We start from the raw sequence: 41,570 nt of genomic DNA, 5'->3' as shown, positions 1-41,570 counted from the left end.
TCTTCTCTCCCCCCCCCCCCCCCCCCCCCCCCCCCCCCCCCCCACCACCCCCCCCCCCCCCCCCCCCCCCCCCCCCCCCCCCCCCCCCGGTCCCGCCTTGGCTCAGCCGCCAGCAACGACTGCCGATCGCGAGGGACTTCTTGTGACCAGCACACCGACCCATGGGGCCCCGGCCGGCCGGGGCGCCGGACGCCCCACCGCCACCCCGCTCAGCCGGGCGATGGACACCATCAAGAAGCTGCGCGCGGAGCTGGACGAGGCGAAGGCCCGGCCGGCCGACGACGCCGGCCCTCTGGCCGTGGTCGGCGTCGGGCTCCGGCTGCCCGGTGGCATCGCCGACCTCGACGGCTACTGGGACGCCCTCGCCGAGGGCCGTGACCTGGTCCGTCCGATGCCCGAGCACCGCAAGGAGCCCTTCACCGCCGAGTGGGACGCCCTCCCGCACCGCGGTGGCCACCTCGACGACGTACTCGGTTTCGACGCCGCCTTCTTCGGCGTCAGCCCGCGTGAGGCCCGCAGCCTCGACCCGCAGCACCGGCTGCTCCTCGAAGTGGCCTGGGAGGCGCTGGAGGACGCGGCGCTGCCGCCGCGCGCCCTCGCCGAGAGCGGACGGCGCACCGGACTGTACGTGGGCGTGACCGGCCAGGACTACCGCGACTGGCAGCCCGCGGGGCAGGAGGACGCCTACTGGCTGACCGGCAACGGGCACTGCTTCGCGGCCGGGCGGATCGCCTACACCCTGGGCCTGATGGGGCCGGCGGTCGCCGTGGACACCGCCTGCTCGTCCTCCCTGACCGCGGTCCACCTCGCCGGCCAGGCGCTGCGCCGCGGCGAGTGCGACGTGGCCCTCGCGGGCGGCGTCAACCTGATCCTGTCGCCGCGCTCGACCCGGCTGATCCAGCAGACCAACTCCCTGGCCCCGGACGGCCTGTGCAAGACCTTCGACGCGCGGGCCAACGGTTTCACCCGCGGTGAGGGCTGCGGTGTCGTCGTCCTGAAGCGGCTCGCCGACGCCCGGCGCGACGGCGACCGCGTGCACGCCGTGGTCCGCGGCAGCGCGGTCAACCAGGACGGCCGTTCCTCGGGCTTCACCGCACCCAACGTCCGGGCGCAGATCTCCCTGATCCGGGCCGCCCTGGACGACGCCGGACTGAGCCCTGCGGAGATCGGCGCCGTCGAGGCGCACGGCACCGGTACCGCGCTCGGCGACCCCATCGAGGTCGAGGCGATCGTCGCCGCCCTGGACCGGTCCGCGGGCGGCGCCCCGCTGCGCATCGGCTCGGTGAAGACCGGCCTGGGCCACCTGGAGGCGGCCTCCGGCATCGCGGGACTCATCCGCGGCGTGCTGTCGGTCCAGCGGCGCCTGCTCCCGCCGGTCGTGCACCTGAGCACCCTCAACCCCCGCATCCAGCTCGACGGCACCGGCATCGAGTTCCCCCGCGAGGTGCTGCCCTGGGAGGCCGGCGACAGCGGGCCGGGCAGCTGCCTGGGCGTCAGCTCGTTCGGCATGAGCGGCACCAACGCCCACGTCGTCCTCGGCGCGCCGACGGAGCGGGAGCGGACACCGGCCGCGTCCGGCGCCGGCCCGGTGGCCGGCTTCGAGCTCTCCGCCCGCACCGAGGGCGCGCTGCGCACCTGGGCGGGCCTGCTGGCCGGCCGCCTGGCGGAGCTGCCCGCCGAGGAGTACGCCGCGTTCGCCTACACCGTCACCCACGGCCGGGCCCGCCACGGGGTGCGCGCCCTGGTCACCGCCGAGGACCCGCGGGCCGCGCTGTCGGCCCTGCGCGAGCTCGCCGCGGGCGGCACACCGGAGCGGGTACGGCTGACCGACGCCGCGCCGGACGCCCCGGCGGACCCGGCCACGGCCGGACTGGCGCGCGCGGTCACCGGCCTGCCGGCCTACCCGTGGGAGCGGGTGCGGTACGCGCCCGCCCGGGACACGGGCGCGGACGCGGACTCGGGCCACGGTACGGGGACCGGGTCCGCCGGTAACGCGGGCGCGGGCAGCGGTACGGGAACCCGGTCCGCCGGTAACGCGGACGCGGACAGCGGTACGGGAACCCGGTCCGCCGGTAACGCGGACGCGGACAGCGGTACGGGAACCCAGTCCGCCGACAACGCGGGCGCGGGCAGCGGTACGGGAACCCGGTCCGCCGGGAACGCGGCCACGGACCAGGCCGCCACGGACGCCGGTACCCGCCACGTCACCGACGCGGCCGGGGCCGACGGCCCGCGGACGGCACTCCCCGCTCTCCACGTCGCCTGGACCCCGTACACCCCGGCCGTCGCCCCTGACGCCCCGGACACCCCGGACGCCCCGGACACCCCGGACGCCCCGGACGCCGCCGCGGACCGTCCGCTGCTCGTCGCCGGTGACGACACCGCTCTGGTGGCCCTGCTCGTCCAGGCCGCGCGGGCCGGCGGCAACCGCCCCGTGGAGGTGCTGGACACCCTGCCCGACTCCGCCGCGCAGTGGGCCGCGGTCCGGGCCGAGCACCCCGGGGACCTGCTCCTCGCGCTCGCGGCGGCGCCGCTGCCCGGCTCACCGGACGAACCCGCGCCCACCCGGCACGCCGCCGCCCTGGCGGCCGCCGCGACCGTCGCCGTGCGCGCACTGCCGGACGGCCCCGGCCGCGTCCACCTCGTCACGTCCGGCGTGCGTCAGGTGACCGGCGACGACGCGATCGCCGCGGGCGACCACGGGGTGCTGCACGGGCTCGCCCCCGTACTCGCCCTGGAGTTCCCCCGCGTGTGGGGCGGCATCGTGGACCTTCCGGCCGACTGCGGCCCCGAGGACGCGTCGGCCGCGCTGACCGCGCTCGCGGCCCGGGACGCCGAGGACCTGCTCGCCGTCCGCGCCGGCCAGGTCCACGCGGCCCGGCTGCGCCCGGCCGAGGGGAAGCCGCAGCCGCTGCCGGTGCGCCCGGACGGAACGTATCTGCTGAGCGGTGGCCTGGGTGCCATCGGCCGTGTGGTCGCCCGCGACCTGGCCTCCCGCGGCGCCGGTCACCTCGTCCTGCTCGGCCGCCGCGCCGAGGAGGAGCTGCCCGCCGAGGCGGCGGACCTGCTCGCCGGGCTGGCCGCGTCCGGCACCCCGACGACGTACCTGCAAGCCGATGTCGGCGACGGTCCGGAGCTGGCCGCCGCCCTGGGCGCGCTCGACGCGCTGCCCCCGCTGCGCGGGGTGGTGCACGGCGCCGGCGCCATCGAGCGGCTGCCGCTGGCGGAGGCCGGCGAGGAGGCCTTCGCGACCGCGCTGCACGGCAAGTTCACCGGCGCGCACTGGCTGCGGCTGCTGACGGACGACCGGCCGCTGGACTTCTTCGTGCAGCTGTCCTCCGTCTCCGCCGTCTGGGGCACCAGCGGCTACGGCGCCTACGCGGCCGCCAACGGCGCCCTGGACGCGGTGGCGGAACGGGCCGCCGCGTCCGGACGGCCGGCGGGCAGCGTCGCCTTCGGCCCCTGGGACCTGGACGGCATGGCCGACTCCGAGGCCCGCACGCAGCTCGCCCGGATGGGCGTGCGCCCGGTCACCGCGGCGCAGGGCAGTGCCGCCCTCGCCGTGGCCGGTCCGCACGGTGCCCATCTCGTCGCCTGCGACCTGGACACCGACCGCTTCACGGCCGTCATGAACGCCGTACGCCCGCGCCCCCTGTTCGACCTGCTGGCCCGGCCGTCCGCACCGGCCGCCGCCACCGGCCCCGGCAGCGACGCCGACCCCGACAGCCCCTCCGGCCCCGGCAGCGGCGCCGACGCCGGGGAGGCGCCCGTCGCGCCCCGCGACGCGCTGCGCGCCGCCCCCGGGCACCGGCGGCCCGCTCTGGTGGCCGCGCACGTCCGCGAGGTGCTGGCCGAGATCCTCGGCCACGACGACCCGGCCGCGCTGCCGGAGCGGACCGGGTTCCTCGACCTGGGCCTGGACTCGATCATGGCCGTCGATGCCTCGGCCCGGCTGTCGGAGGTGCTCGGCCTGGACGTCGGCATCGGCGACATCTTCGGCCACCCCTCCCTGGAGCGGCTGTCCGCCGAGCTGACCGGCCGCCTGTCGGACGCCCCCGCCACCCCCGCGCCGCGCCGCACCCCGGCCGCCCGCCCCACGACCGGCACCACCACCGCCCCCACGACAACCGGCACCACCGCGGTCGGCACCACCGCCACCGGCAGCACCGCGGCCACCCCCACGACGGCCCTCCCCGCCCCGGCCACCGGAACCGCGGGCGCCCAGGACCCCGCCCCGGCCGCCCCCGCCCCGGAACCCATAGCCGTCGTCGGCATGGCCGGCCGCTTCCCCGGCGCCGACTCCGTCGAGGACTTCTGGTCGCTGCTCGAAGAGGGCCGCGACGGGGTGGGCCCGGTGCCCGCCGACCGCTGGGACGCCGAGCGCCTCGGCACCCCCGCCCAGGGCGGCTTCCTCGGCGACATCCGCCGCTTCGACGCCGCGTTCTTCGACATCCCCGCCCGGGAGGCGGAGAGCCTCGACCCGCAGCAGCGCCTGCTGCTCGAAGCGGCCTGGCACGCGCTGGAGGACGCGGCCTGCGCCCCCTCCTCGCTCGCGGGCAGCCGTACCGGCGTGTTCGTCGGCATCTCCAACTCGGACTACGCCCGCGTCATGGAGAGCGGCGGAGCCGACGCGCTGGACGCCTACTTCCCCACCGGTACCGCGCTGAACGCGGCGGCCGGACGCATCGCCTACTACCTCGGTCTGCACGGCCCGGCGCTCGCGGTCGACACCGCCTGCTCGTCCTCGCTGGTCGCCCTGCACCTGGCGGTGCGCTCGCTGCGCACCGGCGAGAGCGACCGGGCCCTGGCCGGCGGCGTCAACGTCATCACGGCACCCACCTGCTCGGTGGCCGTCTCCCGCGCCCACATGCTGTCGCCCGAGGGCCGCTGCAAGACCTTCGACGCCTCCGCCGACGGTTTCGTCCGCGCCGAGGGCGTCGGGGTGCTGGTGCTGCGCCGCCTCAGCGACGCGCTGCGCGACGGCGACCGGGTGCTGGCGGTCGTCCACGGCAGCGCCGTCAACCAGGACGGCGCCTCCTCCGGGTTCACCGCGCCCAACGGCACCGCGCAGCGCCGGGTGATCCGCGAGGCGCTCGCCGACGCCGGCGTCGAGGGCGCCGACATCGACTACCTGGAGGCGCACGGCACGGGCACCTCGCTGGGCGACCCGATCGAGGTGGAGGCCGCCTGGGACGTGCTGGGCCCCGGCCGCCGGCCCGGCGAGCCGCTGCTGATCGGCTCGGTCAAGAGCAACATCGGCCACTGCGAGTCGGCCTCCGGCATGGCCTCCCTGATCAAGTCGGTGCTCGCGCTGCGCCACGGGCGGATCCCGGCCGGGCTGCACTACAGCACGCCCAATCCGCACGTGCCGTGGCGGGACATGAACATCCGGGTCGTCGACGGGCGGGTCTCCTGGACACCGGGCGACCGCCCCCGCCTGGCCGGCGTCTCCGGCTTCGGCTTCTCCGGCACCAACGCGCACGTCGTCCTCGGCGAGGCACCGGCCGCCGCCGGGAGCACCGTACGGAGCACGCCGGAGCCGGGGGCGCTGCTGCTGCCGCTGTCCGCGCCGGACGCGGCCGGCCTGGAACGGGTGACCGCCGCCTGGGAAGAGGCACTGGAAGGCGCGGACGAGGAGCTGCTGCCCGACCTCGTCGCCGTCGCCGCGGCCGGCCGCGCCCACCTGCCCGTGCGCCGGGCCGTGCTGGGCACCGGGCGCGAGAAGCTGCTGTCCGCGCTGCGTGCGGCGGGCGCGCCCGGCACGGCGGCCACGCGGGCGCCCCGGGTGGCCTTCCTGTTCTCCGGACAGGGCGCCCAGTACTTCGGGATGGGCCGCGAACTCTACGAGAGCGAGCCGGTGTTCGCGTCGGTCTTCGACGACTGCGACCGCATCCTCACCCCGTACCTGGGCGACTCGCTGCTCAACCTGGTCTTCTACGGCGACGACCCGCAGGCCGTGAACCAGACCCGGATCACCCAGCCCGCCCTGGTGGCGCTGGAGCTGGCCCTGGCCGCGCTGTGGGAGTCGTGGGGCGTGCGGGCCGCCGCCGTGATGGGGCACAGCGTCGGCGAGGTCGCCGCCGCCGTGCACGCCGGGGTGCTCGGCCGCGAGGACGGCCTGGCCCTGATCGCCCACCGCGCCCGGCTGATGCAGTCGACGGAGCCCGGCGGCATGCTGTCCGTCTCCGGTGCCCCGGACTCCGTCGCGGCCTGGGCCGAGGAGGCCGGCGTGGACGTGGCCGCCGTCAACGGGCCCGAGTCGGTCGTGGTGGCCGGACCGAAGGACCTGCTGGACGCGTTCGCCGCGCGGCTGACGGAGCGGGGGGTGCGCAGCAGGGCGCTGACCGTCTCGCACGCCTTCCACTCCCGGCTGATGGACCCGGTGCTCGCGGAGTTCGAGGCCGCCGTCGCCCCGCTCGCCTTCGGCGCCCCGCGCATCCCGGTGATCGCCAACGTCACGGGCGCCGAGGCGGCCGACGACACCTACGACGCGGGTTACTTCGTGCGGCACATCAGGCAGCCGGTGCGTTTCCACGAGGGCGCCCGCGCCCTCGCCGACCTGGATGCCGACGTCCTGCTGGAGGTCGGCCCCGACCGGACCCTGGTCAACCTGGTGCGGGCCGCCGGACTCACCCCGGCCGGCGGGGGCGTGCCCTCGCTGCGGCGCGGCGGTGTGGACCGCACCCAGCTGCTCGCCGCCGCGGGGCACCTCTACGAGCAGGGCCAGGACCTGGACTTCGCCCGGATCACCGGCCGCCCCGCGGGCCGCGCCGCCGCGCCGCGCTACCCCTTCGCGGACACCTCGTACTGGACCACCGCCGTCCCCGCCGCGCCCGCGCCGGCCGGCGGACCGCGCCCGGGGCACGGGCGCCACTGGGGGGCGGAGCTGAAGTCGCCCGCCCTGACCGGGCGCGCGTTCTCCTTCGCCCGCAGCACCTCGTTCCCGGCCTACCTCACCGACCACCGGCTCTACGGCACCGTCGTCACCCCGGCCGCCTCCCACCTGGGCACCGTGCTGTCGGCCCTCGGCGGTGACGGCTCGCCCGTCCTCGTACGGGACCTGATCTGCCCCCGGGCGCTCGTCATCAAGGACGGCGAGGAGTACGAGGTGCAGATCACCGTCGACCGGCCGGGCGCCGACGGCAGCGCCGAGCTGTCCGTGCAGAGCCTCGTCGACCCCGAGCGCGGCATCTGGCAGCGGCACATCGGCGGACGCTGCGCCACCCCCGCCGTCGAGGAGACGCACCGGCCCCGCCCGGCCGACCGCGCCGCCTTCATGGCCGCCGCCGACCGGCACCTGACCCGGGACGACTTCTACGACTACTTCCGCTCCCTGGGCTACACCCTGGGCCCGTCCTTCCGCTGGATCGACGAGGTGTGGATCCGCGGCGACCAGGCGCTGGTGCGCTACCGGATGCCGGAACTGCCCGACGACCCGGCCGACTACGAGCTGTACCCCGGCCTGATCGACTCCTGTTTCCAGAGCATCGCGGTGTTCCTGGTCGACGAGGGCGCGGCCGAGGCGCCGTCCCTGGCCATCCCGTTCGCCGCACGGGAGCTCTCCTTCCACGGCCGGCCGGCGACCGGCGGCGAGCTGTGGGGCGAGGTGCGGGTGCTGCGCGCCGAGCCGCTGGCCAACGACCGGCTGCGGGTGGAGACCGCGGACCTGCACCTGTACGCGGTCGACCCGGCCACCGGCGGTGAGCACAGCGTGTTCCGGGCCGACGAGTTCCGCATCCGGCACGCCTCGCGCGCCGTCCTGGAGGCGGGTCTGCGCGGGGACGGCCTGGTCCGCACCCTGGACTGGGTGCCGCTGCCGCAGGACTCGGCCGCGCCGCTCACCGCTCCGGTGCCGGTCGCCGTGCTCGGCGACGCCGGCGACGCCCACGCGCTGGTCGCCGCGCTGGAGGCCGCCGGCCACCAGGTGTCGGTGCACGGCGACGGCCTCCCCGACGGCCCGGACCGTCCGGACGCCGGGCTCGTGGTGGACGCCCGCTGGCTGACACCGCGCCCGTCCGGAGCCGGGGCCGGCACAGGCGCCGGTACCGCCACCGGGACGGACCCGGGCACCGGTACTGACGCCGAGACCGACACCGGCACCGACGCCGGGCCGGGCACGGACGGCGCTCCCGGCGCCGGGGCCGTGCTGGGCGCGGTCCGTGCGCTCGCCGCCACCCTGCGCGCGCTGCCGCCGGAGCTGCCCTACGTGCTGCTCGCCGACGGCGACGCCGTGCGGGCGCCGCTGCGGGAGGCCCTGTTCGGGTTGCTGAGCTCCCTCGAGGCGGAGCAGACCGAGCGCCGTCTGACCCGGCTGCGGCTGGACGCGGGCTGGCGGGCCGAGGGGGTCGCCGCGCTGCTCGGCGGCCTGCCCGGGGAGACCCGGCTCGCGCTCACGGACTCCGGTGTCCGCGTCGCCCGCCTGGTCGGCGTACCCGCCCAGCCCGCCGCCCGCGAGCGGGCCGGGGGCGCGCTGATCACCGGCGGTCTCGGCGCGCTGGGCCTGGCCGTGGCCGCCGCGCACGCCGCCCGCGGCGGCGACCGGGTCACGCTGATGGCCCGGTCCGCGCCCGGCGACGTCGAGCAGGGGGTGATCGACTCGCTCACCGCGTCCGGGGTCCGCGTGTCCCTGGTGCGCGGCGACGTCACCGACCCGGCCGACGTGGCGCGGGCCGTTGCCGCCGCCACCGCCGACGGCCCCCTGGGCACGGTGTACCACCTGGCCGGCGTCAACGCGGACGGCGCCTTCCCGTCCCTGACGGACGCCTCCTACGAGAAGGTCTTCCACGCCAAGGCAGTGGGCGCCGACGTCCTCGCCGACGCGGTCGCCGGCCACGATCCCCGGTCGGTGGTGCTGTTCTCGTCCGTCTCCTCGGTGCTCGGCTCCCCCGGGCAGGCCAACTACGCGGCCGCCAACGGCTACCTGGACGGTCTGGCCGAGGCGCTGCGCGAGCGGGGTCTGCCCGCCGTCGGCGTCAACTGGGGCCCGTGGGTGCCGGAGGCCAAGGGCGGCATGGCCGCCGCGGCGGCCGTCGAGCGGGCGGCGCAGCGGATCGGCATCCGGCCGCTGACCGACGCCGACGCGGCGCTGCCGCTGGCGCTCGCCGCCGAGGGCGGGCAGGACCGCCTGGTCGTGGTCGCCCTGGACCCGGCCCGCTACGCCGGCCAGGCCGCGGGGCATCCGCGGGCCGCGCTGGTCGCCGCGCTGACCGAACCGGTGGCCGCGCCCCGGGGCGCGAGCGGCGGGGGCGAGCCGGCCGGCTGGCTGCGGGACCGGCTCGCGGCGTCCGGCGCCGACGACGCCGAGCGCGTGCTGCGGGACGCCGTGCGGTCCCTGGTCGCCCGGATGCTCGGCTCCGACGACGGTCTGCCCGAGGACGGCTCCGCCGACGCGGAGGGCTTCTCGCAGCTCGGTCTCGACTCCATCATGGCGATCGACCTGCGGGCCGCCCTGGCCCACGCCATGGGCCGGGACCTGCCCGCCACCATCGCCATCGACCATCCGAGCGTGCTCGCGATGAGCGGCTTCCTCGCCGCGTCCGACCCCGCCCGCACCGGGTCCGGCGGTCCGGCGTCCGACCCGGCCCCGGCCCTTGCTCCGGCGGCGGCCGCGGGTGCCCCGGACCCCTCCGGTCCCCTCCTCCCGTCCGCCGATTCCCTCCCCTCCCCCGACTCCCTTCCCACCGCCGGCCCCCTCGAGGGCCTCTCCCTCGACGAGCTGCTCCGGGCCGTCACCGACGACCTCGCCCAGGACCAGTGAGCAGGCGATGACCACCGAGCGCAGGAGCAGTGAGATGTCCGAAGCACCAGTGAATCCCGAAGAACTGCGGCGGGTGATCGAGGACCAGCTCCGGCTGTCCCGCCGGCTCAAGGAGCGGCTGGCGGCGGCCGAGGCCCGCGCGCACGCACCCGTGGCCGTGGTCGGCACGGCGATGCGGCTGCCCGGCGGCGTCGACACCCCGCGCGCCTACCGCGACTTCCTGTACGCCGACGACCCGGACTTCCGGGCCCTCGTCCCGATACCCGGGGACCGCCCCTCGCTGCGGGCGGTCCACCACCCCGAGCGCGGCACCGCCGGCCGGTCCTACGTGGACCGGGCCGGGTTCCTCGACGACATCGCCTCCTTCGACGCCGCCTTCTTCGGCATCTCGCAGCGCGAGGCCGAGACGATGGACCCCCAGCAGCGGCTGCTGCTGGAGGTCTCGTGGGAGGCGCTGGAGCGGGCCGGTGTCGCGGCGCGCCGCCAGGACCGGCTGCCGGTCGGCGTGTTCGTCGGTGTGATGGCCTCCGAGTACGGCCGGCGTTTCGTCGGTGACGGCGACTACAGCCGTATCGACCCGTACCACAGCACCGGCAGCGGGCACTGCTTCCTGGCCGGCCGGATCTCCTACGCGCTGGGCCTGTCGGGTCCCGCGCTGAGCATCGACACCGCCTGCTCGTCCGCGCTGGTGGCGGTGCACCAGGCGGTGCGGGGGCTGCGCGACGGCGACTGCCGCTACGCGCTGGCCGGCGGCTCCAACCTGATCCTGGGCGCGGACCTGATGGTGGCGCTGTGCCAGGGCGAGGCCCTGGCGGCCGGCGGCCGGTCGCGCACCTTCCTGGCGGACGCCGACGGTTACGGCCGCGGCGAGGGCGTCGGCATGCTGACGCTGATGCGGCTGGACGACGCCGTCGCGGAGGGCCGCCAGGTGCACGCGGTGATCCGCGGCACCGCCGTCAACCACGACGGGGCGTCCTCCGGGTTCACCGTGCCCAGCGGGCCCGCGCAGCAGGAGGTGGTCCGCGCGGCCCTCGCCGACGCCCGCACCGAGCCGTCCGCCGTCGGCTACGTCGAGGCGCACGGCACCGGCACCGCGCTCGGCGACCCGATCGAGGTCGGTGCCCTGGACGCGGTGGTCGGCACCGGGAGCGGGACGCGTGGGGAGCCGGTCGTGCTCGGCAGCGTGAAGTCCCGCATCGGGCACCTGGAGGCCGCGGCCGGTATCGCCGGGCTGCTGAAGCTGGTCGTCCTGCTGGGCGAGGAGCGCGTCCCGGCGAGCGTGCAGCAGGGCGACGGCCGGCTGAACTCCCTCATCCCCTGGGAGCAGATCGGGGTGGCGGTGCCCCGCGGGCCGGTGCCGTGGCCCGCGCGGGACGGTGCGCGCGTGGCCGGCGTCAGCGCGTTCGGGCTGTCCGGCACGAACGCGCACGCCGTGCTCGCGGCGCCCGCCCCGCGGGCGGCCGGCGGGCCGGCGCCCGAGCCGGGCCACCCGGAGCTGCTGACGCTGTCCGCGAAGGACCCGGCGGCGCTCGCCGAACTGACCGACCGGGTGCGTACCGCGCTCGCCGGACGGGACGCGGCCGGGGTGGCCGCGCTGTGCCACACCCTGCGCGCCGGACGGGTCCACTTCGGGCACCGGCTCGCCGTCGTGGGCACCGGCGCCCGGGAACTGGCCGCTGCCCTCACCGGCGTGCGGCGCGGCGCCACCGTCCCGGCCGTCGACCGGGTCACGTTCAGCTCCTGCCCCGGGTCCGACGAGGTGCTGGAGCGGGCGCTCGCCGTACTGGCCGGCGCCTACCCCCGGCTGGCCGCCACGGCCACGGGTTCCGCGGGCCCCGCGGCCCGGCTCGGCGGTGTCCTGGCCGCGCTGGGCGTGCGGACGTCCGCGGCGCCGGCCCGGGAGACGGCGCACGGACCGGTGGCCTATCTGACGGCCGCCGGGGAGACGCTGCCGCTGGTCGCGGACGACCCGGAGGCCGCTCCCCGGCTGCTGGCCGCCGCCCTGGCCGCGCTCTTCCACTCGGGCGCCGACCTGCGTCTGGAGCTGCTGGCCGCGCCCGGCGCCCGGTTCACCGAGGCGCCCACCTACCCGTTCCAGCGCAAGCGGTTCTGGGTCGAGGAGACCGAGCCGTCCCGGGCGGACGAGGGCGCCGCGGCCGTGGAGACCGCGGCGGCGCCGGGCCCCCGGCCGGTGCCCCGCGATCCGGCGGAGATCAGCGCCTACCTCGCCACCGAACTGGCCGCCGTCCTCAAGGCGGACGGCCTGCTGCCCGCCGAGACACCGTTCTGCGAGGTCGGCGGCGACTCCTTCACCGCGATGCTGCTCACCAAGAGCGTCGAGCAGCGCTACGGGGTGGAACTGCCCACGCTCGACTGCCCGGTGGAGATGCCGGTCGGTGACCTGCTGGCGTACCTGGGCGACCAGGTGAGCGCCGCCACCGGAGGGGACCGATGAACAGCCGCACCCGAGCCTTCCACCGTCCGCGTCCGGTCGACGCGCCCGCCGTCCGGCTGGTCGGCTTCCACCACGCGGGCGGTTCGGCGGCCGTCTACCGGCCGCTGGTCCAGTGCCTGCCGGACGACTGGGACCTGCTGCTGCTCGACCTGCCCGGCCGGGGCCGGCGGGCCGGGCAGCCGGCCCTGGACGACATGACGGAGGTGGTCGCCACCGCCGTCGCGGACGTCCTGCCCTGGGTCGACGGCACCCCGCTCGCCCTGTTCGGGCACAGCATGGGCGCGGTCGTGGCGCTGGAGACGGCACGGTCCCTGGAAGGCCTGGGCAGTGCCCCGGTGTGGACGGGCGTGTCGGGGCGCGTCGCCCCGCACTTCGAACGCCCCGGCGCCGTCCCGCTCAGCACCCTCGACGACGACGCCCTGCTGCGGGTCCTGCTCGGCCTGGGCGGGATGCCGGAACGGGTCACCGAGTCCGCCGACTTCGTCGACCGGTTCCTGCGCACCGTGCGCGCCGACCTGACCGCGGTCGACAACTACCGTCCGGCCGCGACCCGTTCGCCGATGAGATCACCGCTGAGCGTGTTCGGCGGCACGCAGGACGCCTGGGCTCCCCCGGCGGCCATGCACCTGTGGCGGCGGGAGACCTCCTCCCGCTTCGCCCAGAAGTTCTTCCCCGGCGGCCACTTCTACTTCCTGAACGACCGCTTCCCCGCCCTCACCGACCAGCTGGTCCGGCAGATCGGAACCTGCCGGCACGACTCCACGCCCCAGGTGGCGTAGGAAGAGGAGAGCACGATGCGTTGGGACAACGTGTACGTCGCCGGACTCGGCGCCCACCTGCCCGAGCGGGTGGAGACCGCCGACGAGGCGGTCGCCGCGGGCCGCTACGACGCCGAGGAGGCCCGGGCCAACGGCATCCGCGCGGTGCGCGTGGCCGGCCCGGACGAGCCGGCCCCGGTGATGGCCGCGGCCGCCGGCCGGCAGGCGGTGACCCGGGCCGGGCTGCCCGCCGACCGCTACGGGATGGTGCTGCACGCCTGCGTCGGCCACCAGGGCCAGGACTTCTGGACCCCGGTCAACTACGTGCAGAGCGAGGCGGTCGGCGGCACCGGCCTGACCGTCGAGGTCCGCCAGGGCTCCAACGGGGGCCTGGCCGCCGTGGAACTCGCCGCCTCCCACCTCGCCGCGCGCGGCACCCCGCAGGCCGCGCTGGTGACCACCGGCGACGCCTTCCGCATGCCGTACTTCGACCGCTGGGCAAGCGACAGCCAGTCGGTGTACGGCGACGGGGCCGGCGCGATGGTCCTGTCCAACCGGGGCGGGTTCGCCCGGCTGCGCTCCACCGCCAGCTGCTCCGACTCCTCGCTGGAGCCCATCTACCGCGGGACGACCGGCTGGACCGACGGCCCCTTCCACGACGGCGGGCCGGTCGACCTGCGCAGCCGCAAGAGCGACTACCTGCTCCGGGAGGAGGGCGGCTACGACCGGGTCATCCAGCGGATGACGGAGAACGCCTCCCAGGTCCTGCGGGAGGCGCTCGACGACGCCGACGCGAAGCTGCCGGACGCCCGGTTCTTCGTGCACTCCAACATCGCCGAGACCATCGTGGAGTTCTCGTTCCACTCCGTGCTCGGCGTCGACCCGGACACCACCGTGTACGACTGGGGCCGCGACCTCGGGCACATGGGCGCCGGCGACCAGCTCATCGGCATCAACCACGTCGCCGAGACCCGCGGTCCCCGGCCCGGCGACCTGCTGGTCACGATGGGGGTCGGCGTGGGCTTCATGTGGACCGTCGCCGTCCTGGAGTTCCTGGAGACGCCCCGGTGGTGAACGGGCGTCACTGGTTCCACAGGAGCCGGAGCGTCGCGTTGACCAGGTAGAGACCCGCGAAGCCCGCCGCCCAGCCCGGCCTCCCCGAGGCGGCCAGGGCGGCGGCACCGGCGCCGAACCACAGCACCTCCAGGGCGACCCGCCCGCCCCCGTGCAGCGGGTACGGCGCCTTGGGGGAGCCGAACAGCGCCCACACCGCGATCAGCGCGACCGGCGCGCCGATCCCCAGGGCCAGCTTGACCGGCCATTTGTCGCTGGCGGTGAATCCCCACAACGAGGCCGCGGCGTACACCGCGAGTTCCAGCAGGAACATCAGCAGCATGTTGAGGGCCTTCAGGGACGAGAGCATGACGGACTCCTGTTTCGGCATGGGGGTGGGTCGGACGTCGTGGGGGTGCGGGTGCGGGCGGAGGCTCACACGGTGAGGTCGCTGCGGACGGTGAAGCGGTCCAGCTCGGGGTCGGAGACGAGGATCGCCCGCTGCAGTTCCTGGAGCCGCGGCGACGGCGTCACCCCCAGCTCCTCGACCAGGCACTCGCGCAGTGCGGTGAAGGCCTCCAGCGCCCGCCACTGCTGACCGGACCGGTAGAGGGCGATCATGTACTGCGCGCGCAGGTTCTCGTGCATCGGATGCCGCGCGGTGAGCACCGCCAGTTCGCTCAGCAGCGCCTGGTGCCGGCCCAGGGACAGGTCGGCCTCGACCCGCGCCTCGACGGCCATCAGCCGGTTCTCCTCCAGGCGGGTGACCTCCACGCTCAGCCGCATCCCGGTGTACACGTCGACCAGTGCCCGGCCGCGCCACACCGCGAGCGCCGAGCGCAGCAGCCGCGACGCGGTCGCCCGGTCCCCGAGGTCCATCGCCCGCCGCCCCGCCGCGGTCATCCGCTCGAAGGCGTGGACGTCCGTCTCCTCGGGCGTGATGTCCAGCAGGTAACCGCCGTACCGGGTGGTCAGCACGTCCTTGGCACTGCGCGGCCCGTCCGCGGGCAGGGCGGCCGCGAGCCGCTTGCGCAGCTGCAGGATGTACGTCTGCAGCGTCGTCTGGGCGCTGCGCGGTGGCTCGGTTCCCCACAGCTCCTCCATCAGGCTGGCCACGGGAACCACCTGGCCGGCCTGGAGTGCCAGCAGTGCCAGTACCTGACGCGGCTTTCCCGCGGTCGGCAGCAGCGCGACCCCGTTCTCCGTCGCCTCGAAAGAACCCAGGATCTTGATGTCCATGTCGGACGCCTCCCCCACTCACCGGGCCGCATTGATGACTTCATGGTCGTCCACCACGGGGGTCGGGCGGCAGTGCGAGGATCACCGGCCCGCTGTGAAACCCCACCTGCCCGAAGCGTGAAAAACGCATGCGCCCCGCCGGAGGACCGCACGTGCTGCGGCGGGCGGGTGCAGGCCCGTACGAGCGGGGCTCAAGCGGCGACGGCCAGCCTGGGCCACGGGCGGGGTGACCGTGCGATCGGTGCCGCGCACCGGTACCCCACCGAACGCGGCGAAGTGAGGAGAGAGCATTGACCACGGTATCCAGCCCGGCCCCACCCGAAACCCGTCCGTCCCCGCTGGCGGCGCTGCGCACGCTGCGCCGGGAAGGACAGCTCGCCGCCCGTTACCCGCGGATCGCGCCCCTGCTCGCGGAGCTGGCCGGCACCGGCGCGGAGACGGACCTGCGGCGGGCGGGCTCGGTCCTCGCCCAGCTGGACCGCGCCCAGGTCCTGGCGGCCTGGCCGGAGACGGAGACCGCGGTGATCGCCGTCACCGGGCACTCCACCCTGGGCGGCCTGGGCGACCCGCTGGCCGCCGAGTTCGGCCGGCACGGCGTGCTGACCGAGACCCGGCCGAGCGACTTCGACGCCTACCAGCGCGATCTGCGGGACACCGGCAGCCCGTTGTACGCCGCCGACGTCGATCTCGCCCTGTGCGTGCTCGACCCGCAGGTCCTGCTGGACGAGCTGGGTTCGCCCTGGCAGGCGGAGGACCTCGAGCGGGCGGTGCGGCGCAAGCTCGCCGAGATCGAGCGGCTGGCCGGCACCTTCACCGCGCACTCCTCGGCGGACCTGGTCCTCAACACGGTGCCGCTGCCGCGCACGGTCACCCACCAGCTCGTCGACCAGGAGTCGCGGGCCCGGGCGGGGCTGGCCTGGCGGGACTTCAACAGCGGCCTGCTGCGGCTGTCGCTGGCCGACCCGCGCGTCCACGTCGTCGACCTCGACCCGCTCGTCGCCGCCGGGACCCCGCTCAACGACGCCCGCATGGCGGCGTACGCGAAGGCCGCCCTCGGCGACGACCTGCTGGCCCGGTACGCCCGCGAGGTCGCCCACCTGTCCCGGATGCTGCGCGGCCGGACCAAGAAGGTGCTCGTCGTCGACGCCGACAACACCCTGTGGGACGGCGTCCTCGGCGACGACGGCCCGGACGGGATCGCCGCGGCGACCACCTTCCGCGGCGAGGCGTTCGGCACCTTCCAGCGTCTGGTGCGGCAGCTGGGGTCGCAGGGCGTCCTCCTCGCCGTCAGCAGCAAGAACGACCACGACGACCTCGTCCGGGTCGTCCGCGAGCACCCCGACATGGTGCTGCGGGAGGACGACTTCGCCCGGATCAACGCCAACTGGCGGCCCAAGGACGCCAATCTCGAGGACATCGCCCGCCGGCTCAACGTGGGCGTGGACAGTCTCGTGTTCGTCGACGACTCGCCCTTCGAGTGCGGGCTCGTCACCGCCGGGCTGCCGCAGGTCGCCGTGGTCCGGCTGGACGACGAACCGGCGCTGCACGTCGAGAAGCTGCTCGCCGACGGCTGGTTCGACACCGCACGGCTCACCGCGGAGGACCGGGCCCGCGCGGCCCGGTACCGCACCGAGTCGGTCCGTGCCGACCTGCTGGAGAGCGCCGGCTCGCAGGAGGAGTACCTGAGCCGGCTGGGGGTGCGGGTCGCCCTCGCGGAGGCCGTCCCCGGCGACGCGGACCGGATCGCCCAGCTGTCCCTGCGCACCAACCAGTTCAACCTGACCACGGTCCGGCTGCGGGCCGCCGACGTCACCGAGCGGCTCACCGACCCCGCCCACCTGGTCCTGGTGATCCGCTCGGCCGACGTCTTCGGCGACAACGGCGTCGTCGGCGCGGTCCTCGCCCGGCGCGACGGCGACACGCTCCGCGTCGACAACATGCTGCTGTCCTGCCGGGTGTTCGCCCGGGGCATCGAGCAGGCCGCCGCCGCCGCGCTGCTCGCCCATGCCCGGGCGACGGGCGCCACGCAGGTCACCGCCGCCTACCGGCCGACCGGGAAGAACCGGAACGTCCGTGGGTTCTGGCCCTCCCTGGGCTTCACCACCCTCTCCGTCGCGGACGACGAAGTCCGCTTCCGGCACGGCCTGCGGGACCTTCCCGCCGTGCCCTCGCACATCAGCCTCGACTGCGCCCTGGAAGGGGCCCACCGATGACCAAAGAGGAATTCATCCACCTCGTCCGCGACGAACTCGACCTGCCACTCGGTTTCGACGACCTCGACGCCGACTTCGACCGCGTCGTCAGCTGGGACTCGATGCACATGGTCCGCCTCGTCGCCGCCGTCGAGCAGCAGACCGGCAGCCGGGTCCCGGTCGGCAGGCTGCTCGCCGACCGCAGTATGTCCGCCATCTACGAACGCATCAGCGAAGCCGCCTGAGCCGGGAGGAACACACCGTCATGAGCATCGACGCGTACGACACGCAGCGCACCGAACCCGCGCCCGTGTCCACCGTCCCCGGGCCTGCCCCGGACACCGGCGCGAGCCCGGGCCCGGCCGTCAGGCGCGGCCTGGTCCTCTTCCTGGTGGCCACCGCCCAGCTGATCTGCGTCCTGGACTCCACGATCGCCAACGTGATGCTGCCGGAGCTGCGCGCGGACCTCGGTCTGAGCACCTCCGGCCTGCAGTGGGTCATGAACATCTACGTGGTGCTGTTCGGCGGGCTGATGCTGCTCGGCGGCCGGCTCACCGACGTGTTCGCCCGGCGCTCCGTCCTGGTGGCCGGCCTGCTGCTGTTCACGGCCGGCTCGCTGCTGGCGGCCGTCGCGGAGAGCGGCGGCATGCTGCTGACCGGGCGCGGGCTGCAGGGCGTGGGCGCCGCCGCGCTGTCCCCCGCCGCCCTGTCCATCCTCGTCACCACCTACCCGGAGCCCAAGGAGCGGGCCAAGGCGCTCGGCGTCTGGGGCACCGTGATGGGCGTGGGCGCCAGCCTCGGCACCCTCCTGGGCGGGGCGATCACCGACGTGGACTGGCGACTGGCGTTCCTGATCAACATCCCGATCGGAGCGGCCCTGCTGATCGCCTGCTTCCTCTGGATCCCGCGCAGCGCCCCGGCCGGACCCCGGCCGCCGGCGGACGTCGTGGGAGCGGTGACCGGCACCCTGGGCCTGCTGGCCCTCGTCTACGGCATCGTCCGCGCGGGCCACGACGGCTGGAGCGACTCGGTGGCCCTCGTGTCGCTGGGCGCGGCGGCCGTGCTGCTCACCGTGTTCGTACGGGTGGAGGGCACGGCCAAGGCGCCGCTGCTGCCGCTGCCGCTGCTGCGCCGCAAGTCCGTCACCTCGGGCACGCTCGCCCAGCTGATCTCGGCCGGCCTGATGCTGCCGTCCTTCTTCATGCTGCCCCAGTACATGCAGGAGGTCCTGGGCTACAGCCCCCTGGAGGTCGGCCTCGCCTACATCCCGACCTGCCTCGCCATGCTCGGCGTCTCCGGCGCCGTCCCGGTACTGATCGCCAAGTACGGCCCCCGGGTCCCGTACATCCTGGGCAACGTGCTGCTGGCCGGCGTGCTGGTCCTGATGGTCAACGCGCCGACCGAGACGACGTACTGGTCGCTGCTCCTGCCCGTCACCGCCCTGCTCGGCGTCGGGCTGGTCCTGTGCCTGATGACGGCGCCCGTCGTGGGCACGCGGGACGCGACGGAGCAGGACGCGGGCACCACGTCCGCGGTGCTCAACGCGTCCACCGAGATCGGCGGCGCGCTCGCCCTCGCCGTGACGGCCACGGTCGTCGGCTCGCGCCTGGCGGAGCTCACCGCGGACGGCGTGGACGCGGCCACCGCGTTCACCGAGTCGATCCAGCGCGGCTTCCTGGTGCTGTTCGTGTGGATCGCCGTGAACGTGGCGGTGGGCCTGCTCGGCTTCGGTGGCCGCCCGCAGGCCGCGGACGAGCAGAAGACGTCCTGACACCGGCGTCCGGGCGGGCGGACCCCCCGACCGCCCGCCCGGACGCACCCCCTCTTCCCCGCGATCCGCGCCGCTCCCCCGCTCCCTCCGCCCCCCGCGCGCCGGAAACCGCATCCCGGCCGGCCGTCGGACGGCGTCCGGCACTGCGGGGCACCACGTCCGCGCAGGGCGGGGCGCCACGTCCGGGCAGCGCCCGGCGCCGCCCGCCACGGACTCCGCGACGCCGCGCCTCACTTCGGGCGACTCGCTTCCCGCGACCCGCGACCTCGCTTCCCGTGACCCGCAACCTCGCTACGCACGAACCGCGACCTCGCTTCCCGCTTGCCGCTTCTCGCTTCCCGCTTGCCGCGCCACCGAGCCCCTTCGGGCGCACCCCGCAGACACGTCGCGCTCTCCCCAGCCCGGCCTCTCCGGCCGTGCCGACCGGGCACCCCACCGCCCGGCCCCGGGAAGGCGCGCCCTCACCACCCGCACCGCGCGTCACGCCCGTACCGCCACCACACGGCACCCGCACCACACGGCACCCGCGCCGCACCCCGCACGCCTCGACCGCACCCCGACCCACCCGGCCCCGCCCCACCCCCGCACGCCCCGAGCCCACTCCAGCCGGAACCGCAACCCACAGGAACCGCCGCCGCACGAACACACCCTGGGAGGCAGCCAGATGTTCGAACAGCGCACCCGACCGGCCTCGGCCCCGGCGACCACCGCCCCCGACACGCCCGTCGCCCTCCTCCTGGGAGCCTCCGGCACCTCCGACGGGCCGGGCGGCACCGCCGCCGTCTCCGCCCTGCTGGAGGCCTGGGCCTGCGGCATCGCCACCCACGTCGTGGACCAGGCGTCCCGGCTCGCCACCCGCGACCGCGCGACGACGCAACTCGCCGACCTCTCCTCCGGACTCGACGTCACCCGCCCCGACCTGTGCGCCGCCTGGGCCCGCGAGCAGACGGACCGGGGTCGGCGGTTCGACGTCGTCCTCGGTCTGCGCCCCGAGGTGCAGGAGGCGGCCGCGGTGACCGCGGAGGCCCTGGGCCTGCCCGGCAACCGGCCCGACGTGGTGCGCCGGGTGCAGGACCCCGGCGCCTGCCGGGCCGCGCTGGCCGCGGAGGGCTTCCTGGTGGAGGCCACGCCGGAGCCGGAGCCGGTACGCGGAACGCTGGCCGCGGTGGGGGTGTTCGCCGCCGGACGGCCCCAGGTCGTCCTCGTCGCCTCCGTCCCGCCGGACGGACCGGTGCGCACGGCCGAGCTGACCGGGCCGGCCTGGGCGGCGGTCGCCGGCGAGGCGTCCACCGCGGTGCGCCGGCTGGGCCTGGAGTTCGGCGTCTTCCGGGTGGATCTGCGGCCGACCGGACGCGGGCACGTCCTGAGCGCCGTACGCACGACGCTCGGCGACGACGGCGTGCACGCCCTGCTCGGCACGGCATCGCCCTGGCTGGAGCCCTTCGGCGCCGTGTACGACGACGCCCTGGGCCGTGCCCTGCCCCTGCCGTCCCCGGCCCGGCCGCGCACGGCGGCACCCACCCGGGTCCGCCCCGCCGTCGCGCCCGTCCTGGGACTCGCCGGGGACCCCGACGACGCCCGCGAGGAACCGCACCTGTGCCGTGGCATCGACTGAACCGGAACCGACCGGAAACCGGAGAAACCGCATGACAACCGAGCTGGTCCAGTTGCTGACGCCCGAGGGCACCCGGGTGACCGACCCGGTCTGGGACCCCTACGTCGCCGATGTCACCCCGGACGGCCTGCGCGGCCTGTACCGGGACCTGGTCCGGGCCCGCCGCGTGGACGCGGAGGGCGTGACGTTGCAGCGCCAGGGCGAGCTGGGCCTGTGGCCCTCGCTGCTCGGCCAGGAGGCCGCCCAGGTCGGCTCGGCACACGCCCTGGCCGACGGCGACCACGTCTTCCCCAGCTACCGGGAGCACGGCGTCGCCCTCTGCCGCTCCCTCGACCCGCTGAGGCTGCTGGCGATGTTCCGCGGCGTGAACAACGGCGGCTGGGACCCGGCCGACCACGACTTCCACCTCTACACCCTGGTCATCGGGTCGCAGGCGCTGCACGCCACCGGCTACGCGATGGGCGTGGCCAAGGACGGCGCGGACTCCGCCGTGATGGTGTACTTCGGTGACGGCGCGACGAGCCAGGGCGACGTGAGCGAGGCGTTCAACTTCGCCGCCGTCTACAACGCGCCGGTGGTGTTCTTCTGCCAGAACAACCAGTGGGCGATCTCCGAGTCCAACGAGAAGCAGACCCGCGTGCCGCTCCACCAGCGTGCCCAGGGTTTCGGCTTCCCGGGCGTGCGCGTCGACGGCAACGACGTCCTGGCCTGTCTCGCGGTGACCCGCTGGGCGCTGGAGCGGGCGCGGCGCGGTGAGGGCCCGGCGCTGATCGAGGCGTACACGTACCGCATGGGCGCCCACACCACCTCGGACGACCCCTCCCGCTACCGGCACGAGGCGGAGGTGCGGGAGTGGGCCGAGAAGGACCCGATCAGCCGCCTCCGGGACCACCTCACCGGCTCGGGACTGGCGGACGACGTCTTCCTGAGGTCGGTGGACCGCGCGTGCGACGCCGTGACCGCCGGCCTGCGCGCGGCGGTCCGCTCGATGCCGGACCCGGACCGGTTCGCCGTCTTCGAGAACGTGTACGCGGACGGGCACGCGCTCGTCGACGAGGAGCGTGCCCGGTTCGCCGCCTACCAGGCGTCGTTCGCTGAGGCCGAGGGGGTCTGAGATGGCTGCGGAATCCGTGACCGGTAAGAAGATGGCGCTGGCCAAGGCGATCAACGAGTCGCTGCGCCGGGCGCTGGAGTCGGACCCCAAGGTCCTGATCATGGGTGAGGACGTCGGCAAGCTCGGTGGTGTCTTCCGGGTGACCGACGGTCTGCAGAAGGACTTCGGCGAGGACCGGGTCATCGACACGCCGCTGGCCGAGTCCGGCATCGTGGGCACCGCCATCGGTCTGGCCCTGCGCGGCTACCGGCCGGTGGTGGAGATCCAGTTCGACGGGTTCGTCTTCCCGGCCTACGACCAGATCGTCACGCAGCTGGCGAAGATGCACGCCCGTTCGCTGGGCAAGGTCAAGATGCCGGTCGTCATCCGTATCCCCTACGGCGGCGGGATCGGCGCGGTCGAGCACCACTCCGAGTCCCCGGAGGCGCTGTTCGCGCACGTGGCGGGCCTGAAGGTGGTCTCGCCGTCGAATCCGGCGGACGCGTACTGGATGATGCAGCAGGCCATCCAGAGCGACGACCCGGTGATCTACTTCGAGCCGAAGCGGCGGTACTGGGACAAGGGCGAGGTCGACGCCGAGGCCATCCCGGGCCCGCTGCACACCGCGCGGGTGGTCCGCGAGGGCTCCGACCTGACGCTGGCCGCGTACGGCCCGATGGTGAAGCTGTGCCAGGAGGTCGCCGACGCGGCGGCCGAGGAGGGCCGCTCGCTGGAGGTGGTGGACCTGCGGTCGATCTCCCCGGTCGACTTCGACACGGTCCAGGCGTCGGTGGAGAAGACCCGCCGGCTGGTCGTGGTCCACGAGGCGCCGGTGTTCCTGGGCTCGGGCGCGGAGATCGCGGCCCGGATCACGGAACGCTGCTTCTACCACCTGGAGGCCCCGGTGCTGAGGGTCGGCGGCTATCACGCGCCGTATCCGCCGGCGCGTCTGGAGGAGGAGTACCTGCCCGACCTGGACCGGGTGCTGGATGCCGTCGACCGCTCGCTGGCGTACTGAGGAGAGGGTCGTGACGACGATGACCGAAGGGTCCGTACGCGAGTTCAGGATGCCCGACGTGGGCGAGGGACTCACCGAGGCCGAGATCCTCAAGTGGTACGTCCAGCCCGGTGACACCGTCACCGACGGGCAGGTGGTGTGCGAGGTCGAGACGGCGAAGGCCGCCGTCGAGCTCCCCATCCCCTACGACGGCGTGGTCCGCGAGCTCCACTTCCCCGAGGGCACCACCGTCGACGTGGGCACCTCGATCATCGCGGTCGCCGACGGCGGCACGGCGGCCGGCCACGCAGCGGCCGGCGAGCCGGCGGAGAGGCAGCCGGAAGGCCGCCGGCCGGTCCTGGTCGGGTACGGGGTCTCCGCCTCCGCGACCCGCCGCCGCCCCCGCAAGGGCGCGGACGCGCCTCCCGGGCCGAACGGCCACGACCCGGCCGGCGGCGCACGCCCGCTGGCGAAGCCCCCGGTGCGCAAGCTGGCCAAGGACCTCGGCGTCGACCTGGCCACGGTCACCCCGACCGGCCCGGACGGCGTCATCACGCGCGAGGACGTGCACGCGGCGGCGGTGCCGCACCACACGGCATCTGAGACGACACCCGGCACGGCACCCGACACGACGCGCGACACGACACCCGACACCACACGCCACACGGCGTACGACACGGCGCGTGAGACGCGTGTCCCGGTCAAGGGCGTGCGCAGGGCGACGGCGGCGGCGATGGTCGGTTCGGCGTTCACGGCACCGCACGTCACCGAGTTCGTGACGGTCGACGTGACGCGCACCATGAGGCTGGTCGAGGAGCTGAAGCAGGACAAGGAGTTCACCGGCCTGCGGGTGAACCCGCTCCTGCTGATCGCCAAGGCCCTGCTGGTCGCCGTCAAGCGCCACCCGGACATCAACGCCTCCTGGGACGAGGCGGCGCAGGAGATCGTGGTCAAGCACTACGTCAACCTGGGCATCGCCGCCGCGACCCCGCGCGGCCTGATCGTCCCGAACATCAAGGACGCCCACACCAGGACACTGCCGCAGCTGGCCGAGTCCCTGGGCGAGCTGGTCTCGACGGCCCGGGAGGGCAAGACCTCCCCGGCCGCCATGCGGGGCGGCACGGTGACCATCACCAACGTCGGCGTCTTCGGCGTCGACACCGGCACACCGATCCTCAACCCCGGCGAGTCCGCGATCCTCGCGATCGGCGCGATCAGACTCCAGCCCTGGGTCCACAAGGGCAAGGTCAAGCCGCGCCAGGTGACCACCCTCGCCCTCAGCTTCGACCACCGTCTCGTCGACGGCGAACTCGGCTCCAAGGCCCTCGCCGACGTCGCCGCGATCCTCGAACAGCCGAAGCGGTTGATCAGCTGGGCGTAGACACGGCAGCGGATACGGCGGACACAGCCGCGCGACATACCTCGCCCCCGCGGCGGGCCGGGTCACCGACCCGGGTTCCTTCCGCGAGGGCGAGGAGACACCTACCTGCTGGACACCGAGCTCACGGGCTCTGCCGGAACCTCAGAACTGCAGGGCCCAGGCGTCGATCCGCCCCGAGTCCCATGAGGCGTTGTCGCTGACCCGCAGCTTCCACGTGCCGTTCGCGGTCTCCGAGGAGGCGTTCACGGTGTACGTGGTGTCGATGTCGTTCGCGCTGCCGCCGGTGCCGTACGACTTCAGCGTGTACGCCGTGCCGTCCGGGGCGACCAGCTGGACCTGGAGGTCCCCGATGTAGCTGTGGACGATGCCCACCTCGACGGCCAGGGAGGACGGCGCGTTGCCCGACACGCCGGAGACGGTCACCGGGGACTCGACGGTCGCGTTGTCCCGGATGGTGTAGTCGCCGGTGTTCTCGAAGCGGTCGCCCGGCGGGGGCGTGGTGCCGCCGTCGCCGACGTTCAGCAGCCGGTTCGGCGAACCGCTGCCCGGGTTCGAGACGACGCCGCCCGTGGCGGCGGACGTCAGCGCGGACGCGACCTGGGCGGGGGTGGCCGAGGGGTTGTCGGCCAGGTAGAGCGCGGCGGCGCCGGCGACGTGCGGGCTCGCCATGGACGTACCGGAGATGGTGTTGGTGGCCGAGTCGCCGGTGCTCCAGGCCGAGGTGATGGACGAGCCGGGCGCGAACAGGTCCAGTACCGAGCCGTAGTTGGAGTAGCTCGCGCGGGCGTCGCTCGACGTGGTGGCGCCGACCGTGATCGCCTCCGTCACCCGGGCCGGGGACTTGGTGGAGGCGTTGGTGGACTCGTTGCCGGCCGCGACGGCGAAGGTGACGCCGGAGGCGATGGCGCCCCGGACGGCGGCGTCCAGGGCGCTGTCGGCGCCGCCGCCCAGCGACATGTTGGCGACGGCCGGCTTGACGGCGTTGCGGGCGACCCAGTCGATACCGGCGACGACCTGCGCGGTGGTGCCGGAACCGGAGTTGTCGAGGACTCGGACGCCGACGACCTTGGCCTGCTTGGCGACGCCGTACGCGCTGCCCGCGACGGTGCCGGCGACGTGGGTGCCGTGGCCGTGGCCGTCCTGGGCGGTGTTGTCGTCGTCGATGGCGTCGTAGCCGTAGGAGGCGCGGCCGCCGAAGTCGTTGTGGGTGATGCGGACGCCGGTGTCGATGACGTACGTCGTCACGCCCTGCCCGGCGCTGTCCGGGTACGTGTACGAGTTGTCCAGCGGGCGGTTCCGCTGGTCGATGCGGTCCAGGCCCCAGGAGGGCGGGTTGGGCTGGGTGCCCGTGACGTGGAAGGTGCGGTCCTGGACGACGGAGGCGACGGCCGGGTCGGCGGCGAGTCGTTTCGCCTCGGTCTCGGAGGCCTCGACCGCGTAGCCGTTGAGGGCCTTGGTGTACGTGCGCTCGATGTCGGCGCCGTGGCGCTCGGCGACCGCGCGGCCCTCGGAGGAACCGGCCTTCGCCTCGTCCGCCTTCAGGGTCACGATGTAGCTGCCGGCGACCGCGTTCGCCGCGTCCAGGTACTGGACGTGGCCCTCCGCGGCGGCCGGGGCGGCGCCCGCGGGGAGCGCGGACACGAGGCCCGCGGCGAGGGCCGCGGTGGCCGCGGCGCTGACGGCGGCCAGTCTTCGCCGGGTGGTGCGGTGAGTGTGCTGACGCAGCACTGCCATGTGAGGGGTCCTCCTCAGTCGGTGGTGCGTGGTGGGGTTCGTGCACGCCGAGCAGGCCGCCCTCGGCCACGCCAATGGATCATGAGCATGTCAATCCAGGGCGACTTTTGTGCGTCAGTCGAAAGATTGAGGCTTCCAGAGGATTTGCACAAGGGCCCTGCACGGATGTGCGGGCCCCTGTGCCGACTGAGCGACCCGCCCGCGGGCCTCGCTCCAGACCCGCCGGCCAACCGTCGGTCAGCCGTCGGTCAGCCGCCGGCCGGTCGCCGGTCGGTCGCCGGTCGGTCGCACCGGCCAGCCGCCGGCGTGCCGCCGCTCAGTCGTCGGTGTGCCGCCGCTCAGTCCCCGAAGGCAGTGGCCCGGGTGCGCTTCTCCCACGCCTCGACGTCCTCGCGGACTTGGTCGAGGTGGCCGAGTACCGCGCTGACACCGTCATCGCCGAGCGGCAGGCGCAGCGGGGTGCGCTCGGCCGCCAGTGCGGCGAGAACGAGCGCCGCCGCCTTGGCGGGGTCGCCGGGCTGGTTGCCGTCGCCGCCGGAGACCAGCCCGCGGGTCTCGCTCACCTTGGCGTACACGCCGCTGTCCGCGCTCATCCCGGCGTTGCCGGCCCCGAACAGGCCGGTGCGGAAGGCCCCCGGCTCGACGATGAGCACCTTGATGCCGAACTCCCGCACCTCGTCCGCGAGCCCCTCGGACATGCCCTCCAGCGCGAACTTCGTGCCGCTGTAGGCAGAGAAACCCGCGAAGGACAGCTGCCCGCCCATGCTGCTCATCTGCACGATCGCACCCGAGCGACGTTCCCGCATGTGCGGCAGCACCGCCCGCGTCAGCGCGGCCGGCCCGAAGACGTGCACGTCGAACAGGGCGCGCAGCTCGTCCTCGCCCGTCTCCTCGAAGGCGCCGACGTGCGTGCGGCCCGCGTTGTTGACGAGTACGTCGACCCTGCCGTGCCGCGCCACCACGTCCCGCACGGCGGCCTCCGCGGCGGCCGTGTCGGCGACGTCGAGGCGCAGCGCCTCCATCCGGCCGGGGTGGGCGTCCACGAGACCGGCGAGCGCCTCGGGGCGCCGTGCCGCACCGACGACCACGTCACCCTCGGCCAGGGCCGCCTCGGCGATCGCCCGCCCGAATCCGCTGCTCGCACCGGTGATCAGCCACACCTTGTCCATGCCGACTCCCTCACGACTCGTAGCTCCGCAATCGCCAACCACCCTGCCCTACAAGCCGGTTGCCCGTCCAAGATTCTCAGTGGCAGCCAATGGCCATGCCGACGGACGCGACCGTCCGAAGCCCTCGTGCGTCTGCGGGTCCGGCACGCGCGGGTCTGGTCAACGGCGCGGTAAAGCAGAGGCGAAGCGTGTCCGACGCTGTCAGGCTGCACGCCATGGACCGCGATCTGATCTCTCGGCTGACACGCGCCGATCACTCCGTCAACAGCCCTCTTGACGACGAGTCGGTGCGCCGGCTGCTCCGTCGAACCGTGGACCGGGGCGGTGAACGCGTACTCGACCTCGGCTGCGGTGAGGCGGCCTGGCTCCTGCGGACTCTGGCCACGCACCCGGACGTGACCGCCGAGGGCGTCGACACCTCGGCTCCGGCCCTGGCCAGGGCCAGGAAGGAGGCGACCGGCCTGGGAGTCGGCGGACGACTCGTACTGCACCACCAGGACGCCGCCGAGTTCGCGTCCCCCCAGCCCTTCGACGCGGTGCTCAGCGTCGGTGCCGCCCATGCCTTCGGCGGTCTCCTGCCCACCCTCGACGCCGCCCGCCGGCACCTCGCCCCCGGCGGCCGCGTCCTGGTCGGCGACGCCTACTGGGAGCGCGAGCCCAGCACCGCGGCCCGCGAGATACTGGGCGAGTACGAGGACCTGGCGACCACCGTGGACCGCGTCGTCGCCCACGGCTGGACCCCTGTCTTCGGGCACATCAGCACACGTCAGGAACTCGACGACTTCGAGTGGTGCTGGACCGGATCCGTGGCGACGTGGGCGCTGGACCACCCCGAGCACCCCGACAGCGCCGAGGCCCTCGAAGTCGCCACCACCCACCGCTCGCAATGGCTGCACGGCTACCGCGACAGCTTCGGCTTCATCACCCTCGTACTCCGCCGGACCTCCGAGTGACCACCGCGGCCGGTCACCGCCCTCACGTCCGACCCCGGGGATCCGACACTCCTGTGCGGCCCTTCCGTGGAGATCGTCAAGGTCTGAGGCCGTGTGACCGCCACACCGGCCCAGCCCGCCACCGCCCCTCATACCCGACGACGGTGACCTGCCGTACGAGCCGCTGTTCCCGAGGGCAGTTTTTCGGCCGTGTGCCAAAGCAGCACGCAGCGCTCAAAGATCGCTGGACAACTGCTCGAACGCGAGTAATCCCGCTCTCCTGCGAGAGGACTGGTTTCTGGTCATGCTGATCATGCGTTCTTGATCTACCTGCTCGGGCATGTCTAGCGTCACCCACATGGGGACCAACGCTTACGACGATCTTCTCGCGGACATCTACGACCAGATGTACCCGGACGCGCTCTCCGGCACGGCCGAGACCGTGGAGTTCGTCTCGACGCTCTGCCCGCCCGGGGGGTCCGTGCTGGAGCTGGGTGTGGGGAACGGACGGCTCGCCGTACCGCTGGCCGGTCGCGGGGTGGACGTGTACGGCATCGACTCCTCGGCCCGTATGCTCGCCGACCTCGCCGTGCGGGACTCCGCCCGTGCCGTGAAGGCCATCGAGGGTGACTTCCTCACGGCCACCACGGGCCGGCGGCACGATGTCGTCCTGATGGCGCTCAACACGTTCTTCTCGCTGCCCGAGCAGGACAAGCAGATCGACTGCCTGCGCGCGATGCGGGAGCATCTCGCCCCCGGCGGGCGGGTGGTCCTGGAGGCCTTCGAGCCCACCCCGTACCACCGGCAGGAGGGCGAGAAGACCACGACCCGCTTCCTCGGTCCGGGCACGGTGATGCTGGAGAGCAGCCACGTGGTCCAGTCGCAGCAGCTCATCGTCCTGATCTTCGCCCTGCTCGCCGACGGCCCGACCCGCACCGCCCACACCGCGCTGCGCTACGCCTGGCCCGCCGAGATCGACGCCATGGCCCGGTGCGCGGGTCTGCGGCTCGTCGAGCGGTACGCGGGCTGGTCGAAGGAGCCCTACGGTCCCGGCAGCCAGCGTCATGTGTCGGTCTACGAGGCGGCGGACGCGGCGTAATGAGCGCCCTGCTGGAACTGGCGGACGTACGGCACGGGTACAGCGGCCGGGCCGTCCTCAACGGGGTGAGCCTGGCCGTCGGCGCGGGTGAGTGCGTCGTCCTGCTCGGTGAGAACGGCTCGGGGAAGTCCACTCTGCTGCGGCTCGCCGCCGGGCAGGAGCTCCCGGAGTCGGGCAGCGTCACTCTGCGCGGCACGGCCGTCTCCGAGGACGACTGGGCCGTACGGGCCACCGTCGCCGCCGTCCTGGACAGCGGGGTGGGCTATCCGGACCTGAGCGTCCGTGAGCATCTGATGCTCGTCGCCCTGGCCCACGGCCTGGGCGACGGGGCGGAGGACGCGGTGGACGAGGTGCTGGCCGAGCACCATCTGACCGAGCGCGCCGACGCGCTGCCACACCAGCTGTCCTCCGGGCAGAACCAGTTGATGGCGCTGGCGCACGCCTTCGTCCGGCCCGCCGAACTGCTCCTGCTCGACGAGCCCGAGCAGCGACTCGACGCGGACGCTCGGGCCCGGCTGGCCGGACGGCTGCGGTCCGCGAAGGAGCGGGGGACAGCGGTGCTCCTGGCCACCCACAACCGGGAGCTGGCGGACGCCGTGGCCGACGCCGAGTACACCGTGTCCGGCGAAGGCCTGCTGGTCGCGGGTGTGTCCGGTGGCTGAGCTGATGACGCGTCCGGTGCGCACCGTGGACGAGGCCGACGCCGCCCAGCACACCGGCGCGGTCCTGGCCCGGCTCCGGATGGTCCGGGCGGGGCGGCGTGAGGAGCGGCGCAAGAGCATCGCCTACACGCTGTACTGCACGGCGCTGCTCGTCGGCATCTGGGGCGTCCCCCTGCTGGTCGCCGCAGCGCAGGCCGGCGCGGACGGCCGGCTGCGGGGACCGGTGGCCGAGCGCGTGCTGTCGGCGCTGCCGACGACCCTGCCCGCCGTGCTGGCCACCGTGGTGCTGATGCTGGCCGGGCGGGCCATGTGGCAGGGGCCGGTGCTGCTGGAGCGGGCAGCGCTGTCGTGGCTGCTGCCGCAGCCCGTGCTGCGCCGCGCCCTGCTGCTGCCCCGTTTCGTCGTGGCGTCGGTGACGACCACGGCGATCGCGACCGCGGTCGGCGCGGTGGCCGGGTTCCTGCTGCACGCCCTCGGGGCGGGCGCCTGGTGGGCCGCGACCGCCGGGGGGGCGATGACGGGCGCGACGGCCGGCTTCGCCGGGACCGCCCTGGCCACCCTGGTCCAGCTGCACAGCGACACCGGGCTGCGGCGCAGGACCTGGATCCGGCGGACGGCGTGGGCGGTGGTGGCGGTCCTCTGGCTGCTCGCCGCCGTCTCACTGGCGGGCGGCTCATGGGCCGGGGAACGGGTCGTGCCCTGGTCGGGGCCGTGGGGCTGGGCCGCGCTGCCGCTGGTGGCGGTGGCGGGCGGGGCCCCCGCGGCAGCCGGGTGGGCCGGGGTCGCCGTGTCGGCCCTGCTGCTGGCTGCCGCGGGCCGGGCGGGAGCCGACGCGGCAGCACGCATCCCGGCCCGGGTGCTGCGCACCCAGGCGGGCACCGCGCTGCGGGTGCAGGCGTCCCTGTACTCCCTGGACCTGCGGCAGGCACGAGCGGCCGTACGAGCCACTCGCTCGCGCACCGTGCGCTCCGCCATGCGTCTGCCGTTCCCGCGACGGGGGTGGCTGCTCGTCCCGTGGCGGGATGCGACCGCGCTGCTGCGCGCACCGGGGCGGCCGGTGTGGGCAGCGATCTGGGCCGCTGCGGCCGTGGCGCTGCTGTGCCTGGACGACACACCGGCCGCGGTGCCGCTGATGGCGCTGCCGGCCGGGTATCTGGCCGCGGCGCAACTGGCGGAACCGGCCCGCCTGGAGACGGACGACGTCCGGCGCTCGGCGCATCTGCCCTGGCCCGCCCGGGTGCTGGCGCTGTGGCACGGGGTGGTGCCCGCGGCGGGGCTGCTGGTGCTGTTCGCCCTGGGCGCGGCGGCGGCCGCCGGGGCCGGCCTGTGGTCGGACCGGCTGCTGGTGCTGCCCGCGCTGGTGCCCGCGCTGGTCGGTGCCGCGCTGGTGAGCGCCTACCGGGGCGTCGTACCGGTGCATCTGATGATCGGTTCGATGACGCCGCTGGGCGACACGGGGCCACTGGCGGCGCTGCTGTGGCAGGCGCGGGGACCGCTGGTGGCGCTGGGCTGCCTGGCGATCGTGGACGGTCCGGTGCGCGGAGCGGAGCCGGGTGCCGCGGGGCTGCTGTGGCCCCTGGTCGTCGGGGCGGGGATGGCCTGGTGGGTGGGGGTGACGGCGCGCAGGACCATGCGGGGCCGGTGAGCCCACCGGGCACGTCGCTCTGCGACCGCCCTGCTCCACGGCCTTCCTGATCCACGGCCTTCTTGCGCTACGGCCTTCTTGCGCTACGGCCTTCTTGCTCCACGGCCTTCTTGCTCCACGGCCTTCTTGCTCAACGAGTTCGTCCGACCGAATGACTTCGAGGGGGGAACGCCGTTATGACGGTGAACAGCGTGGCGTGGGCTTCGGCGCCGGCCACCGGGCTCGGCTCGTCGGCGACCGTGCACGTGCTGCTGGACCGGCTCGGACTGGGCGGTCTGGCAGGCTCGGACACGACGGCGCCGCTGGGCAGCAACCAGAGCGTGACGGGGACGACGGACACCGGTGTGGACGTCTTCGTCAAGCAGGTGGACGCGCTGAAGCCGGACGCGCGGCAACGGTTCGCCCGTATGCGCGACTTCGAGGAGTTCACAGCCGCCCACCCGGTTCCGGAGCTGCGTACACCGCGGCTGCTGGGCTTCGACGAACCCGAGCTGCTGATCGCCTTCGCCTGGCTGCGCGGCTCCCGGACGGGCAACGCACTGGCCGAGGACGACGCGTTCCCGGAGGAGATGGCGTACCGGACGGGCCGTGCGATCGGCGCGCTGCACGCGGTGGGCGGGCAGGCGGTGGCCCTGGCGCCGCGCCCGCTGGACACCTCACCGCCGATGCTGCCGCCGCTGGCGTTCCTGGAGGCCATCCCGCTGTCCACGTACGTGCTGTCGAGCGGGGCCATGCTCGACGCCTGGCGGCTCCTGCAGAACGACGGCGAGCTGCGGTCCGCGCTGACGGGGCTGCGGGCGCGGGAGCGTGCCGCGGCGCAGGCGCCCGCGCACTGCGACCTGCGGCTCGACCAGCTGCTCTGGCACGAGGGAGACCTGTACGTGTGCGACTGGGAGGAGTTCCGGCTCGCCGACCCGGCCCGGGACGTGGGCAGTTTCGCCGGGGAGTGGCTGTACCGGGCGGTGCTCGGCATCCCCGAGGGCTCGGCGGAGCGTGCGCAGCTCTCGCACCAGGACATCGTCGAGCGGGGTGTGAGCGAACTGACGCGGCTGCGGGGCCGTAACACCTCCTTCTGGGCCGGATACCGGGAGGCGGCCGGCCTGTCCGGCGGCGACGCGGCCGAAGTGGCGGCCCGCGCCACCGGCTTCGCCGGCTGGCATCTGATCGACCGCATGATCGCCTCCGCCGAGCAGCAGCCCAGCCTGGACACGATGAGCCGGGCCGCCTCGGGCATCGGCCGGACGGCGCTGCTCCAGCCGGAGAAGTTCGCCAGGACCATAGGTCTGGAGGGTTGAGATGACCGTCGCGGAGAACACCCGGCAGGGCGCGCTCGATCCCGCCGTCTCGCACGTGCTGAGCGCGGTCTCCCTGTCGCCGGGCGGTGCGGGTGTGCGTCTGGGCGACCGCGATGTGACGGCGGACCGTCCGCGCCGCCTGTGCCAGCGTCTGGGCACCGCGCTGTACGAGGTCTTCCACGCCGGGCACGCCTTCGGCGACAAGCCCGGGATCCTGCGCCGCGATCCGGCGCTGGAGGTGCCCCTGGCCCAAGCCGTGCCGCATGCGACCACACCGGTGGCCGCACGCCTGCTCGACGGCCCCGCCGAACGGGGCCCAGGCCCCGGCGGCCCGGTGGCCACGGTCGGAGGCGTACGGGTGCGGCTGCCGGACGCGGCACCGCCGGAGCTTGTGGGCGGCGTGTCCGGGGACGGGTACCACGTCCTGCGGTTACCGACCGCGCGGCCCCGGCTGTCCCCGGGCTTCTTCCTGGTGGACGGCTCCCGGGGCAGCTGCGGTCCCGGTCCGCTGGTGCGGCTGTACATCCATCTGACCGACCCCGGCGCGGCCGTGCGGGTCTGGAGCGCGGTGCTCGGCGTGCTGGAGGGGCTCGAGGTCCCCTACCGGTCCAAGATCACCTCCAGCCGGAAGCTGCTGCCCCGCCGCGACGGGATGGTGGTCTATCTGGGCGCGGCGGCCTGGCACGCCGTACCCGCCGTCGTAGGGGCCGTGTCCGCGGCGGACGTCGGCCCGGAGACCTCGGCCTTCGCCCGCGCCCTGGCGCCCGGTCTGTCCCTGGCGTGGGAGCCGGACGACGCCCGGCCGGGCCGGTCGGGCGGCAGCTTCGGCCAGCACCGCAGCCTCGCGATCGCCGAGGGAGTCGTGGACGCGATGGCGGACGGCGACCTCTCACGTGCGCACACGTATGTGCTCACTCGGCTGACCGAATCAGGAATCGACCCCTCCGCATTGCATCGGAATATTGATTCCCCAGATCTTCCTTTTCCCCATTGAACGCCCCCCTGGAATATGTAAGCATTACATCGCGTGCGGGGCAGAAAGCTGACCTCCGTGCGATATTCATCCATATTTCCTCAGAGAAAGGTGAATTCCATGGACGCCGTTGAGCTCTTCGAGGGTTACTCCGCCTACGCCAGCACCGAGGAGGTCGCCGCCGCCGACGCTTCGGAGGCGCCGGCCATCACGAGCACCGTCACCTCCTCGCAGGGCTGCGCGATCACCGTCAGCGCCATCTTCGGCTGCTGATCCAGGCGACCGACCAGCGCCTCCGGGCCGGGGACAGTCGGATCCCGGCCCGGAGTGCCCGCGCGGAAGGCAGTAGATGACCGACCTGTCTCCCTCCCGGTCCGTGCTGCCCAACGGCCTTCGCACCGTCCACGGCCGGTACGGCCCGAAAGGCCTCGCGAGCGTCAGCGTGCACTACGGAGTGGGCTTCCGCTCCGAGCCGGAAGGCCGCAGCGGATTCGCACACCTCTTCGAGCACCTCATGTTCCAGGGCAGCGCCAGCATCGCCCCTTCACAACATTTCTCGGTTGTTCAGGGATCCGGTGGGACGGCCAATGCGTCAACCCGGCAGGATTACACCGAGTATTACCAGAGCGCACCAGAATCAGCATTGGAAAGAATGCTGTTCCTGGAATCGGACCGCATGGCCGCGCCGAAATTCACGGAGCGGAATCTGAGCACCCAGCTCGCGGTCGTCAAGGAAGAGGTCCGGCGCAATGTCCTGGACCGGCCCTTCGGCGGCTTCCCGTGGACCGAGCTGCCCGGGGCGATGTACCGGAAGTTCTCCAACGCGCACAACGGATACGGCGTCTTCGAGGACCTGGAGCGGGCGACGGTCGAGGACTGCGCCGCCTTCTTCGACGCGTACTACACCCCCTCCAACGCCGTACTCACCGTCGTCGCGGACCTCCCCGAGGAGCACGTCACCCGCTTGGTGACGCGGCACTTCGGCGCCCTGCCCGCGCGGCCCGCCGCGGTGGCGCCCGCACTGCCCGAGCCGCCGCCCGGCTCCACCCGCCTGCGCCGCGTCACGGACGCCCGGACCACGGCTCACGCCACCGCCCTCGGCTTCCGGCTGCCGTCCTTCCGTACCGACCCCCTCGGCTACGCCGCCCATGTGGTGCTCGCCGGAATGCTCACCGGCGACTCCCCCGGCGGCCTCGCCGCAGCCGCCGGAGCCCACCGGCTGCCCGTGACCTCGGTGAAGGCGCAGTGCGGCTTCTTCGCCCCCTTCGACGCGCTCGACCCGGACTCCCTCGTCGTGACGCTCCACCACGACGGCCAGGACCCCCGGCATCTGGCCGCCTTCGTCCAGCGGGAGCTGACCTCCCTGGCGGCGGACGGCCCGCGCCCCGACCGGCTCGCCCGGGCCGTCCGCCTGCTGCGCCTGGGCTGGGCCCGCCGTCATGCCGAACCTCTCCGGCAGGCCCGCGCCCTGGGCGCGTTCACCCTGCTGCACGACCGGCCCGACCTCGTCGCCGAGGTCCCGGCCCTGCTGGCACAGGTGGACCCCGCAGAGGCCGCCGCCGCGGCCGGCCGGCTGGTCTGCCAGGACCCCGCCGCCCTCACCGTCGGCCCTCCACCACAAGGCGACCCCGCATGAGCAGCCTCCGCACACCGCTGCCCGGCCACGCCCGCTACCGCGGCGCCGCCGAGCTGGCGTCCGCCGCCGCACCGCGCCCGCTGCCCCCGCTCGGCTCCGACGACCGGATCAGCCTGCCCGCCGCCGCCTGGCGTGCACTGGACTGCGGCCTGCGTGCCGTCGCCGTCCAGGACCCCCACGCGGCGACCGCGGAAGTCCAGCTGCAGCAGCCGTACACCCCGGGCACACCACGGGAGTCGGCGCTCGCGGAACTGCTGGCCGACGCGGTGCTGCGCGGCACCGACCACGAACTGCGGTCCGCCCGGACGGCGGAGTGGTTCATCACCACCGCCCACGTCGACCCGGCCGGCCTCGCGGACCTCCTGCGGGAGTTCACCCTCCCCTTCACTCCGCGGGCCGTCCCCGCCGATCGGGTGGCACTGGCCCGCACCCGGCTGGCGCGGCGCGCCCCCATGCAGGCGTCCAACCCCGCCACCGCCGCCCGTGAGGCGCTGTGGACCAGCCGGTTCGGTCCCCTCGGCTGCTTCGCCGGACTGCCCGGGCCGGACGACATCACCGCTCTCACCGCCGCCGACGTCGAAACGGCGAGGCGGTCCATGCTGCGCCTGTCCGGCGCCCATCTCGTCGTGGTCGCGGACCTGCCCCCGGACCACGCACTGGACCTGGCCGAAGCCGCGTTCGCCGGCATCGACGCCCGGCCCCCCGCAGCGCCTTCCCCCGCCGCCGGGCCGCTGCCCGCCCCGCGCGACCACCAGGTCGTCGTCCACCGCCCCCGCGCGCTCCAGTCGCACTTCCTGATGTCCTTCCCCAGCGTGCCCTGGGAGGACGACCGCTACCCGGCCCTGGCCCTGGCCAACGCCGTCTTCGCCGGATACTTCTCCTCCCGCCTGATGGGACGGATCCGTGAGCGCCTCGGCCTGTCGTGCCATGTGGTGTCGTACTTCGACCAGATGCTCGGCACGCACAGCGTCCTCCTCGAAGGCGCGTGCGCGACCGCCGCCACCGACACGGTGCTGTCCGAACTGCGCGCCGAGTGGACCGGGATGGCGAACCGCCCACCGGAGCCGTCCGAGGTCGAGGACGCCCGCCGCTACTCGCTCGGCATGATCGCCGCCCTGCGCGCCTCGCCCGCCGCCCTCACCCAGTTCTTCTCGACGCTGTGCTGCTGGGGCATCCCCCTCGACTGGGCGGAGGACTACGCCCGGCGGCTGCGCACCGTCACCCCGGCCGAGGTGACGGCCGCCGCGCGCGCCTTCCTCGGCCCCGGCCCCACGTCCCGCGTCGTGGTCGGCGACGCCACCGTCCTCACCTCCGGAGAGACCCCACAGTGACCAGCTCCCCGTCATCCGGCACGCCCCAGGCCGCGAACCCCTTCGCCGCCCCCGCCCCGGCCCTGACCTTCGAACGCCTGCTCCTGGTGGGCACCGGCGCACTGCACGCCTGGCAACTGCCCACCTGGGTCAGCTGGCTGCGCATGACGTACCCCCGGCTCGACCTGCGCACCGTCGTCACCCGCAGCGCCGAGCGCTTCGTCGCCCGCCAGGCGCTCACCGCCCTCGGCGGCCGCGAGACCCTCGTCGACGAGTGGCCGCCGGACACGGACGCCGGGGCCGGGGCGCTCCACGTCGAGCTCGCGCAGTGGGCCGACGCCGTCCTGGTCTACCCCGCCACCGTGAACTTCATCAGCCGGTACGCCACCGGCATGGCCGACACCCCCGTCCTCCTCGCCCTGCAGTGCCTTCAAGCCCCGGTCGCGGTCGCCCCCTGCCTCCCCCCGGGCGCCGACCGGAGCGAGACGGTCCGCACGCACCTCGCCACCCTTTCCGCACAGAAGAACGTCGTGGTCGTCCCCCCGGTCCCCGGCCGCAGCATCACCACGGGCCGCGACGACGCCCGCGTGCCGCCCCCCATGCCGGCGGTCGTCGAACAGCTCCAGGCCAGGCACACGGCGCTGCGGACGGAAGCGGCATCGGCATGAACCACTCCGCGCTCGGTCCCCCCGTCCGCGACATGCGCACGGGCCGCCTCCACACCCGCGTCTACCGGTCCGGCGACAGCCACCTCTGGCGCCGCGAGGTCCTCCAGGACGGCATCCCCGCCCGCGCACTCCCCGCGCTCCCGGCCGGCACCGGACTGGCGGCCGCCGAGCTCGCGGAAGACGGCGCGTACGAGTACCGGGTCGCCGGCGGCTCGTCCCTCGGCCACCTGATCTGGCCCCCGACAGCCGACCCCGCGGGCCCCGCCCACCGCGACACCCTCACCCCGGCCATGGCGAGTACGGGCCGTGCCCTGCGCTCCCTCCACGCCCAGGGGCCCGTCCTCATCGACCCGGCCCCCGTCCCCCCACCCGTCACCCGCCTGGCACGCTGGCTGCACTCGGCCGACGACCACGCCCACCACCGCCTGACCGCCGTCCTCGGTCCGGCCCGCCTGCGCGAACTCTCGGCCTGGTGCGACGTCCTCGCCACCCCCACCCCGGCCCACCCGTGGACACTCCTGCACGGCGAGCCCTCGGTCGGCCTGATCATCCCGTCCCCCGCACCGGCCCACGCCGTCCTCCTCACCGGCGAGACCCTCTCCCACGGCCCGGCGGCCTTCGACACCGGCTGGCTCATAGGAGAGCTGGCCGAAATGGCCCGCCTCTGCGGCCCCACCCATGCCCCGCCCTTCGCCGCCCTGGCCACCGCACTCCTCACCGGCTACGGCCCCCTCACCCCCGACGACATCACCCCCCTCGCCCTCGCAGCGGGCCTGCGCAGCGTCGTCCACGTCGCGGACTACGCGGCGTACGTCGGCTGGACCGACGGCCTGGACCACTGCATCGCCCTGCTCCCCGACCTGGTGGACACCTCGGGCCGAGCCGCTCTGGACGCCGTCGCCGTACCGCTTTCGACTGCCGCTCCCGAGGCGTGATCGGTGCATCGAGGAGGCTGAGGACCGCCGACGCCGCCCACCAGCGCCTGCAAGCGACCGAGGCCTCACCGACTCCCGTCCCTCAGCTGACATCCGCCCCTCACAGCGGCCAGGCGGTCAGCAGATCACCGGGGCCGTAGGTGGCGTCGCCGCGGGCAGCCGGTCGTCGGGCAGCCGCTTCAGGTTCTGCGGACTACTGCGGACAGCACAACGCGTTCCGGCTCAGTCGGCGGTCCCCGGCTCCACGACCCACTCGGCGTGCAGACCGCTCGCCGAAGCAATCAGGTCGAAGTCGCCGTCGTAGTGCAGGACCGTGGCTCGATGCCGCTCAGCGGTTGCCGCGATACGGATGTCCTGCGGACTGGCCGCGGACCGGAGGACACCCTTACTCGGATGACGTGGGCCTCTCGTCCGTCATGCCCAGACGAGCCTGTTCCTCCTCGACGATCCGACGTGCCAGCTCGGTGTCCGACACGTCGACCGCGTCCGGCGTGGCTTCGGCCACGGCGCTGCGGCGGGCATAGGCATCGAACAGGCGCGTCTTGGTCTCCAGCATCTTCACCATGCGTTCGTCGACACCTCCGGTGGCGAGGAGACGGTGCACGCGAACCGGCCTGACCTGGCCCATACGGTGGGCCCGGGCCACCGCCTGATGCTCGATGGTCGGCTTGATCTGGGGTTCGCAGATGACGACGACGGAGGCGGCCTGCATGTTGAGGCCGACGCCCGCTGCCTGGATCTGCCCCAGGAGCACCGCCGGGCCCTGGACACCGGCGAAGTCGTCGACGATCTCCTGGCGGCGCTGGGCCGGGACGCCGCCGGTCAGCGGACCGAACACCGGAGTGGCCCTGGCGGTTCTGACCGCGAGAGCCTCCTTCACCACATCCAGTACGTCCCTGAAGTTGGAGAAGACCACCGTCTTCTGCCCGTTCTCGCCGGCCTCCTGAACGATCTCCCGGAGCCGGTCCAGCTTGGCCGACTTCTCGGGGCGCATGTAAGCGGCCCTGCGCATGGCCATGAAGTTGCCCGCGCGCACGGCTTCGCGGTAGGCCTCCTCGTCCGAAGCGCTCAGCTCCTCCCACTCGTCGGTCTGCTGAAGGCTCGGGAGTTCCGTCAGCACGTCCTCCTGGTTGCGCCGCAGGTAGACCGGGGCCACAGCCTTGCGGAAGGCAACCGATCCGGCCAACGCATCCCGTTCGCCCAGGGAGTCCGCGACGTCGCCGTCGAGCATCTGGACCAAGTTGCGGAACTCCACGACCCTGTTCTCCATCGGGGTTCCGGTCATGAAAAGGGCGCGCTCGCAACGCTCCGCCCACAGGCCGACCGCTTGGGACCGCTTGGCCTTCGGGTTCTTCACGGAGTGCGCTTCGTCGACCACCAGTAGCCCGACCTCCCCGCCGCCCGGTGTGGGAAAGCCGCGCAGCGCGTCGAACGTGGTCACCCCGACGCCGCCCCGCCCCTTCCAGTCGGCGAACGCGTAGTGCCGGTCGGGACCGTGGAGCACCACGACTCGCAGGGCGCTGCGGGCCTCGATCTCCCGTGTCCAGTTCACGAGGACGCTCGCCGGGCAGACCACCATGAAGTGACTCTGCCCCTCGGCGGCCAGGTGGGCGAGGACGGCGATCGCCTGGATGGTCTTCCCGAGGCCCATCTCGTCGCCGAGTATCACCTTGCGCTGCGCCAGCGCGAACCGTGCGCCGAACGCCTGGTAGCCGCGCAGGGAGACCCGCCGGTGCGTGTCGTCGAGGTGCTGGGTCCGTACCCGCTCCGCAATCTCGTCCGGCAGGAAGCCCTCTGCGGCAGCCGCGTCCGGCAGCCGCCCGGAGATCTCGGCGAGCAGGCTGTAGTACTCGGCGGAGCGGAGTTCGAAGTCCACCCAGGCCGCGACGTCGGACGAGAGCCCCCGGAGCAGGTCCACCGACGCCTGGGCGAGCAGCTCCGGCAGACCGGCCTGCTCCGCCTCGTCCACCAGCGACCGGGTCTCGGCTACCGCCGCCCACGCGCGAGCCTTCTTCTCCCGGCCGGCCAGAAGCATCCGGACCCTTCCAGCGGCGGGCCTCGCGTCGGCCAGCAACGGACCGAGACGTTCCGCCAGGGCCGTGGCCTTGTCGACCGCACGCCGGGCGTCCGGGCCGGCCTCCACCAGGACGTGCAGGGCCATGACGAGCGCGGTGGTGCGCGGTTCCGGCCGGTCCACGTCGATGTGGACGGCCACGGTCTCGTGCACAGCCTCGGAGAGCCTGCGGGCGGCGGCGAGCATCTGGTCGACGGTGCGCTGCCCGACACCGGGAATCTGCCGCAACCGGTAGGGGCCCGCTTCGAGAACACTGCCCAGGGTGCGCAGTCCGCTCTTCTCGACGCTCCCCAACCGCAGCCGCCCTTCGGTGACGTCCTGCAGCCGGGCGACGGGAATGGCGTCGAGCTCCCGCTTCACCGCCGCGTCATGGATCGGCTTCAGTGCCGCCCGTACCGCCTCCACCGCCCTTCCGTGGTCACCGACCACTGCCTGCGCCGCCTCATACAGTCGCGCTCCCCTCACGACCGTGTCCCGCTCGCTCCGCCCCACGCTCCCCGCCCTTCTCTGGCCCTCCCCGCATCTTTCCACCGCCCACACGGGGCCTCGACGGGCATTCGCAGCTCCCTGCTGATCAACCGAACCTCGGGGCAGTCATTCACACCCCCAGATTTACGACCACCGGTAGGATCGGCACCATGAGCGGTAGTAGGAAGTATTCGATCAGCCTGCCCGAGGATCTCGCCGAGGCCGTACGCGCCCATGTCGGGCCCGGCGGTTTCTCCGCCTACGTCGCCGAGGCTCTCGAACAGAGGGTCGCCATGGACAAGCTGCGGGAGATCGTCGCCGACTTCGAGACCGACAACGAAGCTCTCACCCGCGAGGAGGTCGAGGCCGCCCGGGCGCTGCTGCGCCACGACCACCGGCAGGCCGGCGGGGCCGCCGCCTGATGCCCGGCACCCTCCTGCTCGACAGCGAAGGACTCTCGAAGCTCTACCGCAAGGACCGCACCGTGGTGGCCCTGGTCCAGGCGGCGTCGGAGGAGGGCGTCCGAGTCGCCACCAGTGCCATGACCACGCTCGAGGCCGACTACGAGCGCATTCACCCGGCCCGCATCAAGTGGGTCCTCTCCCGCGTCGACGTCCACGACGTCACCAAGGAGATCACCGACCGGGCCGCCGTCCTCC

At 74.3% G+C, this 41,570-nt stretch carries 29 protein-coding genes and 1 pseudogene (1 of these 30 cut by a window edge); 24 read left to right on the top strand and 6 right to left on the bottom strand.

The annotated features are described in order from the left end of the window. Nucleotides 1-142: 142 nt before the first annotated feature. From ACZ7G3_RS03005 to ACZ7G3_RS02990, 4 genes are read left to right on the top strand one after another with little or no spacing between them, the layout of a single operon-like run. The gene (locus tag ACZ7G3_RS03005; RefSeq protein ID WP_470922974.1) at nucleotides 143-9,757 is read left to right on the top strand and encodes an SDR family NAD(P)-dependent oxidoreductase; all 9,615 of its coding nucleotides are present in this window, start codon (nucleotides 143-145) and stop codon (nucleotides 9,755-9,757) included. Nucleotides 9,758-9,791: 34 nt separating this feature from the next. Continuing rightward, on the top strand, nucleotides 9,792-12,212 hold the full coding sequence (locus tag ACZ7G3_RS03000; protein ID WP_470922973.1) for a beta-ketoacyl synthase N-terminal-like domain-containing protein: 2,421 nt from the start codon (nucleotides 9,792-9,794) through the stop codon (nucleotides 12,210-12,212). Next, complete coding sequence (locus ACZ7G3_RS02995; RefSeq protein ID WP_426602854.1) at nucleotides 12,209-12,991, top strand: thioesterase II family protein; 783 nt, start codon at nucleotides 12,209-12,211, stop codon at nucleotides 12,989-12,991. Before ACZ7G3_RS03000 ends, ACZ7G3_RS02995 begins: the two co-directional genes overlap by 4 nt. A gap of 15 nt (nucleotides 12,992-13,006) precedes the next feature. Further along, nucleotides 13,007-14,044, top strand: a complete 1,038-nt coding sequence (locus tag ACZ7G3_RS02990) for a ketoacyl-ACP synthase III family protein (protein ID WP_470922972.1) — start codon at nucleotides 13,007-13,009, stop codon at nucleotides 14,042-14,044. Nucleotides 14,045-14,051: 7 nt separating this feature from the next. On the opposite strand, the gene ACZ7G3_RS02985 is transcribed toward ACZ7G3_RS02990, so the two are convergent. Continuing rightward, nucleotides 14,052-14,393: a YrdB family protein gene (locus tag ACZ7G3_RS02985; RefSeq protein ID WP_470922971.1), complete on the bottom strand. Its 342-nt coding sequence runs from the start codon at nucleotides 14,391-14,393 to the stop codon at nucleotides 14,052-14,054. Between the two features lie 65 nt (nucleotides 14,394-14,458). Further along, on the bottom strand, nucleotides 14,459-15,262 hold the full coding sequence (locus tag ACZ7G3_RS02980; protein WP_426526378.1) for an AfsR/SARP family transcriptional regulator: 804 nt from the start codon (nucleotides 15,260-15,262) through the stop codon (nucleotides 14,459-14,461). A gap of 290 nt (nucleotides 15,263-15,552) precedes the next feature. Between ACZ7G3_RS02980 and ACZ7G3_RS02975 the strand changes: the two genes are divergently transcribed. From ACZ7G3_RS02975 to ACZ7G3_RS02945, 7 genes are all read left to right on the top strand, one after another. After that, nucleotides 15,553-17,475: an HAD-IIIC family phosphatase gene (locus tag ACZ7G3_RS02975; RefSeq protein WP_470922970.1), complete on the top strand. Its 1,923-nt coding sequence runs from the start codon at nucleotides 15,553-15,555 to the stop codon at nucleotides 17,473-17,475. Next, entirely contained in the window at nucleotides 17,472-17,699 is a 228-nt protein-coding gene (locus ACZ7G3_RS02970) for a phosphopantetheine-binding protein (RefSeq protein WP_470922969.1), read from the top strand. Before ACZ7G3_RS02975 ends, ACZ7G3_RS02970 begins: the two co-directional genes overlap by 4 nt. 20 nt (nucleotides 17,700-17,719) lie before the next feature. Then, nucleotides 17,720-19,225: an MFS transporter gene (locus tag ACZ7G3_RS02965; protein ID WP_470922968.1), complete on the top strand. Its 1,506-nt coding sequence runs from the start codon at nucleotides 17,720-17,722 to the stop codon at nucleotides 19,223-19,225. Nucleotides 19,226-19,889: 664 nt separating this feature from the next. Continuing rightward, on the top strand, nucleotides 19,890-20,840 hold the full coding sequence (locus ACZ7G3_RS02960; protein ID WP_470922967.1) for a hypothetical protein: 951 nt from the start codon (nucleotides 19,890-19,892) through the stop codon (nucleotides 20,838-20,840). Beyond that, nucleotides 20,827-21,954, top strand: a complete 1,128-nt coding sequence (gene pdhA / locus ACZ7G3_RS02955; RefSeq protein ID WP_470922966.1) for a pyruvate dehydrogenase (acetyl-transferring) E1 component subunit alpha — start codon at nucleotides 20,827-20,829, stop codon at nucleotides 21,952-21,954. Before ACZ7G3_RS02960 ends, pdhA begins: the two co-directional genes overlap by 14 nt. Before the next feature lie 31 nt (nucleotides 21,955-21,985). Then, a complete protein-coding gene (locus ACZ7G3_RS02950) occupies nucleotides 21,986-22,951 on the top strand; it encodes an alpha-ketoacid dehydrogenase subunit beta (protein ID WP_470923190.1) in 966 nt (321 codons plus the stop codon). Between the two features lie 10 nt (nucleotides 22,952-22,961). Further along, nucleotides 22,962-24,311: a dihydrolipoamide acetyltransferase family protein gene (locus tag ACZ7G3_RS02945; protein WP_470922965.1), complete on the top strand. Its 1,350-nt coding sequence runs from the start codon at nucleotides 22,962-22,964 to the stop codon at nucleotides 24,309-24,311. A gap of 141 nt (nucleotides 24,312-24,452) precedes the next feature. Here the strand turns inward: ACZ7G3_RS02945 and ACZ7G3_RS02940 are convergent, their stop codons facing one another. Together ACZ7G3_RS02940 and ACZ7G3_RS02935 are read right to left on the bottom strand one after the other, a co-directional pair. Further along, nucleotides 24,453-26,045 carry a S8 family peptidase gene (locus ACZ7G3_RS02940; RefSeq protein ID WP_470922964.1) on the bottom strand — a complete coding sequence of 531 codons (1,593 nt, stop codon included), beginning with the start codon at nucleotides 26,043-26,045 and terminating at the stop codon, nucleotides 24,453-24,455. Between the two features lie 338 nt (nucleotides 26,046-26,383). Further along, on the bottom strand, nucleotides 26,384-27,214 hold the full coding sequence (locus tag ACZ7G3_RS02935) for an oxidoreductase (protein WP_470922963.1): 831 nt from the start codon (nucleotides 27,212-27,214) through the stop codon (nucleotides 26,384-26,386). Nucleotides 27,215-27,429: 215 nt separating this feature from the next. On the opposite strand from ACZ7G3_RS02935, the gene ACZ7G3_RS02930 reads away from it, so the two are divergent. From ACZ7G3_RS02930 to ACZ7G3_RS02880, 11 genes are all read left to right on the top strand, one after another. Then, nucleotides 27,430-28,167: an SAM-dependent methyltransferase gene (locus ACZ7G3_RS02930; RefSeq protein WP_470923189.1), complete on the top strand. Its 738-nt coding sequence runs from the start codon at nucleotides 27,430-27,432 to the stop codon at nucleotides 28,165-28,167. A 337-nt stretch (nucleotides 28,168-28,504) separates the two neighbouring features. Then, the gene (locus ACZ7G3_RS02925) at nucleotides 28,505-29,245 is read left to right on the top strand and encodes a class I SAM-dependent methyltransferase (RefSeq protein WP_470922962.1); all 741 of its coding nucleotides are present in this window, start codon (nucleotides 28,505-28,507) and stop codon (nucleotides 29,243-29,245) included. Beyond that, the gene (locus ACZ7G3_RS02920) at nucleotides 29,245-29,907 is read left to right on the top strand and encodes an ABC transporter ATP-binding protein (RefSeq protein ID WP_470922961.1); all 663 of its coding nucleotides are present in this window, start codon (nucleotides 29,245-29,247) and stop codon (nucleotides 29,905-29,907) included. The genes ACZ7G3_RS02925 and ACZ7G3_RS02920 overlap by 1 nt, the downstream gene beginning before the upstream one ends. Further along, nucleotides 29,900-31,552, top strand: a complete 1,653-nt coding sequence (locus tag ACZ7G3_RS02915; protein ID WP_470922960.1) for a DUF6297 family protein — start codon at nucleotides 29,900-29,902, stop codon at nucleotides 31,550-31,552. The genes ACZ7G3_RS02920 and ACZ7G3_RS02915 overlap by 8 nt, the downstream gene beginning before the upstream one ends. A gap of 176 nt (nucleotides 31,553-31,728) precedes the next feature. Beyond that, entirely contained in the window at nucleotides 31,729-32,847 is a 1,119-nt protein-coding gene (gene lxmK / locus ACZ7G3_RS02910) for a class V lanthionine synthetase subunit LxmK (protein WP_470922959.1), read from the top strand. A 1-nt stretch (nucleotide 32,848) separates the two neighbouring features. Then, the gene (locus ACZ7G3_RS02905) at nucleotides 32,849-33,841 is read left to right on the top strand and encodes a T3SS effector HopA1 family protein (protein ID WP_470922958.1); all 993 of its coding nucleotides are present in this window, start codon (nucleotides 32,849-32,851) and stop codon (nucleotides 33,839-33,841) included. Between the two features lie 99 nt (nucleotides 33,842-33,940). Further along, nucleotides 33,941-34,093 carry an LxmA leader domain family RiPP gene (locus ACZ7G3_RS02900; RefSeq protein ID WP_184823924.1) on the top strand — a complete coding sequence of 51 codons (153 nt, stop codon included), beginning with the start codon at nucleotides 33,941-33,943 and terminating at the stop codon, nucleotides 34,091-34,093. A gap of 76 nt (nucleotides 34,094-34,169) precedes the next feature. Further along, a complete protein-coding gene (locus ACZ7G3_RS02895; RefSeq protein ID WP_426596927.1) occupies nucleotides 34,170-35,456 on the top strand; it encodes a M16 family metallopeptidase in 1,287 nt (428 codons plus the stop codon). Continuing rightward, nucleotides 35,453-36,787 carry a M16 family metallopeptidase gene (locus tag ACZ7G3_RS02890; protein ID WP_470922957.1) on the top strand — a complete coding sequence of 445 codons (1,335 nt, stop codon included), beginning with the start codon at nucleotides 35,453-35,455 and terminating at the stop codon, nucleotides 36,785-36,787. The genes ACZ7G3_RS02895 and ACZ7G3_RS02890 overlap by 4 nt, the downstream gene beginning before the upstream one ends. After that, nucleotides 36,784-37,434, top strand: coding sequence for a flavoprotein (locus ACZ7G3_RS02885; RefSeq protein ID WP_470922956.1), 651 nt, complete (start codon nucleotides 36,784-36,786; stop codon nucleotides 37,432-37,434). The genes ACZ7G3_RS02890 and ACZ7G3_RS02885 overlap by 4 nt, the downstream gene beginning before the upstream one ends. After that, the gene (locus ACZ7G3_RS02880; protein WP_470922955.1) at nucleotides 37,431-38,369 is read left to right on the top strand and encodes an aminoglycoside phosphotransferase family protein; all 939 of its coding nucleotides are present in this window, start codon (nucleotides 37,431-37,433) and stop codon (nucleotides 38,367-38,369) included. The genes ACZ7G3_RS02885 and ACZ7G3_RS02880 overlap by 4 nt, the downstream gene beginning before the upstream one ends. 222 nt (nucleotides 38,370-38,591) lie before the next feature. On the opposite strand, the pseudogene ACZ7G3_RS02875 reads toward ACZ7G3_RS02880, so the two are convergent. Together ACZ7G3_RS02875 and ACZ7G3_RS02870 are read right to left on the bottom strand one after the other, a co-directional pair. Continuing rightward, nucleotides 38,592-38,723 (bottom strand): annotated as a pseudogene (locus ACZ7G3_RS02875) (VapC toxin family PIN domain ribonuclease); the annotation flags it as partial. 31 nt (nucleotides 38,724-38,754) lie between these two features. Then, nucleotides 38,755-40,908 (bottom strand): DEAD/DEAH box helicase, encoded by a 2,154-nt coding sequence (locus tag ACZ7G3_RS02870; protein WP_470922954.1) that lies wholly within the window; start codon nucleotides 40,906-40,908, stop codon nucleotides 38,755-38,757. Nucleotides 40,909-41,081: 173 nt separating this feature from the next. Between ACZ7G3_RS02870 and ACZ7G3_RS02865 the strand changes: the two genes are divergently transcribed. Continuing rightward, nucleotides 41,082-41,333, top strand: a complete 252-nt coding sequence (locus ACZ7G3_RS02865; RefSeq protein ID WP_018845686.1) for a hypothetical protein — start codon at nucleotides 41,082-41,084, stop codon at nucleotides 41,331-41,333. Then, nucleotides 41,333-41,570, top strand: partial view of a DNA-binding protein gene (locus tag ACZ7G3_RS02860; RefSeq protein WP_470922953.1) — the 5' portion only. It continues 155 nt past the right edge of the window; 238 of the gene's 393 nt are visible here — the first part of the coding sequence; it begins with the start codon at nucleotides 41,333-41,335; its stop codon lies beyond the right edge, outside the window. The genes ACZ7G3_RS02865 and ACZ7G3_RS02860 overlap by 1 nt, the downstream gene beginning before the upstream one ends.

This window comes from Streptomyces sp. NPDC037271 (genome assembly GCF_055603605.1).
This window is presented reverse-complemented; position numbering and strand designations above follow the sequence as displayed.

Bases quoted from the DNA above. Each gene is read 5' to 3' on its own strand.
- ACZ7G3_RS02985 (WP_470922971.1), bottom strand. From the start codon at position 14,393: ATGCTCTCGTCCCTGAAGGCCCTCAACATGCTGCTGATGTTCCTGCTG.
- ACZ7G3_RS02940 (WP_470922964.1), bottom strand. From the start codon at position 26,045: ATGGCAGTGCTGCGTCAGCACACTCACCGCACCACCCGGCGAAGACTG.
- ACZ7G3_RS02890 (WP_470922957.1), top strand. From the start codon at position 35,453: ATGAGCAGCCTCCGCACACCGCTGCCCGGCCACGCCCGCTACCGCGGC.
- ACZ7G3_RS02970 (WP_470922969.1), top strand. From the start codon at position 17,472: ATGACCAAAGAGGAATTCATCCACCTCGTCCGCGACGAACTCGACCTG.
- ACZ7G3_RS02965 (WP_470922968.1), top strand. From the start codon at position 17,720: ATGAGCATCGACGCGTACGACACGCAGCGCACCGAACCCGCGCCCGTG.
- ACZ7G3_RS02905 (WP_470922958.1), top strand. From the start codon at position 32,849: ATGACCGTCGCGGAGAACACCCGGCAGGGCGCGCTCGATCCCGCCGTC.
- ACZ7G3_RS02925 (WP_470922962.1), top strand. From the start codon at position 28,505: ATGGGGACCAACGCTTACGACGATCTTCTCGCGGACATCTACGACCAG.
- ACZ7G3_RS02960 (WP_470922967.1), top strand. From the start codon at position 19,890: ATGTTCGAACAGCGCACCCGACCGGCCTCGGCCCCGGCGACCACCGCC.
- ACZ7G3_RS02980 (WP_426526378.1), bottom strand. From the start codon at position 15,262: ATGGACATCAAGATCCTGGGTTCTTTCGAGGCGACGGAGAACGGGGTC.
- ACZ7G3_RS02930 (WP_470923189.1), top strand. From the start codon at position 27,430: ATGGACCGCGATCTGATCTCTCGGCTGACACGCGCCGATCACTCCGTC.
- ACZ7G3_RS02935 (WP_470922963.1), bottom strand. From the start codon at position 27,214: ATGGACAAGGTGTGGCTGATCACCGGTGCGAGCAGCGGATTCGGGCGG.
- ACZ7G3_RS03000 (WP_470922973.1), top strand. From the start codon at position 9,792: ATGTCCGAAGCACCAGTGAATCCCGAAGAACTGCGGCGGGTGATCGAG.
- lxmK (WP_470922959.1), top strand. From the start codon at position 31,729: ATGACGGTGAACAGCGTGGCGTGGGCTTCGGCGCCGGCCACCGGGCTC.
- ACZ7G3_RS02995 (WP_426602854.1), top strand. From the start codon at position 12,209: ATGAACAGCCGCACCCGAGCCTTCCACCGTCCGCGTCCGGTCGACGCG.
- ACZ7G3_RS02880 (WP_470922955.1), top strand. From the start codon at position 37,431: ATGAACCACTCCGCGCTCGGTCCCCCCGTCCGCGACATGCGCACGGGC.
- ACZ7G3_RS02990 (WP_470922972.1), top strand. From the start codon at position 13,007: ATGCGTTGGGACAACGTGTACGTCGCCGGACTCGGCGCCCACCTGCCC.
- ACZ7G3_RS02900 (WP_184823924.1), top strand. From the start codon at position 33,941: ATGGACGCCGTTGAGCTCTTCGAGGGTTACTCCGCCTACGCCAGCACC.
- ACZ7G3_RS02950 (WP_470923190.1), top strand. From the start codon at position 21,986: ATGGCGCTGGCCAAGGCGATCAACGAGTCGCTGCGCCGGGCGCTGGAG.
- ACZ7G3_RS02895 (WP_426596927.1), top strand. From the start codon at position 34,170: ATGACCGACCTGTCTCCCTCCCGGTCCGTGCTGCCCAACGGCCTTCGC.
- ACZ7G3_RS02865 (WP_018845686.1), top strand. From the start codon at position 41,082: ATGAGCGGTAGTAGGAAGTATTCGATCAGCCTGCCCGAGGATCTCGCC.
- ACZ7G3_RS02920 (WP_470922961.1), top strand. From the start codon at position 29,245: ATGAGCGCCCTGCTGGAACTGGCGGACGTACGGCACGGGTACAGCGGC.